The sequence below is a fragment of the Vibrio sp. genome (assembly GCF_050299255.1).
Classification (GTDB): domain Bacteria; phylum Pseudomonadota; class Gammaproteobacteria; order Enterobacterales; family Vibrionaceae; genus Vibrio.
In genome coordinates this window covers 1-52,530 of sequence record NZ_JBNKVP010000019.1, presented here as the reverse complement: position 1 = coordinate 52,530, position 52,530 = coordinate 1, and the positions used below count along the sequence as shown (strand labels likewise).

General features: G+C 49.9%; 54 protein-coding genes, 1 pseudogene, 1 riboswitch and 1 other annotated feature. Of the genes and pseudogenes, 36 read left to right on the top strand and 19 right to left on the bottom strand.

Annotation, left to right across the window (positions count from 1 at the left end; all coding sequences use genetic code 11):
- Nucleotides 1–77: 77 nt before the first annotated feature.
- Nucleotides 78–245: a hypothetical protein gene (locus tag ACQY6F_RS07840; protein WP_428773444.1), complete on the bottom strand. Its 168-nt coding sequence runs from the start codon at nucleotides 243–245 to the stop codon at nucleotides 78–80.
- Nucleotides 246–513: 268 nt separating this feature from the next.
- Here ACQY6F_RS07840 and htpX point away from each other — a divergent pair, with 268 nt between their 5' ends.
- The 9 genes from htpX to ACQY6F_RS07795 all read left to right on the top strand — a co-directional run bounded on the left by htpX (nucleotide 514) and on the right by ACQY6F_RS07795 (nucleotide 7,642).
- The gene (gene htpX / locus ACQY6F_RS07835; RefSeq protein WP_428773443.1) at nucleotides 514–1,377 is read left to right on the top strand and encodes a protease HtpX; all 864 of its coding nucleotides are present in this window, start codon (nucleotides 514–516) and stop codon (nucleotides 1,375–1,377) included.
- Between the two features lie 167 nt (nucleotides 1,378–1,544).
- Nucleotides 1,545–1,964, top strand: coding sequence for a nuclear transport factor 2 family protein (locus ACQY6F_RS07830; protein WP_428773442.1), 420 nt, complete (start codon nucleotides 1,545–1,547; stop codon nucleotides 1,962–1,964).
- Nucleotides 1,961–2,704, top strand: a complete 744-nt coding sequence (locus ACQY6F_RS07825) for an SDR family NAD(P)-dependent oxidoreductase (protein ID WP_428773441.1) — start codon at nucleotides 1,961–1,963, stop codon at nucleotides 2,702–2,704. Before ACQY6F_RS07830 ends, ACQY6F_RS07825 begins: the two co-directional genes overlap by 4 nt.
- On the top strand, nucleotides 2,701–3,993 hold the full coding sequence (locus ACQY6F_RS07820) for an NAD(P)/FAD-dependent oxidoreductase (protein WP_428773439.1): 1,293 nt from the start codon (nucleotides 2,701–2,703) through the stop codon (nucleotides 3,991–3,993). Before ACQY6F_RS07825 ends, ACQY6F_RS07820 begins: the two co-directional genes overlap by 4 nt.
- Before the next feature lie 2 nt (nucleotides 3,994–3,995).
- Nucleotides 3,996–4,805: a DUF1365 domain-containing protein gene (locus ACQY6F_RS07815; RefSeq protein WP_428773437.1), complete on the top strand. Its 810-nt coding sequence runs from the start codon at nucleotides 3,996–3,998 to the stop codon at nucleotides 4,803–4,805.
- Nucleotides 4,802–6,046 (top strand): class I SAM-dependent methyltransferase, encoded by a 1,245-nt coding sequence (locus tag ACQY6F_RS07810; protein ID WP_428773436.1) that lies wholly within the window; start codon nucleotides 4,802–4,804, stop codon nucleotides 6,044–6,046. The genes ACQY6F_RS07815 and ACQY6F_RS07810 overlap by 4 nt, the downstream gene beginning before the upstream one ends.
- A gap of 10 nt (nucleotides 6,047–6,056) precedes the next feature.
- Nucleotides 6,057–6,542: a DUF2878 domain-containing protein gene (locus ACQY6F_RS07805; RefSeq protein ID WP_428773435.1), complete on the top strand. Its 486-nt coding sequence runs from the start codon at nucleotides 6,057–6,059 to the stop codon at nucleotides 6,540–6,542.
- Nucleotides 6,532–7,110 carry a chalcone isomerase family protein gene (locus ACQY6F_RS07800; RefSeq protein ID WP_428773434.1) on the top strand — a complete coding sequence of 193 codons (579 nt, stop codon included), beginning with the start codon at nucleotides 6,532–6,534 and terminating at the stop codon, nucleotides 7,108–7,110. Before ACQY6F_RS07805 ends, ACQY6F_RS07800 begins: the two co-directional genes overlap by 11 nt.
- Complete coding sequence (locus tag ACQY6F_RS07795) at nucleotides 7,103–7,642, top strand: DUF3833 domain-containing protein (RefSeq protein WP_428773433.1); 540 nt, start codon at nucleotides 7,103–7,105, stop codon at nucleotides 7,640–7,642. The genes ACQY6F_RS07800 and ACQY6F_RS07795 overlap by 8 nt, the downstream gene beginning before the upstream one ends.
- Before the next feature lie 89 nt (nucleotides 7,643–7,731).
- On the opposite strand, the gene purB is transcribed toward ACQY6F_RS07795, so the two are convergent.
- The 3 genes from purB to mnmA all read right to left on the bottom strand — a co-directional run bounded on the left by purB (nucleotide 7,732) and on the right by mnmA (nucleotide 10,938).
- Entirely contained in the window at nucleotides 7,732–9,102 is a 1,371-nt protein-coding gene (gene purB / locus ACQY6F_RS07790) for an adenylosuccinate lyase (protein ID WP_428773431.1), read from the bottom strand.
- Nucleotides 9,103–9,182: 80 nt separating this feature from the next.
- Nucleotides 9,183–9,800: a high frequency lysogenization protein HflD gene (gene hflD / locus ACQY6F_RS07785; protein ID WP_428773430.1), complete on the bottom strand. Its 618-nt coding sequence runs from the start codon at nucleotides 9,798–9,800 to the stop codon at nucleotides 9,183–9,185.
- Between the two features lie 16 nt (nucleotides 9,801–9,816).
- A complete protein-coding gene (mnmA, locus tag ACQY6F_RS07780) occupies nucleotides 9,817–10,938 on the bottom strand; it encodes a tRNA 2-thiouridine(34) synthase MnmA (protein WP_428773429.1) in 1,122 nt (373 codons plus the stop codon).
- Between the two features lie 224 nt (nucleotides 10,939–11,162).
- Between mnmA and ACQY6F_RS07775 the strand changes: the two genes are divergently transcribed.
- Nucleotides 11,163–12,467, top strand: coding sequence for an inosine/guanosine kinase (locus ACQY6F_RS07775; protein ID WP_428773427.1), 1,305 nt, complete (start codon nucleotides 11,163–11,165; stop codon nucleotides 12,465–12,467).
- A 76-nt stretch (nucleotides 12,468–12,543) separates the two neighbouring features.
- On the opposite strand, the gene ACQY6F_RS07770 is transcribed toward ACQY6F_RS07775, so the two are convergent.
- A complete protein-coding gene (locus tag ACQY6F_RS07770) occupies nucleotides 12,544–12,951 on the bottom strand; it encodes an H-NS family nucleoid-associated regulatory protein (protein WP_428773425.1) in 408 nt (135 codons plus the stop codon).
- 450 nt (nucleotides 12,952–13,401) lie between these two features.
- Nucleotides 13,402–13,581: riboswitch (Lysine riboswitch) on the top strand.
- 114 nt (nucleotides 13,582–13,695) lie between these two features.
- On the opposite strand from ACQY6F_RS07770, the gene ACQY6F_RS07765 reads away from it, so the two are divergent.
- The gene (locus ACQY6F_RS07765) at nucleotides 13,696–15,297 is read left to right on the top strand and encodes a Na+/H+ antiporter NhaC family protein (RefSeq protein ID WP_428773424.1); all 1,602 of its coding nucleotides are present in this window, start codon (nucleotides 13,696–13,698) and stop codon (nucleotides 15,295–15,297) included.
- 77 nt (nucleotides 15,298–15,374) lie between these two features.
- Here the strand turns inward: ACQY6F_RS07765 and ACQY6F_RS07760 are convergent, their stop codons facing one another.
- A complete protein-coding gene (locus tag ACQY6F_RS07760) occupies nucleotides 15,375–16,328 on the bottom strand; it encodes a sigma-54 interaction domain-containing protein (protein ID WP_428773423.1) in 954 nt (317 codons plus the stop codon).
- Nucleotides 16,329–16,739: 411 nt separating this feature from the next.
- Nucleotides 16,740–16,875, top strand: a sequence feature (His leader region).
- A 40-nt stretch (nucleotides 16,876–16,915) separates the two neighbouring features.
- Between ACQY6F_RS07760 and hisG the strand changes: the two genes are divergently transcribed.
- The 10 genes from hisG (at nucleotide 16,916) to ACQY6F_RS07710 (ending at nucleotide 25,943) form a co-directional block, all read left to right on the top strand.
- The gene (hisG, locus tag ACQY6F_RS07755) at nucleotides 16,916–17,812 is read left to right on the top strand and encodes an ATP phosphoribosyltransferase (protein ID WP_428773421.1); all 897 of its coding nucleotides are present in this window, start codon (nucleotides 16,916–16,918) and stop codon (nucleotides 17,810–17,812) included.
- Nucleotides 17,813–17,817: 5 nt separating this feature from the next.
- Nucleotides 17,818–19,116 carry a histidinol dehydrogenase gene (hisD, locus tag ACQY6F_RS07750; RefSeq protein WP_428773420.1) on the top strand — a complete coding sequence of 433 codons (1,299 nt, stop codon included), beginning with the start codon at nucleotides 17,818–17,820 and terminating at the stop codon, nucleotides 19,114–19,116.
- Nucleotides 19,117–20,157 (top strand): histidinol-phosphate transaminase, encoded by a 1,041-nt coding sequence (gene hisC, locus ACQY6F_RS07745; RefSeq protein WP_428773419.1) that lies wholly within the window; start codon nucleotides 19,117–19,119, stop codon nucleotides 20,155–20,157.
- Between the two features lie 81 nt (nucleotides 20,158–20,238).
- Nucleotides 20,239–21,312: a bifunctional histidinol-phosphatase/imidazoleglycerol-phosphate dehydratase HisB gene (gene hisB / locus ACQY6F_RS07740; RefSeq protein ID WP_428773418.1), complete on the top strand. Its 1,074-nt coding sequence runs from the start codon at nucleotides 20,239–20,241 to the stop codon at nucleotides 21,310–21,312.
- Nucleotides 21,312–21,926, top strand: coding sequence for an imidazole glycerol phosphate synthase subunit HisH (gene hisH / locus ACQY6F_RS07735; protein WP_428773416.1), 615 nt, complete (start codon nucleotides 21,312–21,314; stop codon nucleotides 21,924–21,926). The genes hisB and hisH overlap by 1 nt, the downstream gene beginning before the upstream one ends.
- 12 nt (nucleotides 21,927–21,938) lie before the next feature.
- On the top strand, nucleotides 21,939–22,676 hold the full coding sequence (gene hisA / locus ACQY6F_RS07730; RefSeq protein WP_428773415.1) for a 1-(5-phosphoribosyl)-5-[(5-phosphoribosylamino)methylideneamino]imidazole-4-carboxamide isomerase: 738 nt from the start codon (nucleotides 21,939–21,941) through the stop codon (nucleotides 22,674–22,676).
- On the top strand, nucleotides 22,658–23,431 hold the full coding sequence (hisF, locus tag ACQY6F_RS07725; RefSeq protein ID WP_428773414.1) for an imidazole glycerol phosphate synthase subunit HisF: 774 nt from the start codon (nucleotides 22,658–22,660) through the stop codon (nucleotides 23,429–23,431). Before hisA ends, hisF begins: the two co-directional genes overlap by 19 nt.
- A complete protein-coding gene (hisIE, locus tag ACQY6F_RS07720) occupies nucleotides 23,428–24,060 on the top strand; it encodes a bifunctional phosphoribosyl-AMP cyclohydrolase/phosphoribosyl-ATP diphosphatase HisIE (protein ID WP_428773413.1) in 633 nt (210 codons plus the stop codon). Before hisF ends, hisIE begins: the two co-directional genes overlap by 4 nt.
- 99 nt (nucleotides 24,061–24,159) lie before the next feature.
- A complete protein-coding gene (locus ACQY6F_RS07715; RefSeq protein ID WP_428773412.1) occupies nucleotides 24,160–24,903 on the top strand; it encodes a YebC/PmpR family DNA-binding transcriptional regulator in 744 nt (247 codons plus the stop codon).
- 134 nt (nucleotides 24,904–25,037) lie between these two features.
- Nucleotides 25,038–25,943 (top strand): manganese-dependent inorganic pyrophosphatase, encoded by a 906-nt coding sequence (locus ACQY6F_RS07710; RefSeq protein WP_428773411.1) that lies wholly within the window; start codon nucleotides 25,038–25,040, stop codon nucleotides 25,941–25,943.
- Between the two features lie 114 nt (nucleotides 25,944–26,057).
- Here the strand turns inward: ACQY6F_RS07710 and ACQY6F_RS07705 are convergent, their stop codons facing one another.
- From ACQY6F_RS07705 to pspF, 6 genes are all read right to left on the bottom strand, one after another.
- The gene (locus tag ACQY6F_RS07705; RefSeq protein ID WP_428773410.1) at nucleotides 26,058–26,843 is read right to left on the bottom strand and encodes an ATP-binding cassette domain-containing protein; all 786 of its coding nucleotides are present in this window, start codon (nucleotides 26,841–26,843) and stop codon (nucleotides 26,058–26,060) included.
- Complete coding sequence (locus tag ACQY6F_RS07700) at nucleotides 26,840–27,835, bottom strand: oligopeptide/dipeptide ABC transporter ATP-binding protein (RefSeq protein ID WP_428773409.1); 996 nt, start codon at nucleotides 27,833–27,835, stop codon at nucleotides 26,840–26,842. The genes ACQY6F_RS07705 and ACQY6F_RS07700 overlap by 4 nt, the downstream gene beginning before the upstream one ends.
- A complete protein-coding gene (gene sapC / locus ACQY6F_RS07695) occupies nucleotides 27,835–28,722 on the bottom strand; it encodes a putrescine export ABC transporter permease SapC (RefSeq protein WP_428773407.1) in 888 nt (295 codons plus the stop codon). The genes ACQY6F_RS07700 and sapC overlap by 1 nt, the downstream gene beginning before the upstream one ends.
- Nucleotides 28,709–29,671 (bottom strand): ABC transporter permease, encoded by a 963-nt coding sequence (locus ACQY6F_RS07690; protein ID WP_428773406.1) that lies wholly within the window; start codon nucleotides 29,669–29,671, stop codon nucleotides 28,709–28,711. Before ACQY6F_RS07690 ends, sapC begins: the two co-directional genes overlap by 14 nt.
- The gene (gene sapA, locus ACQY6F_RS07685; RefSeq protein WP_428773404.1) at nucleotides 29,672–31,291 is read right to left on the bottom strand and encodes an ABC transporter substrate-binding protein SapA; all 1,620 of its coding nucleotides are present in this window, start codon (nucleotides 31,289–31,291) and stop codon (nucleotides 29,672–29,674) included.
- A 91-nt stretch (nucleotides 31,292–31,382) separates the two neighbouring features.
- The gene (gene pspF / locus ACQY6F_RS07680) at nucleotides 31,383–32,375 is read right to left on the bottom strand and encodes a phage shock protein operon transcriptional activator (RefSeq protein ID WP_428773403.1); all 993 of its coding nucleotides are present in this window, start codon (nucleotides 32,373–32,375) and stop codon (nucleotides 31,383–31,385) included.
- Nucleotides 32,376–32,581: 206 nt separating this feature from the next.
- Between pspF and pspA the strand changes: the two genes are divergently transcribed.
- From pspA to ACQY6F_RS07660, 4 genes are read left to right on the top strand one after another with little or no spacing between them, the layout of a single operon-like run.
- Entirely contained in the window at nucleotides 32,582–33,256 is a 675-nt protein-coding gene (gene pspA, locus ACQY6F_RS07675) for a phage shock protein PspA (protein WP_428773401.1), read from the top strand.
- A gap of 12 nt (nucleotides 33,257–33,268) precedes the next feature.
- A complete protein-coding gene (gene pspB / locus ACQY6F_RS07670) occupies nucleotides 33,269–33,502 on the top strand; it encodes an envelope stress response membrane protein PspB (protein ID WP_428773400.1) in 234 nt (77 codons plus the stop codon).
- A complete protein-coding gene (pspC, locus tag ACQY6F_RS07665; RefSeq protein WP_428773399.1) occupies nucleotides 33,495–33,884 on the top strand; it encodes an envelope stress response membrane protein PspC in 390 nt (129 codons plus the stop codon). The genes pspB and pspC overlap by 8 nt, the downstream gene beginning before the upstream one ends.
- A 32-nt stretch (nucleotides 33,885–33,916) precedes the next feature.
- Nucleotides 33,917–34,486: a DNA-3-methyladenine glycosylase I gene (locus tag ACQY6F_RS07660; RefSeq protein ID WP_428773397.1), complete on the top strand. Its 570-nt coding sequence runs from the start codon at nucleotides 33,917–33,919 to the stop codon at nucleotides 34,484–34,486.
- 51 nt (nucleotides 34,487–34,537) lie between these two features.
- Here ACQY6F_RS07660 and ACQY6F_RS07655 read toward each other — a convergent pair whose 3' ends face one another.
- Together ACQY6F_RS07655 and cls are read right to left on the bottom strand one after the other, a co-directional pair.
- Nucleotides 34,538–35,746, bottom strand: a complete 1,209-nt coding sequence (locus ACQY6F_RS07655) for a cystathionine beta-lyase (protein ID WP_428773396.1) — start codon at nucleotides 35,744–35,746, stop codon at nucleotides 34,538–34,540.
- Between the two features lie 111 nt (nucleotides 35,747–35,857).
- Complete coding sequence (cls, locus tag ACQY6F_RS07650; protein WP_428773394.1) at nucleotides 35,858–37,312, bottom strand: cardiolipin synthase; 1,455 nt, start codon at nucleotides 37,310–37,312, stop codon at nucleotides 35,858–35,860.
- Nucleotides 37,313–37,663: 351 nt separating this feature from the next.
- Between cls and ACQY6F_RS07645 the strand changes: the two genes are divergently transcribed.
- The 3 genes from ACQY6F_RS07645 to ACQY6F_RS07635 all read left to right on the top strand — a co-directional run bounded on the left by ACQY6F_RS07645 (nucleotide 37,664) and on the right by ACQY6F_RS07635 (nucleotide 40,830).
- On the top strand, nucleotides 37,664–39,007 hold the full coding sequence (locus tag ACQY6F_RS07645; RefSeq protein ID WP_428773392.1) for a sodium-dependent transporter: 1,344 nt from the start codon (nucleotides 37,664–37,666) through the stop codon (nucleotides 39,005–39,007).
- A 151-nt stretch (nucleotides 39,008–39,158) separates the two neighbouring features.
- The gene (locus ACQY6F_RS07640; protein ID WP_428773391.1) at nucleotides 39,159–39,860 is read left to right on the top strand and encodes a TIGR01621 family pseudouridine synthase; all 702 of its coding nucleotides are present in this window, start codon (nucleotides 39,159–39,161) and stop codon (nucleotides 39,858–39,860) included.
- 25 nt (nucleotides 39,861–39,885) lie between these two features.
- Nucleotides 39,886–40,830 (top strand): class I SAM-dependent methyltransferase, encoded by a 945-nt coding sequence (locus ACQY6F_RS07635; protein WP_428773389.1) that lies wholly within the window; start codon nucleotides 39,886–39,888, stop codon nucleotides 40,828–40,830.
- An 85-nt stretch (nucleotides 40,831–40,915) separates the two neighbouring features.
- On the opposite strand, the gene ACQY6F_RS07630 is transcribed toward ACQY6F_RS07635, so the two are convergent.
- Entirely contained in the window at nucleotides 40,916–41,362 is a 447-nt protein-coding gene (locus tag ACQY6F_RS07630) for an META domain-containing protein (RefSeq protein ID WP_428773387.1), read from the bottom strand.
- Between the two features lie 228 nt (nucleotides 41,363–41,590).
- On the opposite strand from ACQY6F_RS07630, the gene ACQY6F_RS07625 reads away from it, so the two are divergent.
- Nucleotides 41,591–41,842 (top strand): DUF1289 domain-containing protein, encoded by a 252-nt coding sequence (locus ACQY6F_RS07625; protein ID WP_428773385.1) that lies wholly within the window; start codon nucleotides 41,591–41,593, stop codon nucleotides 41,840–41,842.
- Between the two features lie 56 nt (nucleotides 41,843–41,898).
- On the opposite strand, the gene ACQY6F_RS07620 is transcribed toward ACQY6F_RS07625, so the two are convergent.
- Entirely contained in the window at nucleotides 41,899–42,120 is a 222-nt protein-coding gene (locus ACQY6F_RS07620) for a hypothetical protein (protein WP_428773384.1), read from the bottom strand.
- Nucleotides 42,121–42,714: 594 nt separating this feature from the next.
- On the opposite strand from ACQY6F_RS07620, the gene ACQY6F_RS07615 reads away from it, so the two are divergent.
- Entirely contained in the window at nucleotides 42,715–43,059 is a 345-nt protein-coding gene (locus tag ACQY6F_RS07615) for a PilZ domain-containing protein (RefSeq protein ID WP_428773382.1), read from the top strand.
- 193 nt (nucleotides 43,060–43,252) lie between these two features.
- Here ACQY6F_RS07615 and rplY read toward each other — a convergent pair whose 3' ends face one another.
- Both rplY and ACQY6F_RS07605 read right to left on the bottom strand, forming a co-directional pair.
- Complete coding sequence (gene rplY / locus ACQY6F_RS07610) at nucleotides 43,253–43,531, bottom strand: 50S ribosomal protein L25 (protein WP_428773380.1); 279 nt, start codon at nucleotides 43,529–43,531, stop codon at nucleotides 43,253–43,255.
- Between the two features lie 173 nt (nucleotides 43,532–43,704).
- Nucleotides 43,705–45,444: a DEAD/DEAH box helicase gene (locus tag ACQY6F_RS07605; protein ID WP_428773378.1), complete on the bottom strand. Its 1,740-nt coding sequence runs from the start codon at nucleotides 45,442–45,444 to the stop codon at nucleotides 43,705–43,707.
- 73 nt (nucleotides 45,445–45,517) lie between these two features.
- Between ACQY6F_RS07605 and rsuA the strand changes: the two genes are divergently transcribed.
- The 3 genes from rsuA (at nucleotide 45,518) to ACQY6F_RS07590 (ending at nucleotide 48,306) form a co-directional block, all read left to right on the top strand.
- On the top strand, nucleotides 45,518–46,216 hold the full coding sequence (gene rsuA, locus ACQY6F_RS07600) for a 16S rRNA pseudouridine(516) synthase RsuA (RefSeq protein WP_428773376.1): 699 nt from the start codon (nucleotides 45,518–45,520) through the stop codon (nucleotides 46,214–46,216).
- 165 nt (nucleotides 46,217–46,381) lie between these two features.
- Nucleotides 46,382–47,599 carry a Bcr/CflA family multidrug efflux MFS transporter gene (locus ACQY6F_RS07595; protein WP_428773375.1) on the top strand — a complete coding sequence of 406 codons (1,218 nt, stop codon included), beginning with the start codon at nucleotides 46,382–46,384 and terminating at the stop codon, nucleotides 47,597–47,599.
- The gene (locus ACQY6F_RS07590) at nucleotides 47,599–48,306 is read left to right on the top strand and encodes a DUF2913 family protein (protein ID WP_428773374.1); all 708 of its coding nucleotides are present in this window, start codon (nucleotides 47,599–47,601) and stop codon (nucleotides 48,304–48,306) included. The genes ACQY6F_RS07595 and ACQY6F_RS07590 overlap by 1 nt, the downstream gene beginning before the upstream one ends.
- Here the strand turns inward: ACQY6F_RS07590 and ACQY6F_RS07585 are convergent.
- A complete protein-coding gene (locus ACQY6F_RS07585) occupies nucleotides 48,214–49,680 on the bottom strand; it encodes a DUF2867 domain-containing protein (protein ID WP_428773372.1) in 1,467 nt (488 codons plus the stop codon). The two genes, ACQY6F_RS07590 and ACQY6F_RS07585, sit on opposite strands and share 93 nt — an antisense overlap.
- A 106-nt stretch (nucleotides 49,681–49,786) precedes the next feature.
- Here ACQY6F_RS07585 and ACQY6F_RS07580 point away from each other — a divergent pair, with 106 nt between their 5' ends.
- From ACQY6F_RS07580 to ACQY6F_RS07570, 3 genes and pseudogenes are all read left to right on the top strand, one after another.
- Nucleotides 49,787–51,163, top strand: a complete 1,377-nt coding sequence (locus ACQY6F_RS07580; RefSeq protein ID WP_428773371.1) for an MATE family efflux transporter — start codon at nucleotides 49,787–49,789, stop codon at nucleotides 51,161–51,163.
- A 141-nt stretch (nucleotides 51,164–51,304) separates the two neighbouring features.
- A complete protein-coding gene (locus tag ACQY6F_RS07575) occupies nucleotides 51,305–51,976 on the top strand; it encodes an ABC transporter ATP-binding protein (RefSeq protein WP_428773370.1) in 672 nt (223 codons plus the stop codon).
- Nucleotides 51,957–52,530 (top strand): annotated as a pseudogene (locus tag ACQY6F_RS07570) (ABC transporter permease); the annotation flags it as partial. The gene ACQY6F_RS07575 and the pseudogene ACQY6F_RS07570, both read left to right, overlap by 20 nt.

Sequence of the window (52,530 nt, the reverse complement as noted above, 5' to 3'; positions counted from 1 at the left end):
TTTTTTTGTTTTTGCTTGTCTTGGTCAATCAGTGTTTTGTTACCGATTTACTGTACGTCATAGAACAACAGAGTTCACTATTGGCTCTGGTTTAGTCCCATTAGAGACTGCTGAGTTTCCATGATCGACTGCTGTACACTCTGTTCGTTTTGCAGACCCAGTTGCTGTTTTGCTTCTTCTTCTGAGATACCCAGATGACAACAGAGCAGGTCTATCGCCATTTGATAACTGTTCATTTCCGCCATGGTGATTCCTTTCTTAGCAATTCTGCACAATCTGGCCTTAAACATAGCAGCTAATACTGCGCCTGCAATACGACCAAAGTCTAACTTTGTACACGCATCACTTTTGCCTGTCAGGCTTGTGTTAAAAAACAAAATGTTGCAATTTCCTGCTTAACCTTGAATTAAAAAAAATTAAACTATACCTAAACAAGGTGGAAGTGAATTTCACACCTTTTATCGTATGTCACGGGTAACGGCTTTGGCGCCTTGCCCGGTATCGGAGAAAATAATGAAGCGTGTAATGTTATTTTTGGCCACTAACCTGGCCGTTGTACTAGTGTTGAGTGTTGTACTTAACATTGTTTACGCGGTTACCGGTATGCAACCGGGTAGTATGTCTGGCCTGTTGGTACTTGCGGCAGTGTTTGGTTTTGGTGGTGCGATTATTTCCTTGCTGATGTCTAAGGGAATGGCATTGCGCTCGGTGGGTGGTATGGTCATTGAAAGCCCACGTAACGAAACAGAACACTGGTTGATGGAAACGGTCGCTCGTCAGGCACAAAAAGTGGGTATTGGTATGCCGACTGTCGCGATTTATGACTCGGCTGACATCAACGCATTTGCGACCGGTGCAAAACGGGATGATTCTTTGGTCGCAGTTTCTACCGGCTTGTTACATAACATGACCCGAGATGAAGCCGAAGCGGTGTTGGCTCACGAAGTGAGTCATATTGCCAATGGCGATATGGTTACCATGACCTTAATGCAGGGGGTAGTGAATACCTTTGTAATTTTCCTGTCGCGCTTTATCGCGAATATTGTTGCCAGTGGTGACGATGAAGAAGGAGAAGGCGGAAATATGATGGTCTACTTCGCCGTTTCGATAGTCCTGGAGTTGCTGTTTGGTTTCTTGGCCAGCTTTATAACTATGTGGTATAGCCGTCATCGTGAATTCCACGCAGACGCAGGTGCTGCTGAGCTGGTTGGTAAGCATAAGATGATCGCGGCGCTGGAACGCCTAAAACTGAGCCAGGAATCTCAACTTGAGGGCTCAATGATGGCGTTCGGTATTAATGGCAAACGCTCGATTTCGGAACTTCTGATGAGCCACCCGCCGTTAGATAAGCGTATTAATGCGTTGAGAAATTCATAATAATTAATGTGTTAGTTAAAAGGCTTGGTTTTTACCAAGCCTTTTTTGATCCATTTTTTCCCCGTCGCGTACTAAATGCAAAAGTTGTACAAAAATAATCTTGTACAACTTTTCAGGGCAAAACTGTTCAGATTGAACAGTGGCAGAGTGAGCAGTCGGAGAGATAAATGGACATTAGCAAATTCGGCAAAATTTACCAGCAGTTGGATGATTCAAAACTGCACACGCTGGAAAAGGTTTACCATCCAAATGTCGTTTTTGAAGATGCAGCGCATCGTATAGAAGGTTGGCCAGCGCTGAACGCTTACCTGGCAAACCTGTATCAGAATGTGCAGCAATGCCAGTTTGATATACACCACAGCCAACAAGAGGGCGATACCGGCTTTGTTACCTGGACCATGCACCTGCAACACCCCAGATTAAACAATGGAAGGGTGGTTCAGGTTCAAGGTGTCAGCCATCTGATGTTCAGTGATGGCAAAGTGATCTATCACCGGGACTATTTTGATCTTGGCGAAATGCTTTACGAGAATCTACCTTTAATCGGCAAGCTGATTCAGGCCATCAAGCGGAGGCTGGGCCAATGAGCGTGGTGATGATCACCGGTGCTACTTCCGGTATTGGCAAACAACTGGCGATGGATTATGCGCGAGAGGGCTGGTCTGTGCTGGCTTGTGGCAGAAATGCTGCCGCATTAGAAGAGCTAGCCGGGCAGTCTGCTTCATCGATTACGCCGATCTGTTTCGACGTTACTGACCCTGCGGCTACCCATCAGGCACTGCAACATTTACCGCAGCTTCCGGATGTCTGGCTGCTAAATGCCGGAGACTGCGAATACATTAATGACGGAGTGATAGACGCGGCGCTGTTCCAGCGGGTGTTCAGTGTCAACGTGTTGGGCTTGGTGAATGTCATCGAAGCGATTCAGCAGCATTTCAAGTCCGGCCAGCGTATAGCGATCATGGGCTCGGTTGCCAGCGAAGTCGCGCTGCCCCGCGCTGAAGCCTACGGCGCGTCTAAAGCGGCGGTCAGTTACCTGGCCCGAACCTTGACCCTGGATTTACGTCATAAAGGTATCGATGTCACCACCATATTTCCTGGTTTTGTTCAGACTCCGCTGACCGACAAGAATGATTTTGCTATGCCGATGCTGATCACCGCAGAGCAAGCGTCCAAGCGGATCAGAAACGGCCTGAGAAAGGGTTTGACCACTATTTATTTCCCATTCCGTTTTACCGCCATTCTGCGCCTGATAGGCGTGTTGCCATACAGTTGGCAGACGTGGCTAATCGGCAAGATGTTTAATGACCAAGGAGAGTCAGCATGAAGATCGCAATTATTGGCAGTGGGATATCCGGGCTGACCTGTGGTTACCATTTGCACCGCCACCATGACGTAACCGTGTTCGAAGCCAGCGATTACATCGGCGGGCACACGGCGACTGTCGATGTACAAGTTAACGGACAAGACTACGCCGTCGACACCGGTTTTATCGTCTTCAATGACCGGACCTATCCCAACTTCATGGCGATGTTAGACAAGCTGGGCGTTCGTTATACCGAGACCGAAATGAGTTTCAGCGTCCGTAATGACTACAACGGCCTGGAATATAATGGACATACGCTAGCGACCATGTTCGCGCAAAAGCGCAATTTGTTCAGTCCGCGTTTCTATTATTTTATCTGGGAAATATTGCGTTTTAACCGCCTGGCAAAACAGTCAGTGGATCAAGACCTGCAGAACGAACAGACTCTGGGCGAATTTTTACAGCAACACGGCTTCAGCGACTATTTTAGCCAGAACTACATATTGCCGATGGGAGCGGCCATCTGGTCATCTACCCTGGCCGATATGCGCGCGTCCCCGCTGCCATTCTTTATTCGCTTTTTCCTCAATCACGGCCTGCTGGATGTCACCAACCGGCCCCAGTGGTATGTATTGACCGGAGGATCGCGCAGTTATATAGGACCAATGACACAAGGTTTTTCTGACCGGATTTTATTGCGTAGCCCAGTCACCAGAGTGACGCGCACTGCCAACGGGGTCTCGTTACTGGTTAATGGCGAGCAGCATCAGTTTGATCAGGTGATCTTTGCCTGCCACAGCGATCAGGCTCTGGCCATGTTAGCCGATGCCTCACCACTGGAAACTGAGACATTATCCGCAATGGCTTACCAGGCCAATGACGTGATCCTGCACACTGACACCCGCTTGTTACCGAAACGAAAATCAGCCTGGGCGGCATGGAACTACTGGATACAGGCGAATCAAACCCAGCCCGCTCCGCGGCAGGAGGAAAAGCTGCCCAGCCTGACTTACAATATGAACTGTTTACAGCACATTGAAGCTGAACAGACATTTTGCGTGTCACTCAACTGCCTTGATCAGATTGACCAGAGTAAAGTACTGCGCAAATTTAGCTATCACCACCCGGTGTTTACCCGTCAGTCAGTTGCTGCACAGGCGAATAAATCAAGTATTGACGGCGTGATGCGCAGCTGGTTCTGCGGTGCGTACTGGTATAACGGCTTCCATGAAGATGGTGTGCGCAGTGCTCTGGATGTGGTAGCGGGCATTGAACGCCTGTCGGCCCAACTGGAGCAAGGGGCAGCTTGATTATGTCTGATGCAACACTTCGCTCATCTGCACTGTCCAGCCGGCTCTATGTCGGCGAGGTCAGGCACCGCCGCTTTCAACCGGTAAATCATCATCTGGTGTATCGGCTTTTCATGCCCTGCATTGATCTGGATGAAATAGAAACGCTGGAAAAATCAGTGTGGGGTTTTGGCCAGCGTTGGTGGCACTGGGCACGTTTCTATCGCCCTGATTATCTGGGGGTGGGTAACCTCAAGCAGGCGGTATTGGATAAAGTTGCCGAGCTAGCTGGTGAGACGCTTGCTGACGGTCAGGTAAAAGCACTGATCCACCTGCGCTATCTGGGCATCTATTTCAGCCCGGTCAACTTTTACTATGTCTACGACCAGCAAGGGCATTGGCGTTACCTGTTGGCAGAAGTGAGCAATACGCCCTGGAATGAACGTCATTACTATCTGGTGCCGGCTGACCCTGGCAGCACAATGACTCAAAGTGCGCAGCAAAAAGCATTTCATGTATCGCCGTTTAACCCGATGAACCAGCAGTATCACTGGCGGATACGACCGTTACACGAGAGGTTGTGGCTACATCTGCAGTGCCAGCAACACGCTGGTGAGAAAAACAAAGAATTCGATGCGACATTGGCCATGCGCGCGCACAGTTTTAGCTCAGCCAATTTGCTCAAACAGTTAGTGGTGACTCCAATCATGGCGGTCAAGGTTGTGGCCGGCATCTACTGGCATGCAGCTAAGTTGTGGTGGAAAGGTGCACCGGTTTATTCGCACCCGTCCAGCGGAGCAGAGGAAGAACATAACAAGGAGCCAAGATTATGATAACCAGCCAGACCTTATCTTATCCGGTCAGTTTAACTCGAGTTCAAAGCGCTGCCCGCACGGCGATATTCACCAGTCTGGGTAGCTTAAATGCGGGCAGCATCACCGTGGTGGAAAAGTTTGCCGGTCACTCGCCAGCCAGAGTAGAGCAATTTACCGCCAGCGCACAACCTGAACTTGCTGCGGTAATCGAGATATACAATCCGGATTTCTATAGCCGGGTAATACGCGGTGGCAGTATCGCCGCGGCAGAAGCCTACATGGATGGCTGGTGGGACAGCCCAAATCTGACGGTGCTGACTCGGTTAATGGCCGTCAACATGGCAGCGTTGGATGACATTGAGCGTAGGTCCGGCTGGTTAAAGCGCTGCGCCTATAAAATAGGCCACTGGCTGAACCGCAATACCCAGAGCAACTCCAGGCAGAATATTGAAGCCCACTATGATCTCGGTAATGAGCTCTATGAGACCTTCCTTGACCGCAACATGCTCTATTCAAGCGGGATATTTGCCACAGCCGAGGATTCACTGGATCAGGCGCAAATTAATAAAATGGAGCGACTTTGCCAGCAACTGCAACTCAAACCAGACGACCATGTGCTGGAAATTGGTACCGGCTGGGGCGCGATGGCCATTTATATGGCGCAACGCTACCAGTGCAGGGTGACCACTACCACTATCTCCAGAGAGCAGCATGACTATGCAGCGGAGAAAATTGCTGAATTAGGGCTGCAAGATCAGATCACGCTGCTACTTGAGGATTACCGCGATTTATCCGGTGAGTATGACAAGTTAGTGTCGGTAGAAATGATCGAGGCGGTGGGCAAGCAGTTCCTTGGGTCATATATCGCTAAGTGTCAGTCATTACTTAAGCCGGGTGGCATACTGGCTTTACAGGCGATCACCATAACGGATCAGCGCTACCATGACTACAGCCGCAGTGTTGACTTCATTCAGAAATATATCTTCCCAGGCGGCTTCTTGCCTTCAGTCGGAGCGATCAATCAGGCTACAACTCGTTACAGCAATCTGGTGCTGAGAGATCTAAAAGATATCGGCCTGGATTACGCCACCACCTTAGCCCACTGGCGACTGCGATTTGAGGCGGCAGCAGAGCGAATACATCAGCTGGGCTATGATGAGCGATTTATGCGCATGTGGCGCTACTACCTCTGCTATTGCGAAGGTGGTTTCTTAGCTCGCAGTATCAGCACGGTCCATATGACTTATCAGCGGGTGTAAGGTGGACAACATGATTAAGCTGCTGCTCATTTCAACCTGGTTTCAAATTATCTGGTTGATGGCAGTAATCGGGGCGGAGTCTCTGCAGTGGCTGACCCTAGCCTGTGTGTTGGTTACTTACGCAATAGAGCGATTAAGCCAAGGGACCAAGCTTGCCCCGCTGCTGCTGATCGCAGCCGTCGGGATTGTGCTGGACAACGTTAATCACAGTATTGGTGTGATTGAATTTTCCGACAACCGGTTTCCGCTTTGGCTGGCAGCGCTATGGTTTGCTTTTGCCTGGTTTGCTTATTACCTGGCGGAGCTGGTGAGGCGATATCCGCTGAGGTATGTAGCGCTGGCAGGAGGCATTGCCGGCGCAGCCAGTTATTTCACTGGCGCCCAACTAGGCGATGTGCTGTTACGTGAGCCGCTGTTTTGGACCCTGGCTATCCTGATGGTGCAATGGCTCGGCGTGATCTGGTTGATATTAAAGGTGTACCGATATGAAGAGTAATCAATATGGTTTGCGGTTGCTGGGGGCTCTGGTAGCAGGGCTGGTAAACGCCGCCGTTGCTTCGCCATTTAGTTCAGAGGCATCTAACGGTGCAGCACTAGACTGGCAGCAGTGGCGACCGGTGGGCTCAGCGCAACTGAGTTGGTGGTTTTTCGACATTTATCAGTCGCACTTGCTCACCCCGTCCGGTCAATATCAGGCTCAGACAGATATCAGCCCGCATCCGTTGGCGTTGTCGATTCACTATCAACGGGATATTGACCGGCTAGAGTTGCTCCAGGCGACCGCTGACCAGTGGCAAAAGCTGGGCTACTCAAAAGCAGATGTGGATCGGTGGCTGGCACAATTAGAGAGCATTTTTCCGGATGTTCGTCAGGGGCAACAACTGGCTTATGTTACCGACGGTCGGAGAGGGCAGTTCTATTTTGCCGAGCAACAAAAACCATTTCAAGCTATCGGTCACATTGGCGATGAGCGATTGAATGATGCCTTTCTGGCCATTTGGCTGTCACCCAAAACAACTTACCCTGATTTACGCAGGCAGTTGATAGGAGCTCATCATGACTAAAGTAAGCACGCTGCGGCGTATTCTGCTGGTATGGGTACTGTTGGTTGTCAGTGCCTGCAGCAGTGATCTGAATGACTACCACCAATCACACCCTCAGTTTAATCTGTTTGGCTATTTTGACGGTCACGTCACGGCGTGGGGGATGGTGCAGGACTACCAGGGTAAGCAGACCCGACGATTTGAAGTCGACATAACCGGCACTGTTGAGAACGATACCTTAACCCTGGAAGAAGAGTTTCAGTTCGATGACGGAGAAACGGACACCCGAGTCTGGACGATTACCCGTCAAAGCGATGGCAGTTATATTGGTCGCGCTGATGATATTCAGGGAGTGGCGACTGGCCGGGAGGTGGGGAATGCTCTGCGCTGGCAGTATGATTTTGAACTGACGTTGGATGATTCAACCGTCGTGGTCGCATTCGATGACTGGCTATACCGCCAGGACGAACGGCACCTGTTTAATCTGACCAGCATACGCAAGTTCGGTATTGAGGTCGGCACACTGACACTGTTTTTCCAGAAGCAACCCTGATGATAGCCATGGCGCGATGATGGTCACCTGCGATTAACCGGCCAATAAAAAAGGCTTCCTGAAGGAAGCCTTTAGCGATTCTGCTGCGATTACAGCTTGTCAGTCAGGTCGATGGCACGGCCGATATAGTTCGCTGGTGTCATCGCTTTCAGACGGACTTTTTCATCTTCTGGCAGTTCCAGGCCATCGATAAAGTTACGCATTGCTTCACCGTCAACGCGTTTACCACGAGTCAGCTCTTTCAGCTTCTCGTATGGTTTTTCGATGCCGTACCGACGCATGACGGTTTGCACCGGTTCCGCCAGAACTTCCCAGTTTTTGTCCAGTTCCGCCAGCAATGCTTCACGGTTTACTTCCAGCTTGCTAATACCCTTCAGAGTTGAAGTGTAAGCGATGATGGCATAGCCGACGCCTACACCCAGGTTACGTAGTACCGTGGAATCGGTCAGGTCACGTTGCCAGCGGGAAATAGGCAGTTTTTGCGCCAGGTGGTTGAAGACAGCATTAGCCAGACCCAGGTTACCTTCCGAGTTTTCGAAATCGATAGGGTTAACTTTGTGCGGCATAGTAGAAGAGCCGATTTCGCCAGCGATGGTCTTCTGTTTAAAGTGACCCAGCGCGATGTAACCCCATACGTCACGGTCAAAGTCGATCAGAATGGTATTGAAACGTGCAATGGCATCAAACAGCTCTGCAATGTAATCGTGCGGTTCAATCTGCGTGGTGTACGGGTTCCAGGTCACGCCCAGTGATTCGGTAATGAACTCTTCACTGAATTTGTGCCAGTCCAGCTCTGGGTAAGCAGATAAGTGTGCGTTGTAGTTACCAACGGCGCCGTTAATTTTTGCCAGGATTTCGACATTAGCGATTTGCTGGTATTGGCGTTCCATGCGGTAGGCCACGTTGGCCATCTCTTTACCCATAGTCGATGGGGATGCTGGTTGGCCATGAGTTCGGGACAGTAGCGGGATATCACGGTACTCAACTGCCAGCTTACGGATAGCGTCGATCAGGTTACGGATCTCAGGCAAAATCACGTTTTCACGTGCGTCTTGCAGCATCAGAGCGTGTGACGTGTTGTTGATGTCTTCAGAAGTACAGGCGAAGTGAATAAACTCATTCACCGCATGCAGCTCAGCAACCGCGGCAACTTTCTCTTTCAGGAAGTATTCAACCGCTTTAACGTCGTGGTTGGTGGTACGCTCAATCTCTTTAATGCGGCGGGCATCTTCTTCAGAGAAGTTTGCGGCAAGCTCATCCAGGAACTGGTTTGCCTCTGCACTAAATGCAGGCACTTCAGCGATCTCTGCAGTCGCAGCAAGCTTCTGTAACCAGCGGATTTCAACGATAGTACGATACTTTAGGAGACCGTACTCGCTGAAAATCTCGCGTAACGCAATCGTTTTACTACCGTAGCGGCCATCTACTGGTGAAACAGCAGTCAATGCTGACAGTTCCATGTTTTTCTCCTGAATAATGATTTGAAAAAGTTAGAGGATATAAAAAAGTAAACTCGCACCGGGGGTGCGAGTTAGGACTATTACATTCGAGCCAGCAGGATCTGTGCTTGCTCGATCATTTTTTTGCGACCAAAAATCAGGTGGCGACGCTTGCCACCCACCTGGCGCCAGAGTACCGCACAACGGATACCGGACAATAATAGTGCCCGAACCTTTTGCTGATTGGAGGTTTGCTGCAATACCGAAGGTGTACCGGTGACCTGAATTCGAGGGCCTATTGGACTGATCACATCCAGATAAACACTGGCCAGATTACTGATCATATTCTCGTCCAACAAATCGTAGTGTTCGAGTTGCCGATGTAGCATCGAAATTCGGTCGCCCAGTTGTGACATGGCATCCCGGCGACTGTTCAGTTTCCGCTCCAAAGCCATCAGGCTGATAATATAACGGGTGATTTCAGAGCCTGCCGGCGTGCTGTCGATACCTTTAACCAGGCACTCCAGACCGATTTTTAAATTGGCTTCGCGGCCAAAGACATTCAGCGTACTACTCGGGTTAGTATTCAAAATTGCGTTTAGCGAAGTTTCAAACGCGTCAGAATCACAATAACCGTCCTTCGCCATTTGTTGAACAAGCGCTACTGCCTGACACATTCCGGCGAATGCAATAGTACGGTCATAAATGGTGTTAGCCACGTAGTGTTGCTCCTGGTTAAATTCGTTGTTCTATGATGCCGCCACCGAGGCACACATCACCCTGATAAAATACTGCCGATTGTCCCGGTGTGACTGCGACCTGAGGTTGGTCAAAGATAACCTTAATGTTGTTGTCATCCATAGGGATAATAGTACAGGGGATATCGGTTTGACGATAACGAGTTTTTACTGTGCAACTCACAGGTTGGCCAATCGGTTGACGGTCGACCCAGTGCAACTGTGACGCAATCAAGCCTTGTGATTTCAGCAGCGGGTGGTCACCGCCCTGGACAGCAATCAGTACATTGCGTTTTAGATCTTTATCAGCAACATACCATGGCGCTTCGCTGCCGCCGCCTCCTTTTTGGCCGCCGATATGCAGACCTTTCCGCTGACCCAGCGTGTGGTACATCAAACCCTGGTGTTCGCCAATTACTTTGCCTTCCGGGGTTTCTATATTACCGGGTTGGGCTGGCAGGTAGCGGGACAGGAAGTCGGTAAACTTGCGTTCACCGATAAAGCAGATCCCGGTCGAATCTTTCTTTTTAGCCGTAACCAAACCTTGCTCTTCGGCAATGCGGCGAACTTCAGGCTTCTCTAGTTCACCAACCGGGAACAGGCTTCTCGCCACTTGCTCGTGGCTGAGAGTATAGAGGAAGTAACTTTGATCTTTATTGCTGTCTAATCCGCGCAGCATCTGCGGTTTGTCGCCATGGTCCGGGAAGGTACGACGAACATAATGGCCCATTGCGATGTAATCGGCATCAAGCACCTCGTCAGCGAACTCCAGGAAGGCTTTAAATTTAATTTCTTTATTGCACAGGATATCTGGATTGGGAGTGCGCCCGGCTTTATATTCGGCCAGGAAGTATTCGAATACGTTATCCCAGTATTCCGCGGCAAAGTTTATGGTATGAAGATGAATACCAAGCTTGTCACACACGGCTTGAGCATCAGCCAGATCTTCGGCCGCCGTGCAGTACTCTTCGTTGTCATCTTCTTCCCAGTTCTTCATGAACAGGCCTTCAACCTGGTAGCCCTGTTGTTTGAGCAAATATGCTGATACAGAGGAATCTACACCGCCAGACATGCCGACTATCACTTTCTTTTGGCTGTTGTCAGAACTGAATTGGGACATCAAAAAATACCATCTAAATTAACTGGAGGCAGATTCTAACAGAAAGAGTCTGTCGGTGACAGATCCGTGATGTAAATCAAACCAGGTAAAAACAGCTCTGAAGACAGCACTTTGTAAGAGAAATTTTCAACAGCAATCGTTTGCTATAATTGCCGATATTGCTGGCCTAATCGCATCAGGCTAGAATCGCGGCTCTTTTCGTCCCTTTAGCTAGAATCGACACTATGAAATTTCCTGGTCAACGCAAGTCTAAACACTACTTTCCTGTCGACGCCCGTGATCCTCTGGTCAATCCGGTCCAAGAAAGCAATATCATGTCCCAAACCCATGTAATTGGTATTGACCAGACTCTGGTAGATATTGAAGCCAATGTCAGCAGCGAATTAATCGAGAAATATCAGCTGAGTAAAGGACACTCGCTGGTCATTGATGACCAGACCGCAGAAGCGCTCTATCAGGAACTGAAACAGAATGACCTGATCACCAATGAATATGCTGGTGGCACAATTGGTAATACTCTGCACAATTACTCGGTGCTTGCCGATGATCGTTCGACGCTGCTGGGTGTTATGAGCCAGGATATTAAAATTGGCAGCTATGGATACCGCTATTTATGTAACACCTCCAGCCGGATGGATCTCAATTACCTGCAGGGGGTGGATGGCGCGATTGGTCGATGTTTTGCCTTGATCACCGAAGATGGCGAGCGGACGTTCGCCATCAGCGAAGGTCAGATGAATCAGCTCAAGCCCGAAAGCATTCCCGAATCGATATTTGTGAATGCTTCAGCCCTGGTTTTAACCGCCTATTTAGTGCGCTGCAAGCCGGGTGACCCTATGCCAGAGGCGACCATGCAGGCGATTCAATATGCAAAAAAATACCAAGTTCCGGTTGTTCTCACCCTGGGTACCAAATATGTTATTCAGGACGATCCAGAATACTGGCAACAATTTTTGCACGACCATATTTCAGTTGTGGCGATGAATGAAGATGAAGCGGAAGCGCTAACCGGAGAGTCAGATCCGTTAGCCGCTTCCGATAAAACCCTGCAATGGGTGGATTTAGTTTTGTGTACTGCTGGGCCGGTTGGTTTATTTATGGCCGGATATACGGATGATGCGGTTAAACGTGAAACCTCGTTGCCATTATTGCCAGGTTGTATTGCGGAATTCAATCGTTTCGAGTTTAGCCGTCCAGTGGCGAGAAACACCTGCCAGAATCCTATTAAGGTGTATTCACATATTTCACCTTATATGGGTGGTCCGGAAAAAATAAAAAACACTAATGGCGCTGGTGATGCTGCGTTATCCGCACTATTGCATGACATGGCAGCAAATAAATACCACAAAAAAAATGTACCTAATTCCAGCAAACATAATCACAATTTTTTAACCTATTCCTCATTCTCACAAGTATGCAAATACTCTAATCGAGCCAGTTATGAGGTGTTAGCTCAACATTCTCCTAGGTTATCTAAGGGATTGCCTGAACGAGAGGATAGCTTAGAAGAAGTGTATTGGGAACGTTAAAAAATATTTCAACTAATTGAACATAATAAAAAAAGGCTCCAAGAGGAGCCTTTTATATAACTTAAAATTTTATCAATTAAATCAGGAAATCATCCAGTGATTTGCCCGCATCCAACTGCTCTTGAATGGCAGATGGAGTACGGCCCTGACCTGTCCAAGTCTTCTCGTGACCGTTAGCATCGACATATTTATATTTTGCCGGGCGAGGAGCACGTTTCGATTTTGATTTTGTTTTGGTTTCGCCAGATAGTGCAGTAATAAGTGCCTCTACGTCGATACCATCTTTAGAAATCTGTTCAGCGATAGCTGCCAATTTTGCTTCTTGTTCAGCTTGAGCTGCCATTTCTGCTTCTTCAGCTTCTTTGCGCTCTTCAACCACAGTCGTGAGTTTATCCAGAGCTTCTTCTAATTGCTCCATTGTAAGTTCACGAGCGAATGCGCGCAGGCTGCGAATATTTAAGAGTGTTTTGGTTAATTCCGACATGCTAATTCCTGTGATTCAATGTAGTCGATAAATCAATAATAAACGTCAATATAATAATACACAATAGAATATTGAAAATACTCTAGCAAATATTGTAAGAAAATGGACAAATTAGAAAAATTTTATTTTATACGTGTCAATTAACACTTTTGAGTTAATTAGAAAGCGCTAAAAAATCGGCGAGCAAACATCCTTAATAGAATTTGTGATTATTCATTGCTGCATGATCAGCTAATTAAGTAAACCCTATAATTACTAATGCTAATCCAACACCTATTTGATTTACTTATAGATGCAGTTGCATAAAAAGTTCTAGTTTTAGTCATTTAGCAACAATAATTGGAATGATATGTTGCAATAGTGCTATTGCTAAGTACAATGGTCGCCACCTGGAGTGCTAGGTTGGTTAAATTGTTGTTAATATGGATTATCAACAGTTTAAAATAACGCCAGCACGGTAGAGGTGCGAAACGAATGAGTAACGATAATTGGGGTGATGCCAATGAATTATCGCAAAAGGTCGTTTCGCCGAAGTAGTTTGGTATATCAAAACTGACTGCTGGGGCTGATTTCGAATAGGAACAGCACTGCCATAGTCTATAACTTTAACTATGGAGCGCTACTGTAGGGTTGGGTGAAGTGTTCGCTTCCCTTTCGCTTAGTTCAACATAAACGCCAGAGCAGGAGTTTCTGACGTTTGTCTGCAGTAGATCTCTGACCATTACTTACTGGTTTTTGAAGATCATGAATTTAATTGATTTCGCGTCGTCACCGATGTCACTGCTGCCACCATTGGTAGCGCTGAGCCTGGCCATTGTTACCCGAAGAGTTTTACTCTCTCTTGGGGTAGGTGTATTGCTGGGTGGTCTTTTACTCAATGACTACAGTCTGGCCAATACAGCAGGTTATATTACCGACAAGGTATCTGCTGTGTTTGTCGAAGATGGTGGTATTAATAGTTGGAACATGAGTATCGTCGCGTTCCTGGTTTTGCTTGGCATGATTACCGCCTTGCTGACTTTATCTGGCGGTACTCGCGCGTTTGCAGAATGGGCGCAGCATAGAGTGAAAAGTAAACGTGGCTCTAAATTGTTGGCCGCTTTCCTCGGCGTATTTATATTTGTGGACGACTATTTTAACAGCCTTGCGGTTGGTGCAATTTCCCGCCCCGTGACTGATCGCTACTATGTTTCCCGTGCCAAGCTGGCTTATATACTGGACTCGACCGCAGCGCCTATGTGTGTATTGATGCCAGCATCAAGCTGGGGGGCATACATCATAACTATCGTCGGCGGCATACTGGTTTCCCACGGTGTGACTGAATATTCCGCATTCAGTGCTTTTGTACAACTGATACCAATGAACTTTTATGCGGTGTTTGCACTGCTGATGGTATTTGCCGTGGTATGGTTCCAGCTCGATGTCGGCCCGATGCGTGGTCATGAGATTGAAGCATCACAAGGCCGGGGATTTGATAACGAAAGCAGCGATGATGCTGAAGCCGCCCGTGATCTGAATGAAGAGCTGGATATTCGTGAGAGCGAAAAGGGCAAGGTGTCTGATCTGGTGCTGCCAATTGTTGTGTTGGTGGTCGCCACTATTGCTGCGCTGATTTACACCGGTGCGGAAGCTCTCGCCGCAGATGAACAAGCTTTTAATCTGCTTGGCGCGTTTGAAAATACCGATGTTGGCCGTTCATTGATTATCGGTAGCCTATTCGGTCTGGCGACCACACTGTTCACGGTATTCAAGCAAGGCTTGGCGCTGACTGAGATCTTGCGTGCCGCCTGGATTGGCGCAAAATCGATGTTTGGTGCCATCCTGATCCTTGTATTTGCCTGGACCATTGGCTCCGTGATCGGTGATATGAACACCGGCAGCTATTTGTCTACTTTGGCTCAGGGTAATATTGGCCCACACTGGTTACCTGTCATTCTATTCGTGCTGTCTGGTTTAATGGCATTCTCGACCGGTACCTCTTGGGGAACGTTTGGCATTATGTTGCCTATTGCCGGTGATATGGCTGCGGCGTCAGACATCTCACTGATGCTACCAATGTTAGGCGCAGTGCTGGCTGGTTCGGTATTTGGTGACCACTGTTCACCAATATCTGATACGACGATTCTGTCTTCGACCGGGGCGCGTTGTAACCATATCGACCACGTTGCGACCCAGTTGCCTTATGCACTTTCGGTAGCGCTGGTTTCCAGCATAGGATATCTGGTGTTGGGACTGACTTCGTCGTTGTCACTGGCAATGTTAGCGGCAATCGTGAGCTTTATCGTGGTATGCACGGTACTGTCTGTGATCTCGCGTTCAAGAATGTCACGCTTAGAGTCAGCCTAATCTCCGGCTACCAAAAAACTCCGCTCATGCGGAGTTTTTTTGTTTCTTCACAACGTGACTGCGCTCTGCGGCATCCGTTACAGTTGCAGATTGTATTTTTTGATCAGCCGATACAGCGTGGTTCTGGATATGCCCAGCTGACGCGCTGCTGCGCTCATATTATGGTTATTGTTTTCGATCGCTTGCAGTAGATAATCAAGATCGATTTGATCACTGGCGGGCAGCAGTTGCCGGTCAACTGTCTCCAGGCCTAAGTCCGACTGATGCAACAAATTGTTGTCGCACATAACCAGGGCTCTTTGTATCACGTTACGCAATTCACGAACGTTGCCAGGCCAGGCATGTTTAAGCAACGCTTGCTTGGCATATTTAGACAGGCGGCCTTTTTGTCCGTCTTTGGCCATTTTATCCAGGAAGAAGTTAGCCAGCAGAATTACATCTGCATTTCGCTTACGCAACGGGGGCACCGTCAGCGGCAGAATATTGAGCCGGTAATATAAATCTTCGCGGAATTTACCCTGCATGACTTCCTGCTTTAATTCAACGTGACTGGCAGCAATCACCCGACAGTCGATAGCAATACTATGCTCACCGCCCAACTTCTGGATCACCTTGTTTTCCAGAAAATGCAGCAGGTGGATCTGTAAGTCCGGTGGCATGTCACCGATTTCGTCCAAAAACAGGGTGCCACCATCAGCACGTTGGATGAAACCGATGTGGTCTGTTATGGCACCGGTAAAGGCACCTTTTTCATGGCCAAATAGTTCTGAGGCGATCAACCCACTGGGGATAGCCCCACAATTGACTTCAATAAAGGGGCGTGCACGGCGACTGGACATCTGGTGAATTTGGCGCGCACATAACCCTTTGCCGACTCCAGTTTCTCCCTGAATTAGCACTTCTGCATCACATTGCGCGTATTTTTGTAATCTGGTCTTCAGCTCTTCGATGCAGCCACTATCGCCAATCAGAGGATAAAAGTCGTCGGGAAACAATGTTTCAACTTTGGCTTGTTGGCATCTATAACTCACTGTTTTGTTCATTGTTGGTGGAGTACACCGTAATAGTAGACAGTGACCGTTACTCAGGTTGGTCAACCGATGTCTTAATGCTGAGATCCCGTCGTGAATTGACGCACCAGTATGCATCTTCGTGTATATGTTGGGGTTTGGGGTTTAAATTCGACTATTTATTGATTTGCCTCTCAAGCCTTGAAACCGGGTAAAATGAGGCGAAAACTCGAGTAAACGAATAGATAACTCTGGAAACTAATGGAATCTAGGGAATTAATTCACTAAAAACATAGGTTTAATAGTGAATTAAGAAATAAATTTAAAATATCCCAATTATTGGTTGAAAATTACCAGGAGCTTGGTTAATGTGTCTTCATCAGTTTAGATAGTTCAAACCTTAATAAATATGCGTAATTTTGTGAAAAACATTCACCATCATCATCACCCAAAGTAGTCTTTCGGGCGATGTACGCGTATCCGGGAGACAGGAATCTCCCGGCGGTTAAAATCACTAGTTTCGATTTCATACCCTCGGGAGACTAAAATCTTCCGAGGGTTTTTCGTTTTTAGCAGTATTAAAATCAGATTAGACAGGGAAAAAATTTATGCAGACACAGCGCTTAAGAATTGCCATCCAGAAAAAAGGTCGATTGAGTAAAGAATGCCAGACCTTGCTGAAAAAGTGCGGCGTGAAATTCAATATCATGGGCGAGCGTCTGGTTGTTCACTCGTTAAATATGCCAATTGATCTGCTGTTGGTCCGTGATGATGATATTCCAGGCCTGGTTATGGATGGCGTCGTAGATCTTGGTTTCATTGGCGAAAACGAGCTGGAAGAAGTTCGCCTAGATCGAATCGCGCAGGAGGAACCGAGCGAATTTATTCAACTAAGCCGCCAGGATTTTGGTGGATGTCATCTGTCTATCGCCATTGATAAAGATGCAGAGTACAACGGCCCACAAGATTTGGCTGGTAAGCGTATCGCCACCACTTATCCGCACCTGTTAAAAGCCTATATGGACAAAGTCGACGTACCTTTTTCAACCTGTATGCTGACCGGTTCGGTTGAAGTCGCTCCGCGAGCGGGTCTGGCTGATGCGATTGCAGACTTGGTTTCTACCGGCGCAACACTGGAAGCCAATGGCTTGAAAGAGGTCGAAGTGATTTTCGAATCGAAAGCGACCTTAATCCAGCGAATCGGCCCTATGTCTGAAGACAAGCAAGCGCTGATTGAGAAGCTGTTGACCCGTATGCAGGGTGTCCAGCAGGCGAAAGAATCCAAATACATCATGTTGCACGCCCCAGTTGATACACTGGAGAAAGTAAAAGCTCTGCTGCCGGGCGCTGAAGACCCTACTGTTTTACCACTTTCTGCTGATAAACACCGCGTGGCGGTTCACTTGGTCAGTACTGAGAATCTGTTCTGGGAAACCATGGAACAGCTGAAAGCTCTGGGTGCCAGCTCTATTCTGGTATTGCCGATCGAAAAAATGATGGAGTAACGACGATGAGAACGGTTGTCTGGAAATCTCTTAGTGAATCACAACAAGATTCCATCCTGGAGCGTCCTGCGATAACAGCGGGTGCCAATATTAGTGCAGCAGTCGCGGAAGTGATTGCCGAGGTGCGCAGTCGCGGCGATGCAGCGTTACTCGAACTGACCGAAAAATTCGATAAAGTGACACCAGACTCAATTCGAGTATCGCCAACCGAAATTGAACTGGCCAGTCAACGCCTCAGCGAAGAGATGAAGCAGGCACTGCAGCAGGCCTACAGCAATATTGCCAAGTTTCACGAAGCCCAGAAGCCACAGAAAATCAAAGTGGAAACTCAGCCGGGTGTAATGTGTGAGCAGGTAACCCGGGCGATTCAAAAAGTGGGTCTGTATATTCCGGGTGGTAGTGCACCTCTGCCATCAACTGTGCTGATGTTGGGCGTACCGGCAAAAATAGCCGGATGTCAGAAAGTGGTGTTATGTTCTCCGCCTCCTATCGCTGATGAAATTCTTTATGTCGCCAGTTTGTGTGGCATTGATGAAGTCTACAACGTTGGTGGAGGCCAGGCGGTCGCCGCTATGGCTTACGGCACCGAAACGGTTGCCAAGGTAGATAAAATATTTGGTCCGGGTAATGCCTACGTGACTGAAGCCAAGCGCCAGGTCAGTAACGATTTTCGTGGTGCCGCGATCGATATGCCTGCCGGGCCTTCCGAAGTGCTGGTCTTGGCCGACGAAAGCGCCGATGCCGACTTTATCGCCGCAGACTTACTGAGCCAGGCTGAGCATGGACCGGACTCTCAGGTGGTGCTGGTCACACCGTCACCAGTGGTGGCTGATCAGGTCACCGACGCGGTGCAGCGTCAGTTGAAACAACTATCGCGTGCCGCCATCGCTGAGCAGGCGCTGGCATCTAGCCTGATCATTATTGCCGATTCGCTGACTCAGGCGGTTTCGATTTCCAACTTCTACGGTCCTGAGCACCTTATCGTTCAGACCAAAGCGCCGCGAGAGCTACTGCCGTTGCTCGATAATGCGGGTTCAATTTTCCTCGGTGACTGGTCACCGGAATCGGCTGGCGATTACGCGTCGGGTACCAACCACGTATTACCAACCTACGGTTACACCAGAACCTATTCCAGTCTGGGTCTGGCCGATTTCTCCAAACGAATGACCGTACAGGAGCTGTCGGCGGAAGGATTGGCGAACCTGGCGCCAACTGTGGTGACTATGGCTGAAGCGGAGGGCCTGGACGCCCACAAGCGCGCCGTGACGATTCGGGTAGAAAAGCTAGCAGAGAGAGCGAAATAAATGGAAAAATTGGCGCGAAAACAGATACAGCAACTGACTCCTTACCTGTCTGCCCGTCGTATCGGCGGCAGTGGTGATGTATGGCTGAATGCCAACGAGTCTCCATTTGACAACGAATACAAAACTGACTTCTCCCGACTGAATCGCTACAGTGAGTGTCAGCCGAAAGAGTTAGTCGCCGCTTATGCCAATTATGCCGGTGTGCAGCAAGAGCAGGTGCTGGCGTCTCGCGGCGCTGACGAAGGGATTGAACTGCTGATCCGGGCGTTTTGCGAACCGGGTGAAGATGCCATCCTGTACTGCCCGCCAACTTATGGTATGTATGCCATCAGCGCGGAAACCATCGGTGTGGAACGTAAAATTGTTCCGCTCACTGCAGACTGGCAACTCGATTTAGATCAGATCGAACAAAATTTGGATCAGGTTAAACTGGTGTTTGTGTGCAGTCCTAACAATCCGACTGGTAATCTTATCAATCGCGATGACATTATTCGTCTGCTGGAAATGACCCGTGACCGCGCTATTGTGGTGATGGATGAAGCCTATATCGACTTCTGCCCAGAAGCATCTACGGTTGATTTGTTGGCAGATTTCCCGAACCTGGCAATTTTGCGCACGCTGTCTAAAGCGTTTGCCCTGGCTGGCCTGCGTTGTGGTTTTACCCTGGCTAACGCCGACATCATCAATGTACTGCTCAAAGTGATCGCGCCATATCCAATCCCGGTTCCTGTCGCTGAAATAGCCTGCCAGGCGCTGTCGGAAGCCGGGCTGGCGCGCGCTAAATACCAGGTACTGGACATCAATGCCAACCGAGCTTACTTGCAGGTGGGTCTGTCAATGATCAATGGTGTCACGGTGTATGAAGGTTGGGGTAACTACTTGCTGGTCAAGTTCCCGGATGGTGATGGCGTGTTCAAAGCCGCCTGGGATCGTGGCATTATTTTGCGCAACTCTCCGATAGAAGATTGTGTCCGCATCACAGTGGGTAACCGGGACGAGTGTGAAAAAACGCTCGGTTTTATTCGCAACTATTACGCTTAAGTTATTAATGAAGGCTGGTTGAGAAGGTGAGAACTCAACGGGTCTCAAAGCCCAAGAATTTAGTTATAAAAGGAAGTTCCAGTGAGCAAACAACAAAAGATTCTGTTTATCGACCGGGATGGCACCTTGATCGAAGAGCCGCCAATCGACTTTCAGGTCGACCGACTGGATAAACTCAAACTCGAGCCCTATGTGATCCCATGCTTGCTATCGCTGCAAGATGCGGGATATCGGCTGGTGATGGTGACCAACCAGGATGGGTTAGGCACAGACAGTTACCCGCAGCAAGATTTTGACGCCCCGCACGATATGATGATGGATATATTCTCTTCACAGGGGGTTAAGTTTGACGATGTGTTGATCTGCCCTCACTTTGAAGAGGATAACTGCAGTTGTCGCAAGCCTAAACTCGGCATGGTGAAAGAGTACCTGCAAGGTGGCAAAGTCGACTTTCAGCACTCTGTGGTGATAGGTGATCGACCAACGGATCTTCAACTGGCGGACAACATGGCCATTCGCGGTATCCTGTATGACCGTGACACGAATGGCTGGCGCGAGATTCTGACCGAACTGACAGTAAAAGCTCGGGTGGCGGAAGTGGTCCGTACCACCAAAGAGACCGACATTCGTGTGGCGGTAAACCTGGATCAGGCCGGTGGCAACCAGATTTCTACCGGGCTGGGGTTCTTTGACCATATGCTGGATCAAATCGCCACTCATGGTGGTTTCCAGCTTAAATGCGTGGTGGAAGGCGACCTGCATATCGATGATCACCACACGGTAGAGGACACTGCACTGGCACTGGGTCAGGCGCTGAAAGAAGCGCTGGGCAATAAGCGTGGCATTGGCCGGTTTGGTTTCAGCCTGCCGATGGACGAATGTTTAGCGCAATGTGCGCTGGATCTGTCCGGCCGGCCTTTCCTCAAATTTGACGCGGCGTTTGGCCGTGAGCAAGTGGGTGACTTGTCCACCGAGATGGTTGAACACTTTTTCCGCTCTCTGACTGACACCTTAGCGTGTACGCTGCATCTGACTTCTGCTGGCGACAATGACCACCATATTATTGAAAGTCTGTTCAAAGCGTTCGGCCGCACATTACGCCAAGCGATTAAAGTGGAAGGTACCGAGCTACCAAGCAGTAAAGGAGTGCTGTAATGAGCGAGCAGAAAGTCGTCATTATCGATACCGGCTGCGCCAACGTTTCCTCAGTAAAATTTGCCATTGAACGGTTAGGTTATCCCGTCACTATCTCCAAGCAACCGGAAGTGGTACTGGCGGCAGACAAACTGTTTTTGCCCGGTGTTGGCACCGCCAGCGAGGCGATGAACAATCTGGCAGAGCGCGATCTTATCGAGCTGGTGAAAAAGGTGGAAAAGCCATTGCTGGGTATTTGCCTGGGAATGCAGCTACTGGGCAAGGTTTCTGAAGAGAAAGGCCAGAAAGCCGATCAGCTGGTCGATTGCCTGGGGCTGTGCGATGGTGAAGTGAAAAAAATGCAAACCGGTGACTTGCCATTGCCGCACATGGGCTGGAATACCGTGACCGCTAAAGCTGGTCACCCGCTGTTCAAAGGCATTGAATCTGGTGAGTATTTTTATTTTGTTCACAGCTTCGCTATGCCGGTAGGCGATTACACCATTGCTGAGTGCGACTACGGCCAGCCATTTAGCGCGGCAATTCAAAGTGGCAACTACTACGGTGTCCAGTTCCACCCCGAGCGCTCTTCGAAAGCCGGTGCGCAACTGATGAAGAATTTCTTAGAATTATAGGGAAGTAATATTGTGATTATTCCAGCACTCGATCTTATTGAAGGACAGGTCGTTCGCCTCTATCAGGGCGACTACGGCCAGGTCACCGAGTACAAGGTAGACCCTGCCGAGCAGTTCAACCTCTATCATCAGGCAGGCGCAAACTGGCTGCATCTAGTGGACTTAACCGGAGCCAAAGATACTTCGGCGCGTCAGTTGGATCTTATTGCCAAATTACTGGCATCAACGCCAGCCAACATCCAAATCGGTGGCGGTGTCCGTAACGAGCAAGACGTGGTGGACTTGCTGGAGGCCGGTGCTCAGCGTGTGGTGGTGGGTTCAACTGCGGTAAAACAACCGGAGCTGGTTAAAGGCTGGATGGCCAAATACGGCCCGGAACGTATCGTGTTGGCACTGGACATCAATATCGGTGCTGATGGCGTACGTAGGGTGGCGATTTCCGGCTGGCAAGAAGACTCAGGCGTGACGATAGAAGCACTGATCGATGATTATCTGACCGTGGGCCTTAAACACGTTTTGTGTACCGACATCTCGCGCGATGGCACGCTGGCAGGGTCTAACGTCGACCTGTACGTCGACCTGTGTCGCCAGTATCCTCAGGTGCAGTTCCAGTCTTCCGGTGGCATCGGTAGCCTGGCTGATATCGAAGCGTTGAAAGGCTCGGGTGTGGCTGGTGTGATTGTCGGCCGTGCCTTGCTGGACGGTAAATTTACTGCAGAGGAGGCGTTTGCATGTTGGCAAAGCGAATAATTCCGTGTCTTGATGTCCGCGATGGTCAGGTAGTAAAGGGCGTTCAGTTCCGTAACCATGAAATCATCGGCGACATAGTACCACTGGCGAAACGCTACGCTGAAGAGGGTGCTGATGAGCTGGTCTTTTATGACATTACCGCGTCCAGTGACGGCCGTGTAGTTGATAAAAGCTGGGTTGCTCGTGTCGCTGAAGTCATTGATATCCCATTCTGCGTTGCCGGGGGAATTAAATCTGCCGAAGACGCGGCGCGGATCCTGGAGTTCGGTGCCGATAAAGTGTCAATCAACTCACCGGCACTGGCTAATCCAGAACTGATCACCGAGCTGGCCGACAAATTCGGTGTTCAGTGTATTGTGGTTGGCATTGACTCTTACTTTGACCAGGAGACCGGCAAATACCAGGTGTATCAGTTCACTGGTGATGAGGCGCGTACTAAGGCGACTAAATGGCAGACGCGCGACTGGGTACAAGAAGTTCAGCGCCGAGGCGCCGGTGAGATCGTCCTTAATATGATGAACCAGGATGGGGTACGTAACGGGTACGACATCACCCAGCTGAATATGGTTCGCGAAGTATGCAAAGTGCCACTGATTGCATCCGGTGGCGCCGGGGCGATGCCGCATTTCGCCGAGGCATTTAAAGCCGCCAATGTTGACGGCGCCCTAGCCGCATCGGTTTTCCACAAACAGATCATCAATATCGGTGAATTGAAACAATATCTGAAACAAGAAGGTGTTGAGGTAAGAATATGAGTGATGTAATGGATGTATCAGCACTTTCAGAGCGTATTGACTGGCAGAAAGTCGATGGTCTGGTGCCGGCGATAGTACAGGATTTTCAGTCCAGCCAGGTACTGATGATGGGCTACATGAATCAAGAGGCGCTGGCAAAAACCGCTGACTCCGGTCAGGTTACGTTTTTCTCCCGCTCCAAATCGAGATTGTGGACCAAAGGTGAAACCTCGGGCAATGTTCTGCAACTGAAAAACATCGCTCTGGACTGCGACAACGACACCCTGCTGGTCAAAGCTGAGCCTATCGGCCCGACTTGCCATACCGGTACAGTGACGTGCTGGGACGGTGACGGTCAGGAAGAGTCGCAAATGGTGTGGCTTCATCAACTTGAGCAATTATTGGCTGCCCGCAAGAGTGCCGACCCGGAATCTTCGTACACCGCCAGTTTATATGCCCGTGGCACCAAGCGTATTTCGCAAAAAGTGGGCGAAGAAGGCGTTGAAGTTGCGCTTGCGGCGACGTCGGGTGATAAGGAGGAGCTAGTGTGCGAGTCGGCCGACCTGATCTATCACCTGCTGGTGCTGCTGCAAGACCAGGGCTTGTCGATGAACGACGTGATTAACAAGCTCAAGGAGCGCCACAAGTAATTACCCCCCTGAATGTGGTAGTATGGTGGCAAATCAAAATTAAAGCTGTAGGAGGGTTACCTCTTACAGCTTTTGCGTTTTAACAGTCGGAGGAATCTTATGGCAGGTCACAGTAAATGGGCGAATATTCGTCATCGCAAAGCTGCACAGGATGCCAAGCGCGGCAAGATCTTTACCAAATTGATCCGGGAAATCGTGGTGGCGGCGAAAGAGGGGGGAGCAGAAATAGAAAATAACCCTCGTCTTCGTGCGGCCGTTGATAAAGCGTTGTCCAATAATATGACCCGGGACACGGTTAACCGGGCGGTCAGCCGCGGTGCCGGTGGTGAGGGTGATGACAACATGGAAACCGTCATCTATGAAGGCTATGGTCCAGGAGGTACGGCCGTGATGGTGGAGTGTATGACGGACAACCGTAACCGCACCGTTTCTGGTGTGCGCCACGCGTTTTCCAAAGCCGGCGGTAACCTGGGAACGGACGGCAGCGTCAACTATCTGTTCGATAAAAAAGGCGTTATATCCTATGAACCTGGCCTGGATGAAGATGCGGTGATGGAAGTGGCGCTGGAAAGTGGTGCCGAAGATATCGAAACCGCTGATGACGGTGCGATAGATGTCTTTACCACGCCGGGCGACTTCGGTCAGGTCAAAGATGCCCTCGACGAAGCGGGCTTCACGGCAGCTAATGCGGAAGTGAGCCTGGTGCCTTCGACCAAAGCGGAACTGGACGCCGACACCGCACCAAAACTGCTGCGTCTAATCGACGCTCTGGAAGATTTGGACGATGTTCAGGAAGTGTATCATAACGGCGATATTTCAGACGAAGTGGCAGAGAGCCTGTAAGCGCCTCAAATGCTCCCGAACAGGAGCATTTTTTCTTGTCAGGTCATGACAAATTTGAAAAATCAGGTAAAGTAACGGCCTTTGTGAGTAATCTTCTATCTCTGATAGGCATAATAAAGCGAATAGGAAACAGCATGATTCTAGTTGTCGGTCATAAAAACCCGGATAGTGACAGTATATGTGGTGCATTGGTTGCCGCTGAATTGCTAAAAGCGCGTGGTCTGGAAGCCAAAGCAGTACGCCAGGGTGAAATCAATCGTGAAACTCAGCATATTCTGGCAACCGCCGGTATCGACCAGCCTGAATTCCGCACCAGCGTAGCGGGTGAAAAAGTTTGGTTGGTGGATTACACCGATCTGGCACAGGCACCGGATGATATCAACGATGCCGAAATTCTGGGTATTGTTGACCACCACCGTCTGGGTGACGTAATGACAACTAACCCGCTGGAAGCTTGGATCTGGCCGGTAGGTTGTACCTGTACCATCCTGTTTAACTTGTTCCAGATGGAGCAGGCAGAAATCAAGCCTCAGATGGCCACTCTGATGATGTCGGCTATTTTGTCTGATACCGTTGGCTTTGCCTCTCCAACCTGTACTGAAAAAGATAAAGTTGCCGTGAAGGCGCTGGCTGAAATCGCTGGTGTTACCGACCTGGACAAGTTCATCAAAGATCTGCTGATCGCTAAGACCGATATCGAAGGCCTGAGTGCGGCTGAACTGGTTGAAAAAGACCTGAAAGCGTACCCGTTCAACGGCCGTGACGTCGTAGTCGGCCAGGTAGAACTGGCGACTTTGGAGCAGGTTGACGGAATGATCGACGCGCTGGAAGCCGATCTGGAACGTCGTTGTCAGGAACAGGAGCTAGCATTTGCTGCGGTAATGCTGACTGACATCACCACAGCACAGACTCGCCTGATTTACAAAGGTGAGTGGGCAGAGAAGCTGGCCAAACACGAACAAAACGGCTTACTGATGATGGAAAACACCTTAAGCCGTAAGAAACAGGGCTGGCCTTGGCTGCAAGCAGAACTGGTTTAATTCCCGGATACGAAAAAGCTCATACTCAGGTATGAGCTTTTTTTTATCCTCGATGTTGGTCGCGCCTGTCAATACGGTCTTTCAGCGACTAGCTTAAACCGGCTGCTATCAGCGCTAGCGAAAGAAGGGCGCTTTATTGAAGTGACTTTCCACCAGACGCTGGGTAATGGGATGCTGCGGATTGGCTAACACTTCCAGAGTATCGCCAAACTCCACCACATCACCTTCGTGCATCACCATCAATTTATCGGTAATGTGCTTGATGATGCCGAGGTGTTGAGACACATAGATAAACGATACGCCCATCTCTTCCTGTAGTTCTAGAAACAGGTTGATGATTTGAGAGCGCATTGCCATATCCAGACCATTCAGCGCTTCATCGGCAACAATAATCGAGGGCTGAAGAATCAGTGCCCGAGCCAGACAAACACGCTGTTTTTGACCAGTGGCCAGCATCTGTGGATAGAAATAGGCGTGCTCTGGCAGTAAGCCAACACGCAGTAAGGTATCTTTTACCCGGCTGATTCTGGCTTCCTGAGACATGTTAGTATTTCGGATCAGGGGGCCTTCCAGAATTTGGCCGACTTGAATCCTGGGATTAAGCGAGGTGTTAGGATCCTGAAATATCATTCGGATCAGTTTACACCGGGTTGCATAGTCTTTGTGCTCCAGAAGTTCACCGTTTACACGTATTTCGCCGGAACTGGGCTCTACCACACCGGCTAACATTCTGGCTAAGGTCGACTTCCCCGAGCCATTCTGGCCGATAAAACCGATGGTTTGGCCAGGATCCAGGGTGAAACTGACCGGTTTGACCGCGTGCTGGACCTTCTTATGGAAAAAACCCGAGCGAGTAACAAAATCTTTTGCCAGGCCATTTACCTCTAACAAGGTGTTCATTGTTTTTTCTCCATGTTCAGCGGGTAATGACAAGCAAATTTGTGGGTTTTGACTCTACGCGTATAGGGCATAACAACGCATTGGCGCTGAGCATAAGGGCAGCGGGGGCCCAGCCGGCAGCCGATTGGCAGATGCTGCAACGGTGGAATACTGCCTGGTAGCGACTGCAGTTTCTCTTTGTGCGGGATCCATTCGCTAAAATCCGGCATCGCCTTAAGCAGGGCGGCGGTATAAGGGTGTTTGGGCGCGGTGAGTATTTTTTGCGTTTCCGCTGATTCGACCGACTGGCCGCAGTACATTACGGTGATGCGGTTTGCCCATTGGGTAATGGTGGTTAAGTCATGGCCAATCAGCAGAATACTGGTGTTGGCAACTTGATTCATACGACTCAACAGACGCAGGATCTGTGACTGGGTAATGGCATCCAGGTCATTGGTTGGCTCATCGGCGATCAGCAGTTTGGGCTGGGTCGCGATCGCCATCGCAATCATGATTTTCTGGCATTCACCATCGGTCAGTTCGTATGGATAGCTGCCCATCACCCGCCGGTGATCTTTAATGCCCACTTTATGCAGCAGGCCAACGGCCTGGTTTTTACGCCATTTAAACCTTTGCCACCATTTGCCGTTAAAAGTACGGGACGGGATAGATTCAATCAGCTGCTTACCCACTTCTTCAGACGGGTCAAGGCAGGTGGAAGGTTCCTGGAAAATCATCGCAATATCACGAGCAATGACGCGTCTCCGCTCCCTTGCGGTCAGTTGCAGCAGGTCGATATCGCCCAGTCGCATACGGTCGGCGGTAACTTTCCAATTTTCCTTGCAGACCCCAACGATGGCTTTGGCGACCAGGCTTTTGCCTGAACCGGACTCGCCCACTAGGCCACGTATTTCGCCTTCATTCATGGTCAGGCTCATACGGTCGACGGCTTTGACGTGGCCCTGTGGGGTTTCTATTTCAATAGTTAAGTGTCGAATATCTAACAACGGCATTATTCGATTCCTGCATTTAATGCCTGGCGTACACCTTCGCCCACCAGGTTTATTACTATCACAGTAAACATGATTGCCAGTCCTGGCAAGGTGACCGTCCAAGGTGCCAGGTAGATAAGCTCGACAGAATCGCCCAGAATTGCGCCCCATTCAGGACTCGGCGCCTGTGCGCCCAAGCCAAGAAAGCCTAGTGCGGTGATATCCAGGATCGCCACCGATAACGCCAGGGTCAACTCGTTGGCAATCACAACCAGTACATTCGGGATAATCGAGTGCCACAGCAGGTAGAAATTGTTGGCCCCATCCAGCCTGGCCGCCATGATGTACTCTTTTTCGATCTCGCTGTGAATGGCGATATAGACTGAACGAATAAATCGCGGTACCAGTGCCAGGCCGATTGCCAGCAGAACGTTGAACTCACCAATGCCCAGCACTGCGACAAAGATCAGTGCCAACAGCAAAGAGGGGATGGACATTACCGTATCGAGCAGGTGGTTAAGAGTACTGGACAGTAAGCCCTTGGTCATGCCCGCCAGAATGCCTATCACACAACCAATCACGGTCGCGATCGCGGTCACCAGCAAAGCTGCACCAAAAGTCAGCTGCGAACCGGCGATCAATCTGGATAAGATATCGCGTCCAAGGTCGTCGGTTCCGAGGAAAAATTCGACACTACCGTTAGGGTTCCACGAAGGCGGTTTGAGTAAATCGCCGACCTGAGCTTGCGGATCAAACGGTGTCAGCCAGGGTGACAGCAAGGTGATGATCACGATCACCAGCAAGCTCCACAAACCAAACATCGCCATCCCGTTAGAGCGGTAACTGCGCCAGAAGCGCTCAAACTGGGTCGGGATTCGTTCTTCCTGATAGACGTTATTTGTTAGCATACCACTCTTTCCTTACCAGTGGATTGACCATAGCGCCGATCAGATCCGAGAGAATATTGGCGGTCAGTACCAGACTGGCCACAACTAATACCCCTGCCTGAATAGAAACGTAATCCTGGTTGGCGAGCGCATCCAGTAACCAGCGGCCGATACCCGGCCAGTTGAAAATCGATTCGGTAATGATCGCCAGTGTAAGCATACTGGAGAGCTGGATCCCCACTTTAGGTATGATCGGTGGGATCGCGTTGCGCAGCACGTGCTGGGTAACGATTTCGTGGGTCGATAAGCCTTTGATCCGCGCCGCCCGGATATAGTTCTGGCCAATCACTTCGGCAACCGATGCACGCATCAGGCGGATAACCTGGGTGGTAGGTGCCAGAGCCAATACGATGCTGGGCAATATCATATGCTCCAGAACACTTTGCAGCGCGTGAACCCGGTACTTGCCTTCTGAGAAAAAAGCATCGATCAGGGCAAAGCCGGTCACATGATCAATTTCGTACAGCAGGTCATATCGGCCCGATACCGGAAACCACTCAAAGTGCAGTGAAAAGGTCATGATCATCAGCAGTGCGACCCAAAACAGCGGTGCAGAATAGCCGCACATCGCGGTAAAGGAAATCACCATGTCGATCCACTTACCGCTTTTCATTCCAGCCAAAGTTCCGACCGGAATGCCGATCAGCAAAGAGAAGATAAAAGCGATAAAGCAGAGCTCCAGTGTTGCAGGAAACACCATCCGGAGTTCGTTGATAATAGGGGTTCCGTATCGGTTAACGCCAAAATTGAACTGGCTTACTTCGCCCAGATAGGTGCTCCAGCCTGACCAGTAATCCATAATTGACCAGGGAGAACTCGGATCCAGGCGCAGAATGCTGAATCCCACCATCGTCAGAATTAACAGAGTGATAATAAACAGGTTGAAACGACGTACAGCATATAAAAACATCTATTTCACCCTCTCGACCTGGTTAAATGGTTGCACGTTAAATGGACTGCTCTTGAAGCCTATCAGCGAGCGGTCATGGGCCTGAAACTGCATTCCGTGGGATAACGGAATTACGGGGAACTGCTCATTGAGCATGTTCTGTGCCTGACGGTAGAGATTCAGCCGGTATCTCGGTCTATCCACCTCCAGTGCCAGATCGAGCAGAAAATCGAAGTCGCTGTTACACCACATGGATACGTTGATCCCGGCCCGTTCTGACTCACAAGAGAGCAGCGGACGGAGGAAATTATCCGGATCCGCGGTATCGGCAATCCAGCCGGTTAAAAACAGATCGATATTACTGCGGTTGGCAAAATCGCTGCGGTCGAATCGGTCTTCGGTGACCAGATGCAGCTTAATACCGATATCCGCCAGGTTAGACTGGATCAACTCGGCCGTTTTACGTGGGCTGGGATTATAGGCTCTCGGCTCCAGAGGGACGGACATGGTCAATTCCAGCCCGGATGAGTAACCGGCTTCCCGCAATAGCGCCAACGCATAGTTACGGTCATATCGCACGGTGACAGTGTCTTTCTGATAGGCCCAAGACGTCGGTGGCAGCACTGAGTACGCCTGGCTGCCGGTACCATAGTAAACCGAGTCCAGTATATTTTGTCTGTTTATCGAGTAGTTAAGGGCTTTGCGTACCCGAACATCGTTCAGTGCAGGATGTGAGGTGTTGACCGCAATAAACGACACGTTCATAGCCGGTCTGGCGGTCAGTTTAAGAAAATCCTGCTGCTCGATAATTGGCAGTTGGCTGGAAAGCGGCGAATTGAGCACATCGCACTCATTGCGCAGCAGTTTTGCCAGAGTTCCGGTACCACGATGGGAAATGTCAAACACCACCTGGTCCATCTTGGCGACCTGCCGCCAGTAGTAGCGATGTTTGCGCAGTCTCACCATGTCATCGATCTGGTACTCCTGGAGATAAAATGGCCCGGTGCCGACCGGATAACTGTCGAGGCGGTCTTTTTCATCGGCGAGCTCCAGCTGATGTCCGTACTCGGCTGAATGAATCACGGCAAAACTGGTGGCAATATTGGATAAGAAAGTGTTGTCGGGACGGCGCAGCGTGAACTTAACTTTTAAGTCGGACAGGGCTTCGATACTCGTTATTGAATTGTGGAAGTTAATACCAGAGAACCACGGATAGCTACCACCACCCACATAGTGGAACGGATGGGAAGAATCAATAATCCGGGCGAAGCTAAAAACGACGTCGTCGGCGTTCAAAGGCCTGCTTGGGGTAAACCAGGCGGTGTGGTGAAACTGAACATTCGGCTGCAGCGTGAAGATATATTCGGTGCCTTCTTCGTTCACTTGCCATTCACGAGCCAGGTTCGGGACTGGACGAAACGTTTCACTGTCCAGGGTCAGCAGAGTATCAAACAGCTGTGGGCTGAGGGCTTCCGATGTGATGCCACTGTCGACCAGCTGGGGGTTGAAGGTTTCAGGGCCTCCCTGGCCACAGTAGACGAAACCGCGCTGGCGAATTTTTTCGTGCGTGATTTCCTCGCTACAGCCGGCAAGTAAGCCGATCCCTAACAGACTCAATGTAATATTTATGAACGCTTTCATAGTCAGATTTGTTTACAAAACAAAGCATAATATAACCTGACATTATGCCTTACTTTCGCCACCTATTGCCACGATAAGATAGCCAGAATCACTAAGAATCTGAGGTTAAGTTGTACTTACGGATCATCCCCCGCAATTGGTGATAACTCAGACCTAACATTTCAGCCGCCTTGCGCTGATTAAACTGACTGGATTTCATCGCCGCGGTCAGGATTTGAATGTCCTGCTCTGCTTGCCAGGTTTTGTAATCAATCGGAAATGTCAGCTCATTAATGTCAGTATGGTTGCTGCTAGTGGCTTCGTCATGTTTCGTTGACCAATCGCTGCTAAATGGGTCAAAAACCAGCTCGGTCAGCGGCGCAGAGTGATGACCATGCTGATAAATCGCTCTTTCCACCACGTTTTTCAGCTCGCGGACATTCCCGGGCCAGTGATACTCCAGCAGTGCTTGCTGCGCAGAATCGGCAAAACCGACAAAATAGCCAATATCGAGTTCGCGGCACATTTTCATCGCGAAATGTTCTGCCAACACTAAAATATCTTCCTGGCGATGTCTCAGCGGGGGGAGGTGGACGACATCAAATGCCAGCCGGTCGAGCAAGTCGGCGCGAAATTCTCCCTGATTTGCCAGTTCAGGCAGATTGGCGTTGGTGGCGCAAATTAGCCGTACGTTGGCACTGAGCGACTGATGGCCGCCGACTCGTTCGTACTGACCGTATTCGATCACTCTCAGCAGCTTTTCCTGCACCATGGCGGGAGCGGTGGCCAGTTCATCCAAAAATAAAGTGCCATTTTCGGCCCGCTCAAAACGGCCCTTGTGCCTGCCGCGCGAGCCGGTAAAAGCTCCGGATTCGTGGCCGAACAACTCCGAGTCGATTAAGCCTTCGCTCAGCGTCGCGCAATTCAGCGAGATCAGCGGCTGCTCCCACCGTTTGGACAGGTAATGCAGCCGTTGAGCGATCAGCTCTTTACCGGTACCACGTTCGCCAATAATCAGCACAGGTCTTTCGATTTGTGCCAGCTGAGAAACTTTCTCCAACACTGACAAGAAGCTTGGCGATTCGCCCAGAATGCGCTGCTGCATATTAAACCTCTCCCTTGGTAAATTTTACCAACTGTTAGTCAAATTCATCATAGCATAGGCGTTCAACGTGGTCTTTATTTGTATCTATATGATTTTCATAAGCTAAAAATCTGGCACAATAATTGGAATACAGTAATGGGAATAGACTGAAATGTCGTGACGACACACTAATCGTTGCGACACCATCCAAGATAAGGAGTCCTGCTATGGGTATTTTTTCTCGCTTTGCCGATATTGTAAATTCCAATATCAGTGCGTTACTGGATAAAGCTGAAGATCCGGAGAAGATGATTCGCCTGATCATTCAGGAAATGGAAGACACCTTAGTTGAAGTTAGAACCAATTCGGCCAAAGCCATCGCTGACCAGAAAGAGCTGGACCGCAAAGTCACTGCCATTGATCAACAGATTGAAGAGTGGCAACAGAAAGCCGGTCTGGCACTGACCAAGCAGCGTGAAGATCTGGCCAGAGCAGCACTGATTGAAAAGCAAAAGCTGCAAAATGTACTGAAAGGTTTGCACACCGAGCAAACGTTGGTGGAAGAGACCATAGAGAAGCTTACCGGTGAAATTACTAAGCTGGAAAGCAAGATCACTGAAACCCGTGCCAAGCAGCAGGCTCTGGCGATCCGCAGCCAAACGGCATCCAGTCGTCGGGATGTGCAAAAACATCTGCACACCTCTCGTACCAGCGAGGCGATGGCGAAATTCGATCAATACTCACGTAAGATTGATGAAATGGAAGCTGAAGCTGACCTGTATGCCAAGTCCGGCGGCGGTAAATCGCTCGATCAGGAATTTGCGGAACTGCAGGCCGACGATGAGATTGAGCAGGAACTGGCTAAGTTGAAGCAACAGGTGCAAGATAAGAATAATCAATAACAAGGAGCCGCTATGTCTACATTTTTGATTGCCGGGCCACTCATGGTTTTCCTGATATTTGTGGCTCCGGTCTGGCTTTTTCTCCACTATCGAAGCAAGCGGATCGCCTCAGGTGGCCTGTCACAGGAAGACAATCAACGCTTGCAGGCATTGACCTCCAAGGCAGAGTCGATGCAGAACCGTCTGGATACGCTGGAGCGTATTCTGGATCAGGAGTCGCCAAGCTGGAGAAAACGTTATGAATAGTCGTGAACTGTATCGGGACGTTGAAAACGGCAAGATATCAGGCGTATGTGCCGGGTTGGCTAATTATTTCGGTGTCGAAGTGTGGTTGATTCGCATCCTGGTGATTTCAGCCGCACTGCTGGGTGGCAGCTTTCTGGTTATTCTGGCTTATGTCGCGCTGACCCTGATGCTTGAGAAGCAGCCAGGTAACTATGTCGAGAAGCTGAAAAGCCAGCAGGAGCATTCTCTGAAGAATAAGCCGTGGCAACAGGGACAGTCTCCCCAATCGCTGCTGGATACGCTGGAAAAAGACTTTACTTCAATCGAACAGCAGATCCAGTCGATAGAGGCCTATGTCACCTCAGATGCGTTTAAAGTGAACCGTGAGTTCAACCGGCTTTGATACGATAAACAGACTTTTGATATGGAGCGAGAATGACAACAGAGAGCCGCTGCGCCTGGGCGATGCATCACCCGTTGGAGCGTGACTATCATGACCGTGAATGGGGAATTCCGGTACGAGACGATAACGTGCTGTTTGAGTTTCTGACTTTGGAAGGGGCGCAGGCCGGGCTGAGCTGGATTACCATTTTAAAGAAACGGGAAGGCTACCGGCAGGCGTTTGCGGATTACGATCTGGAAACTCTGGCAAGCCAGGGAGAGGAGCGGGTCGAGCAGATCATCAGTCAGTTTGACGTGGTCAGGCACAGGGGCAAGATAGCCTCCGTGTTTTCTAATGCCCGCGCTGCACTGGCCCTGCAGCAGCAATACGGTTCGTTGTCTCAGGCATTGTGGCAGTTTGTCGATCACCAGCCGATAATCAATCATTGGCAGTCGATGGATCAGGTCCCGGCTTCGACCGAGCGCTCCAAAGCGATGAGTAAGTTTCTCAAAAAGAACGGTTTTAAGTTTGTTGGCGAGACCATCTGTTATGCCTTTATGCAGGCGGTCGGCATGGTGGATGACCATCTCGACCACTGTCCGCATAAAAACAAGAGCCCATAGCGGGCTCTTTAGTTTTGTGTCGGTCGGTGTTGTTTTAACCGCTAAAAGCGACTATTTCAGCGTCGCTTCCTTTTCCAGCAGTACCGCGTTATAGCGTTTAAGCCCGGCTTCCAGATCGGCGATCAAATCTTCCACGTCTTCCAGGCCGATGTGGAGGCGAATCAATGTACCGTTGAAGTGCGGATTGGCCACGGTTCGTAAGCTGTCAAAACTCTTCGGCTCGTTGGCCAGGATTAAGCTTTCGAAGCCGCCCCAGGAATAGCCCATGCTAAAGTGCTCCATTCCGTCCAGCAGCGCCGTGGTTGCTCGTGGGTAACTGGATTTAAGTACGAATGAAAACAGCCCGTTACCACCGGTAAAATCGCGTTCGAAAAATTCATGACCTGGACAGGATTCTAAAGCCGGATGACGCACCTGGTCGACTTCAGGACGAGATTGTAACCACTGCGCCACTTTAAGGCTGCTCTCAGCGTGCTGACGTAAGCGTACATCAAGAGTCCGCAGTCCTCGCAGTCCAAGGTAGACGTCGTCGGCCGAAACGCACTGTCCCATCAGGTAGCTCTGTTCACGCAGTTGATCCCAACATTTCTCATTAGCCACGGCGGTGCCCAGCATGACGTCGGAATGGCCAACGATATACTTAGTCGCGGCTTGGATGGAAATATCCACACCGTGGTCAAATGGCGAAAAGTTCACTCCAGCGCCCCAGGTATTATCCAGCATCACGACGATATCGTGTTCATGAGCAATGCGCGCCAGGGTAGGGACATCCTGCACTTCCATCGTGATTGAACCCGGAGATTCAGTAAACAGTACGCTGGTGTTGGGCTGGATCAGATCGCGAATCTCTTCGCCAATGGTTGGCGGGTAAAAAGTGACCTCAATGCCCATTTTTTTCAGAATGATGTTACAAAAGTCGCGTGTTGGCTCGTAGCAGGTGTCGACCATCAACACGTGATCACCGGTTTTGACGAAAGACAAAATGGCATTGGAAATGGCGGCAGTGCCACATGGGTACAAAGCGCAGCCAACACCACCCTCAATTTCAACCATAGCTTCTTGCATGGCAAAGTGAGTTTGGGTACCACGACGACCATAGAACAGCGTCTTGTTGGTACGGTTTACGGCCGCATGATGTTTCTCTGCAACGGTGTTGAACACTACAGTTGATGCTCTTTGTACCGGCGGATTCACCGTGCCGTGAGTCCACTTTTTATTTCTTCCTGCGTTGATCAGGCGGGTTTTCTTGCCTTCCGACATTAGTCCTTCCTTGTCTTGAATATTTCCCCTATTTAAAACACGCCAGCGGCAGGAGCGCAAGGGGAATACGGAATAACATAGGTAATAATTGGCACCTTGGCGGCAAACGATTTATAGCAGCGGATTGAACAGATAAAACAGCCGTTCCAGAAAGCGAAAGTGCATCCGGCGGTTTTTCCACTGCTGCAGTACCACGGGAATGGATTGGGCGATGTACTCCTGCTGCAACCGGTAAACCTGACCGGTAAAGTCCTCGTCATCGATCGCCAGGGTCAGTTCGAAATTGAGCCACAAACTGCGCATATCCAGATTGACGGTTCCGATAAGGCAGAATTGCTGGTCAATGACCACTGATTTAGTGTGCAGCAGGCCACCGTCAAACTCATAGATTTTTACCCCGGCATCCAGCAACTCGGTATAAAACGCCCGGCAAGCCCATTGCACCATCATAGAGTCATTCTTATGTGGGATGATCAACTGTACATCAATGCCCCGTTGCGCAGTCATCTTAAGAGTTTCCAGCAAATCGGCACTGGGCACAAAGTAGGGGGTAGTAATGGTTACTGACTGGTTAGCCTGGTTTATCGCTAAGGTCAGCACCTGATGAATCAGGTAATCAGGCATACCAGGACCGGACGGAACAACCTGAATCGGCATTTGACCTTCCGTATCTGCGATACTGCACTCGGGAATATTGGGTAAGCTACGCTGACCGGTTTCCACTTCCCAGTCCCAGCAATGGATAGCTGATAGGACGTTTACGGTCGGACCGGTCACCCGTACCATGATGTCAATCCACTGGCCAACGCCGGAGTCTTGTTTGAAATAGGCCGGATCGACCATGTTCATTGAGCCGGTATACGCCACCAGGTCATCAATAACGATTATTTTTCGGTGCTGGCGCAGGTCCAGCCGGCGCAGGAATATCCGCCACGGGCTCACTTCCAGCGCCTGGATGACTTCAACCCCGGCCGTTTGCATCATGGTGTACCAAGGGCTGCGGAAAAAGCGCGGACTGCCTGCCGAGTCGAGTAACAGCTTTACCGCCACTCCACGCTTGGCTGCCTGTATCAGCGCGGCAGCAACCGAATCCGCTAATCCGCCCGGGTGCCAGATGTAAAACACCATCCGGATGCTGTGCTGCGCCTGCTCAATATCCTGAATGATCGAGTGAAGGGTTTCCTGCGGGGAGTGCTGCAGGGACAACGCATTGCCACTTAATGCGGGTAATCCCAGGCGGTTATTACACAGTTCATCAATTCGATAGATATGGCGTCCCATGGATTCAGGAGAGTGGGCGTGACAGTCGTTTAATCGGGCAAACCAGTCGGCAAACGGAGTGAGCATTACTTTGGCTCGTTCAGCGCGCTTGGTACCCAGATTGAGTTCTCCGAACAGGAAATAGCAAGCTACACCGACAATCGGCAGAATATAGATCACCATCAGCCAGGCCAGCGATACGCTCACAGCACGTCGTTTAAGCACCACGCGTATAGTGACACCGGCAACGAGCAGCCAGTAGAGACCGATGCCTGCTAAGGTAACGAAATGATAGAACTTTTCCATGAGAAATCCGACTAATGCCCTGAACTTAGCATAGTAAATGGAAATCAAACCGGATGGAAAGCTTATCGATAGAGGATATGAAATCAGACACAAAGCCTGAAAGTGTTACTAAAAAGTAATTCTATAGAATAACCGAATAGGTGGTGACTAAAAAACCAGCATTTAACTGTGTCAATTAGAAACTTGTCGGAAAAATATACTTTTTGGGGTTCCAATTTTACGCTCAAACTGATTTACTTGCCACACACAGTACGTCAGCCTCTTTTTTCGTAAATGTACAAGTAACTTTACATGTAGGTTTACAGCAAACTTTGACGTCAAAGCGTAAACACAACTGCGGTAAAAAATAATATGGCAACAAAAGACAGAGGCCACTTTTCTTCGAGAATTGGCTTTATTATGGCGGCGGCAGGTTCTGCCGTCGGCCTGGGTAACGTTTGGGGATTCCCGACCAAAGCGGCCAGCAATGGCGGTGCAGCGTTTCTGGTGATCTACCTGGCAATGGTATTTTTGCTCGCTTACCCAATGCTGGTGGCGGAGTTAACCATTGGTCGTCATGGTCAGTCCAACCCGATTTCATCGCTGAAAACGGTTTGGTCGCGCAATCGCAAACTGGCGGGCTTTTTTGGCCTGGTGGCAATGATCGCAGCATCTATGATCCTCAGCTTTTACTCCATCCTGGCAGGCTGGTTAGTGGGCTTTACTTTTGCTCCGGCCCTGGAAGTGGTGGGATTGCAAACCTCATCTGATTGGCTGGTGAATTTTAGCGGTAACCGCAACGTTGTACTGGCGATCCTGTTTTCTCTATTGACCATCCATGTGGTCCGCAAGGGTGTAGCAGACGGTATCGAAAAATGGTCCACCCGCCTGATGCCAATGCTGTTTGTTCTGTTTGGTGTGATGATCATCTACATCATGACCCAGGACGGCGCGATGGAAGGATTGAAAATGTACCTGGTGCCTGATTTCTCTCAGGTCTCTCCGGCTATGTTGGTAGATTCTATGGGCCAGGCGTTCTTCTCGCTCTCTCTGGGTGTTGGCTCAATGATGGTATACGGTTCTTACCTGACCAAAGACGTGAACCTGCCGCGCACCGCAGGTCAGGTTGCGGCAATTGACACCGGGGTAGCGTTTGCTGCGGGTCTGTTGATCCTGCCTGCCATGTACGTTGCGCGTGACCACGGTGTTGAGATCTTCAATGAAGCGGGTGAGCTAATCAGTTCTGGTGACCTGGTCTTTGCTGTTCTGCCGGCTATGTTCGATACCATGGGTGGTATTGGTGTACTAGTCGGTACCGGGTTCTTTATTCTGATGGTAATTGCAGCGCTGACATCGTCCATTTCACTGCTGGAAGTGCCGGTTTCTTGTGCGCAGGACGAACTGAACTTGGACCGCGGTAAGGCGACTTGGTTGATCGGTGGTGCCATTATGCTGCTTAGCGTCGTGGTTTCACTGAACTTCGGTACTCTGTTTGGCTTGATTGCCAATATCTCAACCGTATACATGCAGCCGCTATTGGGCGTGGTATGGGCGATTCTGGTGGGCTGGATTTGGAACCGTAACAATCTGCTCAACGAGCTGAAAGAAGGTAATCCAGAGATCGAACAGGGTCTGTTCTGGAAAATCTGGCCTTGGTATGTGCGCCTGGTATGTCCGGTTGCGATCATGATGGTATTCATCTTCTCTATCATGTAATTGGCTACGTTATGTAAAAGCCTCCCATTTGGGAGGCTTTTGTGCGTTTGGAGCAGCACAATTTCTCAGCAATCATCACCAGATTATGCGGCGGCCATAGCGATAGCGTGCAGAATCCGTATACTGGGCGCGAAGCGCTTGGAGTCTAACCATGTACCAGATAATTTATACCCACCCCGATTTTGTCGTGATCAACAAATTTCCCGGGGTTTCTGTCCACAAAGATGACGGTGACACTATGTTAGTGTCTGACGTTGCCAAGCAGCTTGGTGAAGATAATCTGTATCTGGTACATCGTCTGGACAAGATGACTTCAGGCTTACTGCTACTGGCTCGCAGTGCCAACGCGGCCAGGGGGCTGGCGGGCTTATTTGCACAGCGTCAGGTCGGCAAGTTTTATCTGGCCATTGGCAGCAAAAAGCCGAAGAAAAAGCAGGGGTTGGTTATTGGTGACATGCAGCGCAGCCGCCGCGCCAGCTGGAAACTGTTGCCCAGTCAGGATAATCCGGCCATCACCCAGTTTTTCTCGGCTGCGGCTGAGCCAGGAGAACGGCTGTTTGTTTGCAAACCTTACAGTGGCAAAACCCATCAAATACGGGTGGCGCTGAAGTCTATTGGCTCGGCGATTGTGGGGGATCCCATCTACAATCCCAGCTCGGAAGCTGACCGGGGCTATCTGCATGCATTTGCGCTTATGTTCGACTGGCAGGGGGAGCGGTTTCAATTTGTATGTGACCCTCGCCAGGTCAGCGATTTTGGGGTGAAATGGCAATCGCAGCCGGTCTCCACCGCTATTGATCAGTGGCTTACTCCCTGGTTGTTACAGTGGCCGACGCTTAAACAGACTAAATAGACCTGAATATTCACAAGAGAGCAGTATGCAATCGACGCAACTACCGGTTTTTTTTCAACATATCCGCCAGCAACTGAGTGAAGTGCCTGATGAAATCCGGCGTATTTTTCATGGCCGGGGCCAGCGTTGGCCCGGACTGGAACAACTGACCTGTGACTGGCTACAGGGACAGCTATATGTGCAGTTGTTTAAGCCCGTCGAAGAAAGCTTTCTGTCGGAGTTGAAACAGGGATTAATGGCTTTGAGTGAAACTGAACAGTGGCAGCAGTGCGGCGGAAGAAGTATAGCGCTGCAATATCGTTTTCTGGACGGGGCGCCTTGCGACTTTCTGTGGGGCGATTTTAATACGGACCCCGTTGCTGTCGAGTCAGGGTTAAATTACCAGCTGAACATCGGCCGCAATCAGAATAACGGCCTGTTCCTGGATATGCGTCTCGGGCGGGATTGGGTTCGCCAGCATGCAGCGGGCAAAAGGGTGTTAAACCTGTTTGCCTATACCTGTGGCTTCTCAGTAGCCGCGATAGCCGGTGGTGCTGATAAAGTGGTTAACGTAGACATGGCGAAGTCATCGCTGGCGAAAGGACGCGACAACCACCGTCTTAATCAGCATGATTTAACCAAAGTGACCTTTCTAGGCCACGATATCTTTCGCTCCTGGGGCAAGATCAGCCGTTTCGGGCCTTACGATTTAATCATCATCGATCCACCGTCATTTCAGAAAGGCAGCTTTGCCTTAACCAAAGATTACCAGAAAATTTTGCGGCGCCTGCCGGGGCTGTTGGCCGACCAGGGTCAGGTCATGGCATGCGTAAATTCACCCAGTGTCAGTAGCGACTTTCTAATCGAGGGAATGGCTAATGAAGCGCCGCAGCTGAAATACTGTGGTCGGCTGGATAACCCGCCTGAATTTGAAGATGTCGATTCTGAGGCTAGCCTGAAGGTGTTGCTGTTCAATCAGGATAACCGTTAGTTTTTTGATCAGAGGCCGTAGCGACGTTGTCAATCCGCTTCCAGCATAGGCAGCCACAGGTGCTGCCTTTTTTGAATCTAGATAATTACTTATGATCGTCCAGTTTAAAAGTGAGCTTGTGGGCGTCATTTTCCAGTACCAGCATTTCCTGGCTCAGTGAAATCGTCGCCCATTCCGCCAGTGTTTCTGCCATCGCACGCTCAATTTTCATCGCTTCAGGCGGGCACATCTTCATGGTCATGGCCATCCGTTCGATCTTCAGTTGGTTGTCTTTCAGCTCAGCCTGACCAAAGAAGTTATTACAGCCAGCGCTACCATTAGCCGTTAAATTTTCACCAATTTCCAGTCTCGCTTTTTGCTGGCGAGGGTCGGACGCCAACGCCTCATCATCGATCATGACCAGTTGCCAGTTGTGATGCTGCAAATCTTGAGCGGTGATCATAGCGGCATCAGATTGTTGCTGGGAGGCACAGGCGCTAAGTAGAGTAGGCAAGATGATTGCGGCCAGGAATGTCTTTGAACTAAGCTTCATATTATTGAACTCCGATAAAAATATGCCCGAGTACTTTTCGTAAAGTACTAGAGAAATCAACTAACAGTATAGCGATTGGATATGCATTAGTGTCAGTATAGTGTGATAGACAGCAAAAGGTGCTGGTAAGTTGCGTGGTCATCCGGGCGAGAGCAGTTTACTATGCTTAAGTCAGACTGTTAATGTTTTGGTTTACACATCATCAATTGGTTAAGCGTTGGGAGTAATATGGAACAGCTGGAGTTTTTCACCATTCCTAGTCCATGTATCGGCGTTTGTTCGGTGGATGAAAAAGGTTACTGCAAGGGGTGTATGCGAAAGCGGGAAGAGCGGTTTCACTGGCTTGAAATGACCCCGCAGCAACAGCTGCACGTGATTAAACTGTGCAAAATGCGCTATCGCCGTAAACTGGCTCAGGGTAAAGCGAATCAAAATGCCGACAGTGCAGCGTCTGATAATCCTCAGCAGGATCTGTTCTGAAGCTTACCCGACTTTTCCGTCGGCATTCTGGTTAATCGCCAGTAAAATCTCCGGCGCTATTTCATATTCCAGAAGTCACTTACCCAACCACCGACATGTTCGTCAAAATGATTGCCGGCAAAATTGTGTTGCATTTCCCTGTGACTATCCACTTCTGGCTGTTGATCGAGGAGATGTTGAATATAGTGTGCCATGGGGTCATTGGAATGAAGTCGCTGCTGGCGAGTGGCTACTTCTTTGATCATCTGAAGTCGGTATGTGGTGCTAGCGCGTTTCATGTCAATATCCCCTGGTTGTGATGACTAACAGTTAAGTTAGAAATCAACCGCAAGTTCGTCAAACCAAATAGTGAGAATTGACAGAATATTTAACCTTAATCTGGTTGAAAAATGGCCTTTTTGAAGATTTCAATATCTTTAAATTCGTGATATTCCAGATAATTGTGTAGCGTTCTAGCGGCGATGTGCGCGACACAAAAAATTCATACTTTTTTCATCTTGGTGATGTAGGGAACCATGAAGTTCTGACAGGGCTTGACCTTGACTTAAGGGCAAGCTTTACAGTGAGGCTTGCCAATATAGAGGAGCAATATTATGGGTTGTTGTAACCAACCGCCAAACGGTGGCACCAAGCAGTTAGGTACATTGATCAAAATAGTTGCGGTAATGTTTGCGCTGATTTTTCTGTTGGCACTATTTGCCTGAGTTTAACATGCTCATGTCTCTAACTATCTGATTAAATGAGGTCTAAACTTTTGTTTCGCGTGGCCGATAGCCAAATATAGACCTCAGTATGACCAAGTTCGCTGGTTTTACCAGTGAATGTCGATTCGCTATACTGAATCACATATAGCAGTAAATGGAGTTATCGCAATGGCGACTTGCGCTGCAGAGCAGAGACGACAGTATTACCGATTGAAATATCCACGCCGCGCCCGTCCCGTGGTTAAAATTGCAGATGCTTTGTATCATGTCAGTGAAGTCTCTGAGCAGGGATTGAGAGTGGAAATGGCCAATGTTGCCTCGACTCTGTATCGTGGCCTGACGTTGAAAGGAATACTCAAGCTACACAACGAGACGCAGATTAACGTTGAAGGTCAGATTTTGCGCTGGAGCAATCAAGAGGTGGTGATCAAGCTGTCTCAAGGACCCAGTTTCAAGCATATGGTGGCTGAGCAGCGCCACATTCGGCAAAATTATCCGGTCTTTTTTGCCTGAAGTTAGACAGATTCGGTGTTACCAGACAGGAGTAAAGTCGCTTTTACGCAATCTAGGTCGCCCAGAAAAGGTGAAACCCCAGAGGTGGTAAGTCTCTGGGGTTTCTAATTTTTCGATTGTTCGGTTGGTAAGGCCGAAAATCTGATATGCAAAAGGTCTGGATTAAATCCGAATAAATTCCTGGTAAGGGGAATTAGATGCGGATGAAGTCCATGTGCTCAACTTTTGGCTTAAACGCGTGGCGTTGAACGTCTTGTGGCTTAACTTTTACTTCTTCGCCGTTGATCAGCAGAACCAGGCCTTCGTAGAATTCAGGCTTGTCCATTTGGTTGATCACGTCGTCGTGGTTAAGCGCGATAGATACTGGAGCTGCTTCGCCACCGTAAACGATAGCAGGGAATTGACCAGCAAGACGTAGGCGGCGGCTCGCACCTTTACCTAGTTCAGTACGTACTACTGCTTCAAATTTCATAGTATTTACTCTCAAAATTAGAAATATAACATCACGGCATCAATGCGACCTTGATGTCGTGGTAAAGCCCGGCACTATTTTAGAAGATACTGCCAAAGCGAGCGCGGATACTATCATTGTCTCTGGGTTTGAGCAACACAATTCTGGGGCATTTCATCCTGTTGGGGGGACTTTTAGCCAGTGAGTTCATCGGCAAATATTTTGTCTCTCAGGGTCCAGAATCGGCCTTGTTTGCGGGCGATAACAAACTCAGGCGGACGGAATCTGTGCTGGTGTTCAGTCACCCGGTGTGGACTGGCAAAATCAAACGCACGGTGCCGGTCAGCCAGGTGGGGGCGCACAAACTGCTGCTGAAAGCGCCGTTTCTGCCCCGGAGTGTTGAGTGTCCAGAATTCGTGTACCTGGGCATCATTCTCGCCCCGATAAGTCACTTTAAGTACCGATTTGCCCGATTCCGCTTTGTGGACCGATAAGTTCATGTCGTGACACTGAAATACCAGCGCATCTTTCAGACTCAGGGCCTGCTTAAGCTTCTTATCCGGGTCAACCAAGGTAGCATCACATTCGTGGCAGATGCGTGCAGCAATGTCGTTGTCAGCGCCGCAGTCGGCGCAAAATTTTGCCCGGAAGCGGTAGTTACAATGTTCCCGTTCCCCGCTTTCATCATCGGTAAAATAGCCCTGGCAACGCCTTCCGTAGTGCTCAATCAGGAAACCGTTGGCATCCAGTTTACCCCAGAAGTTATTGTTAAAGCCGCAGGCCGGGCAGGGGATGGTGATGATTTCGCTGTCGGCATTGGGTTTGGTTTGGCCGATTTCCGGCTGATACAAGTCGTAACTGTTTCCGGCATAATCCAGCACCAGGCACTCATGCTTGCCGGGTGAAAGACGCAGGCCACGGCCGATAATTTGCTGATACAAACTGACCGATTCCGTTGGGCGAAGGATGGCGATCAAATCCACATGCGGGGCATCAAAGCCGGTGGTCAGCACTGAAACGTTAACCAGATATTTTATCTGCTGCTGTTTAAATGCTTCGATAATGCGCGCCCGTTCTTTGTTGTCAGTATCGCCAATTACCAGTTCGGCTGCCCCGTTTGGCAACAGGCCAAGGATCTCTTTAGCATGGCGCACGGTTGCGGCAAAGATCATCACACCACGCTTATCCTGTGACAATGTCACTATCTGTTGAGTGATCTGCGGGGTGGCGCGCTTGGCGTTATCGATCACCTGATCCAGCTCGGATTCTTTGTAGCGTCCGGTAGACGCCGGTTTCAATTGCGAAAAATCATAGCTGAGCACCGGCGCATCCAGCAATCTGGCAGGGGTAAGAAACTGTTCGTCCAGCAGGTAGTGGATAGGTAACTCAAAGATACAGTCTCGGAAGAAGCGCTCGGTTTCGCTGCGTACCTGACCTCGGGTGTGATACTGATATATCCAGCCGATACCGAGACGGTAAGGGGTGGCGGTTAAGCCAAGAATTTTCAGACCCGGGTTAAGCTGCTTCAGGTGAGAGATCACTTTCTGGTAGCTGCTGTTTTTGTCTTCTGGAACCCGGTGACATTCGTCGATCACCAGCAGTGAAAACTGATTGCGAAACGCCTCCAGGTTGCGTACTACAGACTGCACTGAAGCAAACACCACCTGTTGCTCCGTTTCTTTTCTTCCCAGGCCGGCAGAAAATATCGAACCGGACAGACCATAACCTTCATATTTGGCGTGGTTTTGTTCAACCAGTTCTTTGACATGGGCCAGCACCAGAACCCGCCCTTTAGCTAACCGAGCCAGTTCCGCAATCACCAGGCTTTTGCCGGCACCGGTCGGCAGCACAATGACCGCCGGTTCACTGCTGGTTCGAAAATATTGAATGACAGCTTTTACCGAGTCGACTTGATATGGGCGCAGTGAATACATAAATTATGTGAAATAGCTCAACTTATTTTGTCCGGCCGATTATAATACCTGACTCTACAGCGAAGAGGTATCAATGCGACTAGACAAATTTCTGTGTGACGCGCTCGGAGCGACACGCAAAGAGGCCACAAAAATCCTCAAAAGTGGCGACGTAACCGTTAATGACCTGGTACAAAAAAGCGGTGCTTACAAAGTTTCCGACTCTTGTTGTGTGGAGTGGCAGGGGCGAACACTGGCTAAGCCTGGCCCCAGGTACATCATGTTGTTCAAGCCAGAAGGCTTTGTCTGCTCCCACGAAGATGGATTCAACCACACAGCATTTGTTCTGCTGGATGAAGTAAAGATGGACGATTTGCACTTTGCCGGTAGACTGGATGTTGATACCACCGGACTGGTATTAATTACCGATGATGGTCAATGGTCACACAGAATCACCTCGCCCAAGCATAAGTGCGACAAAACTTATCGGGTCTGGTTAGCGGACCCGATTGGAGACGACTACGTGGCCCGTTTTGCCGAAGGCATCGAACTGCGCAACGAAAGAGAGCTGACTTTACCGGCAAAACTTGAGGTAGTGGATCCGGAGCAGAACGAAGTATTGCTGACCATATGTGAAGGTAAATACCACCAGGTTAAACGCATGTTTGCCGCACTTGGTAACAAGGTAGAGCAGTTACACCGTGAGCGAATCGGTCACATTGAACTGGATGATGCACTAGAGCCGGGTGAATACCGTTATCTCACTCAGGATGAAGTCGACTCAGTCTGGTAATCTGCACTCAATAGTGCGGCAGTTTACATAATCTAAAATGCCGCGCATCAATGTCCACACTATAATTCTGGCCAGAATTTACATTCCGTTGGCCCGTCTGAGTTCCGCATCATTTACCTGAGGTGGCACAATACGCGGCCGCTTCAACCGACAACAAGGAGTGATATGACTAAAGGTACTATCGAACAACGTTCAGACCCTCAACAAGTCGCGACTATTTCAATATTAATGTTTATCGTGTTAGGTGCCATCGGCGCGTTAACGCCGCTGGCGATCGACATGTATCTGCCGGCGATGCCGTCTATTGCCAAAGAATTGGGTGTGCAGGCAGGTGATGTACAGATTACATTGACCGCTTATACCGCCGGATTTGCCATCGGTCAACTTTTACACGGCCCTCTGGCAGACAGTTATGGCCGCCGGCCGGTGCTACTGGTCGGAATCGTGTTGTTTGCCGCGGCCGCGGTAGTCAGTGCCACCACTCAAGGAATAGAAGCATTAACCTGGGTCCGGGCCGCGCAAGGATTTGCCGGCGCAGCAGCGGCCGTAGTGATTCAAGCGGTCGTTCGCGATATGTTCGATAGAGAAGACTTCGCCCGTGCGATGTCATTCGTTACTCTGGTTATCACCATTGCTCCTTTATTGGCACCTATGATTGGTGGCCACCTGGCCGTCTGGTTTGGCTGGCGTTCAATCTTTTGGGTGCTGGCTCTGTTTGCCCTGGTAGTGATTGGTTTGATCTTCTGGAAAATCCCGGAAACCCTGAGTGTGGACAATCGTCAACCACTCAGGGTCGGCACCACACTGCGCAATTACGTTCGCCTGTTTCGCAGCCCGGTTGCGATCGGCCTGATTTTATCCAGTGCTTTTTCTTTTTCCGGTATGTTTGCCTTTCTGACTGCCGGCTCATTTGTGTACATCGATATTTATGGTGTCCGTCCGGAACAATTTGGCTATCTCTTTGGCCTGAATATCGTCGCCATGATTATTATGACCAGTATAAACAGCCGTCTGGTCCGTAAAGTCGGCTCCCACGCCATGTTGCGTTTTGGCCTGACGGTACAATTGCTGGCCGGACTGGGGCTGTTTGTTACCTGGTTGCTGGACATGGGCTTGTGGGGAACGGTACCTTTTGTGGTGATGTTCATCGGCACCTTGTCGACCATCGGCAGTAACTCTATGGGGCTGCTGTTAAGCGGCTATCCGACCATGGCGGGGACTGCCTCGTCGCTGGCAGGGACATTAAGATTTGGTACCGGCTCGCTGGTGGGCGCGGTGGTCGCTATGATGCCTGCCGGCGTCGCCTGGCCGATGATTGTGGTCATGTCGGCTTGTTCGGTACTCTCAGCTGGTTTTTATTGGAAATTTGGAAGAAACGCATAATGACACTCGAAGCTCAGCAAGCTCAATACACAAAAGAAATTCAGCGTCTGGTCAACAGCGCTCTGGAAGAACTGGCTCAGCAGCACCGTAGTGGCAAACTGGTGGATGCCCCTGTAGCGAACAATCTGTTTTTGCTGCGTTGGGTTACCAAGGCCCTTAAGAGTCAGAATTTTCACCGTTGCGTCGGTGATGACCTGACCCGCTGGCAGAAGAGCGGCCGTTCAAAAGGCAACGATGCTGCACTGCAACGGATATTTGAACGTATCAGTGCTTTTTACCGCCACTTTGTTGCTGATGCTGAGCAATGTGATCCAATCACAGACTCTGATATCGAAACCTTCTTGGATCAGATGGAACAGGCGGGCTGGGAAGTCAGTACCTCCGAGCCGATCGTCGGTGCCGGAAAAGTTCAGCTGTTTACTGAGGGGCAAAACTCGCTGGCGTTATGTGCTAACCAGTGCGAGAGCTGCTTCGATGGCAGTATTCTGGTTGAGCCGATGAGCTGGTTTGTTCGTGGTAATCACAATCAGTTTATCGAGTTGGCGTTTCAGGCTGGATTTATGGTGCATAAAGTTACCGCATACAAGTCCAACCTCAAATATCATGGCGAGTACTTAATCTTCCCGGCTAACCGGGGTGAATTTCTGGCTGAGATTCCCCTTGGCTTTGCGCACGATAGCGCGAACCATGCCGCGAAAAATAAATAGATGCGCCGGCATCATGGCATACCAGTAAAGTAGCCCCAGAAACCCTTGCGGGTGCCACCAGGCGGTGATGTCCAGTTCCCGTTCACTGCCATGGTCATGGATAGTCAGTTCCAGACGCCCCAGGCCAGGGCCTTTCATACCAAACAGCAGCGATAAGAAGTGGTTCTGTTCACAGCGGATCACTTTCCAGGAATCGATAAAATCGCCGACTTGCAACTGGGGAGAAGAGGGCGACTGTCGAATCGGCCTTCCGGCGCCAAATAACACATCCAACCATTCACGGGTCCGCCACAGGTAATTGGCAAAGAAATAGCCCTCTTTCGGACTACCAATGGTCTGCACCACCTGCCAAAGCTGCTCTGCGGTTAACTCTGTCCGAATCGATGCACCGGCTTTTTTAGCGTAATAGCCATAGCCCGGCTGCCAGCGCTTCAGCGCTGCCGGCTCAAAGCCCCAGACGTTACTGCGCACAAACTCGCCTTCCGCAGCTATTGCACTGGCTACCATCTCACGATAACCGATGAGTTTTTGTGGATACAACTGACGAATCTCACTGGCATCGGCGATGAAGTCGTGCTCCAGTCCTGCCAGTAAGGCAGAACCTATTGTTGAGGGGACCGAAGTGATCATCCCAAGCCAGTGTGAGGCCAGTTTGGCGGTCAGTAACGGGGTGGACACCAGTCGATATGGCTTACCTGCCGCTTGGCAAATGATTTTAAACTGTTGCCGGTAGGTCATGATATCCGGGCCTCCGACTTCGAACACGCGATGTTCGTGCGGCTCCGCTTGGGCCAATTGCAGCAGATAGTGATCAAGATTTTCCAGCGCTATCGGGTTGGCTTTGGTGTCGACCGATTGAGGCGTAATCAGCACCGGTAAATGATAAACAAAATCCCGCATGATTTCGAATGCGGCTGAACCGGGGCCAATGATCACGCCGGCTCTCAGTTCAGTGATGGGTATCGGTGTCTGACGTATTACTTCGCCTGTCTTTTTGCGCGCCATAAGGTGTTGGGAGTTGCCCGTTTGTGGTTGTAGTGCGCTGAGGTAAATGACGTGCTTAACCTGACTATGCAGCAGTGCTTCGCGAAAGTTTTCTGCCAGCGATAGTTCGTAATTGACAAAATCATGGCCTTCGCTCATGCCGTGCACCAAGAAATAGACCAAATCAAAATCGCGCACTAACTCTACCGTTGCCTCTCGTTCGGCCAGGTCCAGATAGCAAATTGTAAGGTTGGGGTGGGCAGTGACACGTGCGCGTAAATAGTCTATCTGCCGTGCAGCGGCGGTGACCAGGTAACCTAGCTCCAGCAACTTAGGCAGTAACTGAGAACCGACGTAGCCTGATGCTCCGAGTACCAGCACTTTTTTCATCTCGACCCCTTTTGTTTAGTCTGGCGACTGTGCAGATAATCATCGTATACTAGCTTGAGCAAATTTTCCTCATTCAATCAACATCTTGTTTCCACAAGGAGCCGCTTTGACCCTATTTGAGCAAATACGCCATTACATGGACGGGCCTTACTTAAAACGATTGATCACCATCGCTCTGCCGATCACCTTACAAAGCATGATGTTTTCCAGCCGCGGTCTGGTCGATGTACTGATGTTAGGGCAACTGGGTGAAGCAGAAATCGCCGCAGTGGGTGTCGCGGCGCGGGCTACCTTTGTTACGACCATCATGCTGGTTGGCGTCACCACCGCAGGGGCGCTGCTGACGGCTCAGTACTGGGGAGCCGCGAACCAGCAAGGGGTGAGGGAGAGCACCGCTTTGACCTGGCTGGTGGCCATGTTGTTTGCTCTGTTTACCGTTATTCTGTTTGTTACCTTTCCAAGCGAAATTATGGCACTGACCACCGATTCTGCCCAGGTCAATGCGCTTGGTAGCCAGTATCTGGTGATCACCTCGGTGAGTATGTTTGCGGTTGCCTGTATCGCCAGCGCTTCAGTCGGGCTTAGAGCAATGCACCGGCCTGGCTTGAGTACTTTCTTTAGCGGAATTGGCATTCTGACCAACATTTTTCTCAACTGGCTGCTTATCTTTGGCCATTGGGGGGCGCCTAAACTGGGAATTCAGGGGGCCGCAATCGCGACTGTGATCAGTGGGGCTACAGAAGTCGGTTGTTTATATGGTTATCTGTATGCCATGCAACATCTGCTGGCCTTTAACCTGGCTGATATTCGGGCGATTCTGGTCTGGCAGAAACTGGTGCGATTTCTCAAACTCTCGCTGCCGACCACGTTTAACTTCCTCGCCTGGGCGGGCGGATTATTTGTTTATCACGCCATTATGGGCCAGTCCGGCGTGGAAGGCCTGGCGGCTCTGTCCGTGATGACGCCGGTCGAATCGATGGCACTGGCGTTCATGATAGGGCTTTCCAGTGCGGCGGCCGTATTGGTCGGTAACCAGATTGGGGCCCGCAATTACCAGGCGGTGTATTACCAGGCAGTCGGGATCACCGGTCTGAACTTTATCCTGTCACTGATTATCGCGTTGCTACTGATGCTTTGTCAGGGTTGGATTCTGGATGCGTTCAGCGCGCTGAGTCCGCAAACCAGAGCGTTATCTGAAAAATTTATTGCCATACTCAGCGTGGGTATCGTTCTGCGTGCCGTACCGATGATGTTAATCGTTGGCGTGTTGAGAGCCGGTGGTGACGTGAAATTTTGTCTCTATCAGGACGTTTTTTCCCAATGGCTGGTTGGCATTCCTTTGGCGGCTTTTGCCGCAATTGGCCTGGGATGGCCGCCGGAAATTATCTACCTGTTATTCCTGACCGAAGAGGGGATCAAATGGATTGGCTCTATCTATCGATTGCGCAGCAAAAAATGGATTCGTAATCTGATAGAAGGGTGAAAAAGTCATATAAAACTGAAGGATAGAAAATGCGCTATGCTTATAGGTGCGTATTTTGTGATCCAGATTGCAAATTACTTCCTACGCGTGCTGTTTTAGTGTAGATTCACTCCCCGAATCTGAATATTTACGAGGCGATGGATGCTACAAATTAACGACTTGTGCAAAGGCTATGTAGATGGCGGAGAGTTTCATCCGGTATTACAGGGCGCAGAACTGTCGTTAAAGCAGGGAGATCAGATCGCCTTGATGGGGGAGAGCGGCTCAGGTAAAAGTACCCTGTTGAACCTGATTGCCGGGTTAGATACCGTTGATTCCGGAGAAATCTGGTTTCCGGGCTTCCCAATGCACGATATTCCTGAAAGAAAGCGCACCGCATACAGACGTAACAATATCGGTCTGATATTCCAGCAGTTTAACCTGGTTCCTACCCTGAACGTAGCGGACAACATTCGCTTTTGTCGCCAACTGAAAGGCCTGCCAGAAGATGCAGAATTGTGGCGGCAAATTATATCTGCCTTAGATTTGATGCCACTGCTAGGGCGTTACCCCGAAGAAGTGTCCGGTGGCCAGCAGCAACGTGCGGCGATCGCGCGGGCGCTGTATATGGAACCTAAGATATTACTGGCGGATGAACCTACCGGTAGCCTGGATGAGCGCAATGCCGAAGCGGTAATGCGCCTGCTGACCTCTTTGGCCAAGCCGCTTAACTGTACCTTGCTGCTGGTGACTCACAGTGAAAAAGTTGCTGAACATATGCAGGGTAAGATTCGTCTTCAAGGGGGACTGCTGCATGTCGTGGCCCGTAGTTAAAGCGCTGCTTGGCCACTACAAACGCTACCCGTTCCAGATCCTGTTGGTTTGGTTGGGGCTCACCCTTGGGGTGACGACCCTGGTTGGCGTGACCGCAATTAATAACCATGCCCTGTCTGCTTATGAGCATGGTGAGAAGCTGTTTTTTAATCCGCTTCCCTATCGTATTCTTCCTAAATACAGCTCGAACAAAATTCCTCAAGGCCTGTACATTCAACTCAGGCGAGAAGGATTCAGTCAGTGCGTCCCATTTTCCAACACCACCATTACTCCCGCTAACGGCAATGAGCTGACTCTAGTCGGTTTTGATCCGGTGGCATTAATGACGCTCAGCTCATCGTCGTTAATGAGCAGTATGGCTTCGCTGGATTTAACCCAACCCCCGTATCCGGTTCTGGTCAGCGCCGCGTTAGCCAAACATATGCGTTGGCGAAGTGGCGATTTCGTAGAGTTATCGAGCGGAGCGAAAATTGGCCCGCTACTGGTAGAGCGTCGTGGTATTGTAACCGGGCCGCGATTGTTGGCCGATATTGCCTTAGTGCGCCAACTGGATC

Bases quoted from the DNA above. Each gene is read 5' to 3' on its own strand.
- ACQY6F_RS07690 (WP_428773406.1), bottom strand. From the start codon at position 29,671: ATGTTTTTATATGCTGTACGTCGTTTCAACCTGTTTATTATCACTCTG.
- ACQY6F_RS07710 (WP_428773411.1), top strand. From the start codon at position 25,038: ATGATTCTAGTTGTCGGTCATAAAAACCCGGATAGTGACAGTATATGT.
- pspC (WP_428773399.1), top strand. From the start codon at position 33,495: ATGAATAGTCGTGAACTGTATCGGGACGTTGAAAACGGCAAGATATCA.
- sapC (WP_428773407.1), bottom strand. From the start codon at position 28,722: ATGCTAACAAATAACGTCTATCAGGAAGAACGAATCCCGACCCAGTTT.
- ACQY6F_RS07810 (WP_428773436.1), top strand. From the start codon at position 4,802: ATGATAACCAGCCAGACCTTATCTTATCCGGTCAGTTTAACTCGAGTT.
- ACQY6F_RS07805 (WP_428773435.1), top strand. From the start codon at position 6,057: ATGATTAAGCTGCTGCTCATTTCAACCTGGTTTCAAATTATCTGGTTG.
- ACQY6F_RS07705 (WP_428773410.1), bottom strand. From the start codon at position 26,843: ATGAACACCTTGTTAGAGGTAAATGGCCTGGCAAAAGATTTTGTTACT.
- ACQY6F_RS07595 (WP_428773375.1), top strand. From the start codon at position 46,382: ATGACTAAAGGTACTATCGAACAACGTTCAGACCCTCAACAAGTCGCG.
- ACQY6F_RS07655 (WP_428773396.1), bottom strand. From the start codon at position 35,746: ATGTCGGAAGGCAAGAAAACCCGCCTGATCAACGCAGGAAGAAATAAA.
- rsuA (WP_428773376.1), top strand. From the start codon at position 45,518: ATGCGACTAGACAAATTTCTGTGTGACGCGCTCGGAGCGACACGCAAA.
- hisD (WP_428773420.1), top strand. From the start codon at position 17,818: ATGAGAACGGTTGTCTGGAAATCTCTTAGTGAATCACAACAAGATTCC.
- rplY (WP_428773380.1), bottom strand. From the start codon at position 43,531: ATGAAATTTGAAGCAGTAGTACGTACTGAACTAGGTAAAGGTGCGAGC.
- ACQY6F_RS07625 (WP_428773385.1), top strand. From the start codon at position 41,591: ATGGAACAGCTGGAGTTTTTCACCATTCCTAGTCCATGTATCGGCGTT.
- ACQY6F_RS07640 (WP_428773391.1), top strand. From the start codon at position 39,159: ATGTACCAGATAATTTATACCCACCCCGATTTTGTCGTGATCAACAAA.
- ACQY6F_RS07635 (WP_428773389.1), top strand. From the start codon at position 39,886: ATGCAATCGACGCAACTACCGGTTTTTTTTCAACATATCCGCCAGCAA.
- pspB (WP_428773400.1), top strand. From the start codon at position 33,269: ATGTCTACATTTTTGATTGCCGGGCCACTCATGGTTTTCCTGATATTT.
- hisF (WP_428773414.1), top strand. From the start codon at position 22,658: ATGTTGGCAAAGCGAATAATTCCGTGTCTTGATGTCCGCGATGGTCAG.
- ACQY6F_RS07800 (WP_428773434.1), top strand. From the start codon at position 6,532: ATGAAGAGTAATCAATATGGTTTGCGGTTGCTGGGGGCTCTGGTAGCA.
- ACQY6F_RS07765 (WP_428773424.1), top strand. From the start codon at position 13,696: ATGAATTTAATTGATTTCGCGTCGTCACCGATGTCACTGCTGCCACCA.
- ACQY6F_RS07815 (WP_428773437.1), top strand. From the start codon at position 3,996: ATGTCTGATGCAACACTTCGCTCATCTGCACTGTCCAGCCGGCTCTAT.
- htpX (WP_428773443.1), top strand. From the start codon at position 514: ATGAAGCGTGTAATGTTATTTTTGGCCACTAACCTGGCCGTTGTACTA.
- ACQY6F_RS07715 (WP_428773412.1), top strand. From the start codon at position 24,160: ATGGCAGGTCACAGTAAATGGGCGAATATTCGTCATCGCAAAGCTGCA.
- ACQY6F_RS07645 (WP_428773392.1), top strand. From the start codon at position 37,664: ATGGCAACAAAAGACAGAGGCCACTTTTCTTCGAGAATTGGCTTTATT.
- cls (WP_428773394.1), bottom strand. From the start codon at position 37,312: ATGGAAAAGTTCTATCATTTCGTTACCTTAGCAGGCATCGGTCTCTAC.
- mnmA (WP_428773429.1), bottom strand. From the start codon at position 10,938: ATGTCCCAATTCAGTTCTGACAACAGCCAAAAGAAAGTGATAGTCGGC.
- ACQY6F_RS07825 (WP_428773441.1), top strand. From the start codon at position 1,961: ATGAGCGTGGTGATGATCACCGGTGCTACTTCCGGTATTGGCAAACAA.
- ACQY6F_RS07615 (WP_428773382.1), top strand. From the start codon at position 42,715: ATGGCGACTTGCGCTGCAGAGCAGAGACGACAGTATTACCGATTGAAA.
- ACQY6F_RS07630 (WP_428773387.1), bottom strand. From the start codon at position 41,362: ATGAAGCTTAGTTCAAAGACATTCCTGGCCGCAATCATCTTGCCTACT.
- hisIE (WP_428773413.1), top strand. From the start codon at position 23,428: ATGAGTGATGTAATGGATGTATCAGCACTTTCAGAGCGTATTGACTGG.
- ACQY6F_RS07590 (WP_428773374.1), top strand. From the start codon at position 47,599: ATGACACTCGAAGCTCAGCAAGCTCAATACACAAAAGAAATTCAGCGT.
- ACQY6F_RS07770 (WP_428773425.1), bottom strand. From the start codon at position 12,951: ATGTCGGAATTAACCAAAACACTCTTAAATATTCGCAGCCTGCGCGCA.
- hisC (WP_428773419.1), top strand. From the start codon at position 19,117: ATGGAAAAATTGGCGCGAAAACAGATACAGCAACTGACTCCTTACCTG.
- ACQY6F_RS07775 (WP_428773427.1), top strand. From the start codon at position 11,163: ATGAAATTTCCTGGTCAACGCAAGTCTAAACACTACTTTCCTGTCGAC.
- ACQY6F_RS07585 (WP_428773372.1), bottom strand. From the start codon at position 49,680: ATGAAAAAAGTGCTGGTACTCGGAGCATCAGGCTACGTCGGTTCTCAG.
- ACQY6F_RS07620 (WP_428773384.1), bottom strand. From the start codon at position 42,120: ATGAAACGCGCTAGCACCACATACCGACTTCAGATGATCAAAGAAGTA.
- ACQY6F_RS07820 (WP_428773439.1), top strand. From the start codon at position 2,701: ATGAAGATCGCAATTATTGGCAGTGGGATATCCGGGCTGACCTGTGGT.
- ACQY6F_RS07795 (WP_428773433.1), top strand. From the start codon at position 7,103: ATGACTAAAGTAAGCACGCTGCGGCGTATTCTGCTGGTATGGGTACTG.
- ACQY6F_RS07700 (WP_428773409.1), bottom strand. From the start codon at position 27,835: ATGCCGTTGTTAGATATTCGACACTTAACTATTGAAATAGAAACCCCA.
- ACQY6F_RS07575 (WP_428773370.1), top strand. From the start codon at position 51,305: ATGCTACAAATTAACGACTTGTGCAAAGGCTATGTAGATGGCGGAGAG.
- hisG (WP_428773421.1), top strand. From the start codon at position 16,916: ATGCAGACACAGCGCTTAAGAATTGCCATCCAGAAAAAAGGTCGATTG.
- purB (WP_428773431.1), bottom strand. From the start codon at position 9,102: ATGGAACTGTCAGCATTGACTGCTGTTTCACCAGTAGATGGCCGCTAC.
- ACQY6F_RS07660 (WP_428773397.1), top strand. From the start codon at position 33,917: ATGACAACAGAGAGCCGCTGCGCCTGGGCGATGCATCACCCGTTGGAG.
- ACQY6F_RS07840 (WP_428773444.1), bottom strand. From the start codon at position 245: ATGGCGGAAATGAACAGTTATCAAATGGCGATAGACCTGCTCTGTTGT.
- hisH (WP_428773416.1), top strand. From the start codon at position 21,312: ATGAGCGAGCAGAAAGTCGTCATTATCGATACCGGCTGCGCCAACGTT.
- sapA (WP_428773404.1), bottom strand. From the start codon at position 31,291: ATGAAAGCGTTCATAAATATTACATTGAGTCTGTTAGGGATCGGCTTA.
- pspF (WP_428773403.1), bottom strand. From the start codon at position 32,375: ATGCAGCAGCGCATTCTGGGCGAATCGCCAAGCTTCTTGTCAGTGTTG.
- pspA (WP_428773401.1), top strand. From the start codon at position 32,582: ATGGGTATTTTTTCTCGCTTTGCCGATATTGTAAATTCCAATATCAGT.
- ACQY6F_RS07830 (WP_428773442.1), top strand. From the start codon at position 1,545: ATGGACATTAGCAAATTCGGCAAAATTTACCAGCAGTTGGATGATTCA.
- ACQY6F_RS07605 (WP_428773378.1), bottom strand. From the start codon at position 45,444: ATGTATTCACTGCGCCCATATCAAGTCGACTCGGTAAAAGCTGTCATT.